At 44.7% G+C, this 57671-nt stretch carries 48 protein-coding genes (2 of these 48 cut by a window edge); 35 read left to right on the forward strand and 13 right to left on the reverse strand.

The window, feature by feature from the left end:
* A protein-coding gene (locus HW560_RS21545) for a glycoside hydrolase family 32 protein (RefSeq protein WP_179264653.1) crosses the window boundary here: on the forward strand, positions 1-662 show its final stretch. 763 nt of this gene lie to the left of the window's left edge; 662 of the gene's 1425 nt are visible here — the last part of the coding sequence; the start codon falls outside the window, past its left edge; it ends in the stop codon at positions 660-662.
* Between the two features lie 306 nt (positions 663-968).
* Here the strand turns inward: HW560_RS21545 and HW560_RS21550 are convergent, their stop codons facing one another.
* Complete coding sequence (locus HW560_RS21550; RefSeq protein WP_090898580.1) at positions 969-1322, reverse strand: winged helix-turn-helix transcriptional regulator; 354 nt, start codon at positions 1320-1322, stop codon at positions 969-971.
* A gap of 249 nt (positions 1323-1571) precedes the next feature.
* Here HW560_RS21550 and HW560_RS21555 point away from each other — a divergent pair, with 249 nt between their 5' ends.
* The 7 genes from HW560_RS21555 (at position 1572) to HW560_RS21590 (ending at position 10052) form a co-directional block, all read left to right on the forward strand.
* Entirely contained in the window at positions 1572-2657 is a 1086-nt protein-coding gene (locus tag HW560_RS21555; RefSeq protein WP_179264655.1) for an LLM class flavin-dependent oxidoreductase, read from the forward strand.
* Complete coding sequence (locus tag HW560_RS21560; RefSeq protein ID WP_090898574.1) at positions 2633-3760, forward strand: NtaA/DmoA family FMN-dependent monooxygenase; 1128 nt, start codon at positions 2633-2635, stop codon at positions 3758-3760. The genes HW560_RS21555 and HW560_RS21560 overlap by 25 nt, the downstream gene beginning before the upstream one ends.
* 210 nt (positions 3761-3970) lie before the next feature.
* Positions 3971-5074 carry a Gfo/Idh/MocA family protein gene (locus HW560_RS21570; RefSeq protein ID WP_179264658.1) on the forward strand — a complete coding sequence of 368 codons (1104 nt, stop codon included), beginning with the start codon at positions 3971-3973 and terminating at the stop codon, positions 5072-5074.
* A 326-nt stretch (positions 5075-5400) separates the two neighbouring features.
* Positions 5401-6141, forward strand: a complete 741-nt coding sequence (gene nfsA / locus HW560_RS21575) for an oxygen-insensitive NADPH nitroreductase (RefSeq protein WP_090898568.1) — start codon at positions 5401-5403, stop codon at positions 6139-6141.
* 139 nt (positions 6142-6280) lie between these two features.
* Positions 6281-6706 carry a MarR family winged helix-turn-helix transcriptional regulator gene (locus tag HW560_RS21580; RefSeq protein ID WP_090898565.1) on the forward strand — a complete coding sequence of 142 codons (426 nt, stop codon included), beginning with the start codon at positions 6281-6283 and terminating at the stop codon, positions 6704-6706.
* A gap of 921 nt (positions 6707-7627) precedes the next feature.
* Complete coding sequence (locus HW560_RS21585) at positions 7628-8233, forward strand: hypothetical protein (protein ID WP_177185712.1); 606 nt, start codon at positions 7628-7630, stop codon at positions 8231-8233.
* Between the two features lie 904 nt (positions 8234-9137).
* The gene (locus HW560_RS21590) at positions 9138-10052 is read left to right on the forward strand and encodes a phosphotransferase (RefSeq protein WP_090898553.1); all 915 of its coding nucleotides are present in this window, start codon (positions 9138-9140) and stop codon (positions 10050-10052) included.
* Positions 10053-10159: 107 nt separating this feature from the next.
* Here the strand turns inward: HW560_RS21590 and HW560_RS34480 are convergent, their stop codons facing one another.
* The 3 genes from HW560_RS34480 to HW560_RS21605 form a co-directional block, all read right to left on the reverse strand.
* On the reverse strand, positions 10160-10351 hold the full coding sequence (locus HW560_RS34480) for an aldehyde dehydrogenase family protein (protein ID WP_143067054.1): 192 nt from the start codon (positions 10349-10351) through the stop codon (positions 10160-10162).
* Positions 10347-10535, reverse strand: coding sequence for an aldehyde dehydrogenase family protein (locus tag HW560_RS34485; RefSeq protein WP_373564953.1), 189 nt, complete (start codon positions 10533-10535; stop codon positions 10347-10349). The genes HW560_RS34480 and HW560_RS34485 overlap by 5 nt, the downstream gene beginning before the upstream one ends.
* A 118-nt stretch (positions 10536-10653) precedes the next feature.
* A complete protein-coding gene (locus HW560_RS21605) occupies positions 10654-11445 on the reverse strand; it encodes an SDR family NAD(P)-dependent oxidoreductase (RefSeq protein WP_179264663.1) in 792 nt (263 codons plus the stop codon).
* Positions 11446-11705: 260 nt separating this feature from the next.
* On the opposite strand from HW560_RS21605, the gene HW560_RS21610 reads away from it, so the two are divergent.
* Positions 11706-12263 (forward strand): TetR/AcrR family transcriptional regulator, encoded by a 558-nt coding sequence (locus tag HW560_RS21610; RefSeq protein WP_090898548.1) that lies wholly within the window; start codon positions 11706-11708, stop codon positions 12261-12263.
* Positions 12264-12898: 635 nt separating this feature from the next.
* Here the strand turns inward: HW560_RS21610 and HW560_RS21615 are convergent.
* A complete protein-coding gene (locus tag HW560_RS21615) occupies positions 12899-14497 on the reverse strand; it encodes a PucR family transcriptional regulator (protein WP_179264665.1) in 1599 nt (532 codons plus the stop codon).
* Positions 14498-14769: 272 nt separating this feature from the next.
* On the opposite strand from HW560_RS21615, the gene HW560_RS21620 reads away from it, so the two are divergent.
* From HW560_RS21620 to ggt, 13 genes are all read left to right on the forward strand, one after another.
* Positions 14770-15567, forward strand: coding sequence for an ABC transporter ATP-binding protein (locus tag HW560_RS21620; protein ID WP_179264667.1), 798 nt, complete (start codon positions 14770-14772; stop codon positions 15565-15567).
* Positions 15568-15597: 30 nt separating this feature from the next.
* Positions 15598-16476, forward strand: a complete 879-nt coding sequence (locus HW560_RS21625; protein ID WP_091037235.1) for an ABC transporter permease — start codon at positions 15598-15600, stop codon at positions 16474-16476.
* A 26-nt stretch (positions 16477-16502) separates the two neighbouring features.
* Positions 16503-17531, forward strand: coding sequence for an ABC transporter substrate-binding protein (locus HW560_RS21630; RefSeq protein ID WP_179264669.1), 1029 nt, complete (start codon positions 16503-16505; stop codon positions 17529-17531).
* Positions 17532-17594: 63 nt separating this feature from the next.
* Positions 17595-18407: a cysteine hydrolase family protein gene (locus tag HW560_RS21635; RefSeq protein ID WP_179264671.1), complete on the forward strand. Its 813-nt coding sequence runs from the start codon at positions 17595-17597 to the stop codon at positions 18405-18407.
* A gap of 21 nt (positions 18408-18428) precedes the next feature.
* Positions 18429-19616, forward strand: a complete 1188-nt coding sequence (locus HW560_RS21640; RefSeq protein WP_179264673.1) for an amidase — start codon at positions 18429-18431, stop codon at positions 19614-19616.
* A gap of 72 nt (positions 19617-19688) precedes the next feature.
* Entirely contained in the window at positions 19689-20531 is an 843-nt protein-coding gene (locus tag HW560_RS21645) for a creatininase family protein (RefSeq protein ID WP_179264676.1), read from the forward strand.
* The gene (locus tag HW560_RS21650; protein WP_179264678.1) at positions 20528-21394 is read left to right on the forward strand and encodes a fumarylacetoacetate hydrolase family protein; all 867 of its coding nucleotides are present in this window, start codon (positions 20528-20530) and stop codon (positions 21392-21394) included. Before HW560_RS21645 ends, HW560_RS21650 begins: the two co-directional genes overlap by 4 nt.
* A gap of 35 nt (positions 21395-21429) precedes the next feature.
* Entirely contained in the window at positions 21430-22446 is a 1017-nt protein-coding gene (locus tag HW560_RS21655; protein WP_179264679.1) for an ABC transporter substrate-binding protein, read from the forward strand.
* A 47-nt stretch (positions 22447-22493) separates the two neighbouring features.
* Entirely contained in the window at positions 22494-23828 is a 1335-nt protein-coding gene (locus tag HW560_RS21660) for an FAD-binding oxidoreductase (RefSeq protein WP_179264681.1), read from the forward strand.
* Positions 23829-23924: 96 nt separating this feature from the next.
* Complete coding sequence (locus HW560_RS21665; RefSeq protein WP_179264683.1) at positions 23925-25607, forward strand: CocE/NonD family hydrolase; 1683 nt, start codon at positions 23925-23927, stop codon at positions 25605-25607.
* A 46-nt stretch (positions 25608-25653) separates the two neighbouring features.
* The gene (locus HW560_RS21670; RefSeq protein ID WP_090898515.1) at positions 25654-26094 is read left to right on the forward strand and encodes a cupin domain-containing protein; all 441 of its coding nucleotides are present in this window, start codon (positions 25654-25656) and stop codon (positions 26092-26094) included.
* The gene (locus HW560_RS21675; protein ID WP_179264685.1) at positions 26091-27413 is read left to right on the forward strand and encodes an amidohydrolase family protein; all 1323 of its coding nucleotides are present in this window, start codon (positions 26091-26093) and stop codon (positions 27411-27413) included. Before HW560_RS21670 ends, HW560_RS21675 begins: the two co-directional genes overlap by 4 nt.
* 62 nt (positions 27414-27475) lie before the next feature.
* Positions 27476-29056, forward strand: coding sequence for a gamma-glutamyltransferase (gene ggt / locus HW560_RS21680; protein WP_090898509.1), 1581 nt, complete (start codon positions 27476-27478; stop codon positions 29054-29056).
* Positions 29057-29398: 342 nt separating this feature from the next.
* Here ggt and HW560_RS21685 read toward each other — a convergent pair whose 3' ends face one another.
* A complete protein-coding gene (locus HW560_RS21685) occupies positions 29399-30358 on the reverse strand; it encodes a carotenoid biosynthesis protein (protein ID WP_179264687.1) in 960 nt (319 codons plus the stop codon).
* Between the two features lie 155 nt (positions 30359-30513).
* Between HW560_RS21685 and HW560_RS21690 the strand changes: the two genes are divergently transcribed.
* The 4 genes from HW560_RS21690 to HW560_RS21705 all read left to right on the forward strand — a co-directional run bounded on the left by HW560_RS21690 (position 30514) and on the right by HW560_RS21705 (position 36158).
* A complete protein-coding gene (locus HW560_RS21690) occupies positions 30514-31083 on the forward strand; it encodes a TetR/AcrR family transcriptional regulator (RefSeq protein ID WP_218152272.1) in 570 nt (189 codons plus the stop codon).
* An 805-nt stretch (positions 31084-31888) separates the two neighbouring features.
* Positions 31889-33085: a sensor histidine kinase gene (locus HW560_RS21695; RefSeq protein WP_177185710.1), complete on the forward strand. Its 1197-nt coding sequence runs from the start codon at positions 31889-31891 to the stop codon at positions 33083-33085.
* Positions 33086-33110: 25 nt separating this feature from the next.
* The gene (locus tag HW560_RS21700) at positions 33111-33755 is read left to right on the forward strand and encodes a response regulator (RefSeq protein WP_179264689.1); all 645 of its coding nucleotides are present in this window, start codon (positions 33111-33113) and stop codon (positions 33753-33755) included.
* A gap of 186 nt (positions 33756-33941) precedes the next feature.
* The gene (locus tag HW560_RS21705; protein WP_179264690.1) at positions 33942-36158 is read left to right on the forward strand and encodes an MMPL family transporter; all 2217 of its coding nucleotides are present in this window, start codon (positions 33942-33944) and stop codon (positions 36156-36158) included.
* Positions 36159-36169: 11 nt separating this feature from the next.
* Here HW560_RS21705 and HW560_RS21710 read toward each other — a convergent pair whose 3' ends face one another.
* From HW560_RS21710 to HW560_RS21720, 3 genes are all read right to left on the reverse strand, one after another.
* Positions 36170-36781 carry a TetR/AcrR family transcriptional regulator gene (locus tag HW560_RS21710; RefSeq protein ID WP_179264691.1) on the reverse strand — a complete coding sequence of 204 codons (612 nt, stop codon included), beginning with the start codon at positions 36779-36781 and terminating at the stop codon, positions 36170-36172.
* A 348-nt stretch (positions 36782-37129) separates the two neighbouring features.
* On the reverse strand, positions 37130-37978 hold the full coding sequence (locus tag HW560_RS21715; protein WP_257031401.1) for an oxidoreductase: 849 nt from the start codon (positions 37976-37978) through the stop codon (positions 37130-37132).
* A gap of 81 nt (positions 37979-38059) precedes the next feature.
* Positions 38060-38428 (reverse strand): MerR family transcriptional regulator, encoded by a 369-nt coding sequence (locus HW560_RS21720; RefSeq protein WP_179264693.1) that lies wholly within the window; start codon positions 38426-38428, stop codon positions 38060-38062.
* 390 nt (positions 38429-38818) lie between these two features.
* On the opposite strand from HW560_RS21720, the gene HW560_RS21725 reads away from it, so the two are divergent.
* Entirely contained in the window at positions 38819-41071 is a 2253-nt protein-coding gene (locus HW560_RS21725) for a glycoside hydrolase family 3 C-terminal domain-containing protein (protein WP_257032045.1), read from the forward strand.
* A gap of 38 nt (positions 41072-41109) precedes the next feature.
* Here the strand turns inward: HW560_RS21725 and HW560_RS21730 are convergent, their stop codons facing one another.
* Entirely contained in the window at positions 41110-42333 is a 1224-nt protein-coding gene (locus HW560_RS21730; RefSeq protein ID WP_179264695.1) for a helix-turn-helix domain-containing protein, read from the reverse strand.
* A gap of 153 nt (positions 42334-42486) precedes the next feature.
* Between HW560_RS21730 and HW560_RS21735 the strand changes: the two genes are divergently transcribed.
* The 4 genes from HW560_RS21735 (at position 42487) to HW560_RS21750 (ending at position 49375) form a co-directional block, all read left to right on the forward strand.
* A complete protein-coding gene (locus HW560_RS21735) occupies positions 42487-45216 on the forward strand; it encodes a glycoside hydrolase family 78 protein (protein WP_179264696.1) in 2730 nt (909 codons plus the stop codon).
* 231 nt (positions 45217-45447) lie between these two features.
* Positions 45448-46875 carry an MFS transporter gene (locus HW560_RS21740; protein WP_179264697.1) on the forward strand — a complete coding sequence of 476 codons (1428 nt, stop codon included), beginning with the start codon at positions 45448-45450 and terminating at the stop codon, positions 46873-46875.
* Positions 46876-46994: 119 nt separating this feature from the next.
* A complete protein-coding gene (locus HW560_RS21745; protein ID WP_257031402.1) occupies positions 46995-48227 on the forward strand; it encodes a cytochrome P450 family protein in 1233 nt (410 codons plus the stop codon).
* Positions 48228-48616: 389 nt separating this feature from the next.
* Positions 48617-49375, forward strand: a complete 759-nt coding sequence (locus HW560_RS21750; RefSeq protein ID WP_179265879.1) for an SDR family NAD(P)-dependent oxidoreductase — start codon at positions 48617-48619, stop codon at positions 49373-49375.
* A gap of 405 nt (positions 49376-49780) precedes the next feature.
* Here the strand turns inward: HW560_RS21750 and HW560_RS21755 are convergent, their stop codons facing one another.
* Positions 49781-50113 (reverse strand): MerR family transcriptional regulator, encoded by a 333-nt coding sequence (locus tag HW560_RS21755; RefSeq protein ID WP_179264698.1) that lies wholly within the window; start codon positions 50111-50113, stop codon positions 49781-49783.
* Between the two features lie 162 nt (positions 50114-50275).
* Complete coding sequence (locus HW560_RS21760) at positions 50276-51070, reverse strand: helix-turn-helix transcriptional regulator (protein WP_179264699.1); 795 nt, start codon at positions 51068-51070, stop codon at positions 50276-50278.
* 214 nt (positions 51071-51284) lie between these two features.
* On the opposite strand from HW560_RS21760, the gene HW560_RS21765 reads away from it, so the two are divergent.
* Entirely contained in the window at positions 51285-53525 is a 2241-nt protein-coding gene (locus HW560_RS21765) for a helix-turn-helix domain-containing protein (RefSeq protein ID WP_179264700.1), read from the forward strand.
* Between the two features lie 129 nt (positions 53526-53654).
* On the opposite strand, the gene HW560_RS21770 is transcribed toward HW560_RS21765, so the two are convergent.
* On the reverse strand, positions 53655-54539 hold the full coding sequence (locus HW560_RS21770) for a carbohydrate ABC transporter permease (protein WP_062329851.1): 885 nt from the start codon (positions 54537-54539) through the stop codon (positions 53655-53657).
* A gap of 420 nt (positions 54540-54959) precedes the next feature.
* On the opposite strand from HW560_RS21770, the gene HW560_RS21775 reads away from it, so the two are divergent.
* The 3 genes from HW560_RS21775 to HW560_RS21785 form a co-directional block, all read left to right on the forward strand.
* Positions 54960-55817 carry an ABC transporter permease gene (locus tag HW560_RS21775; RefSeq protein ID WP_091034863.1) on the forward strand — a complete coding sequence of 286 codons (858 nt, stop codon included), beginning with the start codon at positions 54960-54962 and terminating at the stop codon, positions 55815-55817.
* Between the two features lie 122 nt (positions 55818-55939).
* Complete coding sequence (locus HW560_RS21780) at positions 55940-57445, forward strand: extracellular solute-binding protein (protein WP_179264701.1); 1506 nt, start codon at positions 55940-55942, stop codon at positions 57443-57445.
* Positions 57446-57478: 33 nt separating this feature from the next.
* A protein-coding gene (locus HW560_RS21785; RefSeq protein WP_218834970.1) for a glycoside hydrolase family 88/105 protein crosses the window boundary here: on the forward strand, positions 57479-57671 show its beginning. It continues 950 nt past the right edge of the window; only the first 193 of its 1143 coding nucleotides appear in the window; the start codon lies at positions 57479-57481; its stop codon lies off the right edge, out of view.

Consider the following 57671-nt stretch of genomic DNA (forward strand, 5'->3'; position numbering starts at 1 on the left):
ACGATTTATTCGGGTGGAATCCGCAGAAGTCCCTTGGCAAGGATTACGACACTTGGGACTGGGGCGGGAATCTGATTGTGCATGAAATCGTTCAGCGGGCGGATGGAACCCTTGGCGTAAAAGTACCGGAAACGGTTGATGCCGCTTTCGTCAAAACGCTGCCTGTTCAATTCAATGGTATTATTGGAGAGTGGGAGTTCGCAGACGGATCGATCTCTTGCGAGTCACCGTATAGGTTTGCCGGTTGTACAACTTCGGAAGATTTACCCGATCAATGTAAAATATCGGCTGTTGTCTCATTCTCTGAACAAACTCAAGGTGTTGGGCTGATGCTCCGGACAAAAGTCACTCTAGATGCGGCCTATTATGTCACGCTGGAACCACAGCGGAACCGCATTAGCTTTCGGGGGGCGATTATGCAGTCGGAAGAGGGGGGGAAGACGTTCCCTTATGAGGTTGAGCTGGAACGCCCCGTTCAGCTTATTCCCAATCGTCCTTATGAAATCAAAGTGTATATTGACGGATCGATATGCGAAATTTACGTGGACGATGAAATTGCGATGAGTGCCAGAATGTATGATATTCTTCAAGGGAACCTGGGCTTGTTCGTCAGTCAAGGCAGTGCTCAACTCAGCAATGTGAAAATTGCGATCAGAGAATAATATGGGAAAAGTCGAGCAGGGGACCCAATAAGAGTTCCTTGCTCGACTTTTTGAATTAAACTCTCGGAGTGCATTCCTGTCGAGGGATAAGAACATGGTCCCATTAAAGTCGCTATTTTAGCGGCTTTTTTATTTTATCGGTACAAGTTCTTGTCCCAAGCCAAGGACAAGAACTTGTACCGATTGCCGGAATGGACAAGAACATCGTCCGATTACCGATTAGATGTATATCTAACGATTAGCACATGCACTCAAAATCTCATTAAGCCTAAAAAAATCGCCAATTATTTATTCAAATTCCTCAAATTAATTATTTCCGCCGTACATTTTACCGAAGTCTTCCATCTTTTCAAGGACGGGGAGTAACTTCATTCCTTTGTCTGTTAATGAATACTCAACCTTTGGAGGAACTTCCGGATAAACATCACGTCGAATAACGCCATCATTCTCTAGTTCCTTAAGTTGCTTGGTAAGAGAGCCTTGAGAAAGATCTCCAAGGAATTTTTTGATATCCGAATAACGGCGTGTTTCATTTTTTAGGAACCACAGTATAAAGTACTTCCAACGTCCGGAAAGAACATTCTGGGCAAAGGCTATTGCGTACATATCACTTTTTTCATCCATAAACTCTTGTTCAAATCCATCATTACAGACTTTCATTGATATCTCTCCTAATCTGTAGGTACAAAAAAATGTACTAGGTTCATTTAAATTGCCCTCTTTGCAAACGAAACGGATACACTTATGATTGGATCAACAACCAAAACAAAATCATTTTAGTTTGGCTAAAGTGTCAAAATATAAACTCATTTTGGTTTTATAGTTAGCAAGCTAAGTAATAAGTATATTTTTTAATTCTATATTTAGCAAGCTAAATAATAAGTGTGAAAACAGAAAGGAGTACCTGATGTGAATACATCAATCGGACTAAAGCTTTCAATTTTAGACTTTGTCCATATCTATAACGGTACCTCGGCTACGGAGAGTCTTCAGAACGTGACAGATATGGTTCAACTAGCAGAGCAGTGGGGGTTCAACAGGTATTGGTTCACTGAACACCATAACACAACAACTTTGATGAGTACTTCACCAGACTTACTGAGTCTGCACGCAGCATCTCACACTAAAAGCATTCGGGTAGGTTCTGGAGGAATCATGTTACCAAATCATAGCCCTTTGAAAGTCATGGAGAACTTTACGCTTCTTGAAGGATTACATCCAGGGCGTGTAGATCTCGGGATTGGCCGAGCCTCAGGTACGGATGGCAGAACCATGTGGGCATTGTTAAGATCCCAAGAATTAATGGAAGTGAATGATTTTCCAGAGCAATTAGATAACTTGCTTTCCTTCTTTGCCCGTGACTTTAAAGCCAACCACCCGTTAAATCACATCCATCCTCCGGGGGATCATTCAATGGTTCCGGATATGTTTATGCTGGGATCTAGCGAGGGCGGATTACATTTTGCCTTGGAAAAAGGATTAGGGTTTGTATTCGCAGCTCATTTGGCACCACAACGCGCTATTCCTGTGTTGAGAGCTTATCGTTCGAATTTTAAGCCCTCGTCCTATTTAACTGAACCTCAAAGTATGTTAGCGACGATCGTTATTACAGCTGAAACGGAGGAAGAGGCTAAATATACCGCGGGGCCGGCGGAATTAATGTGGGCACAGATGAGTACAGGGGAGAGAAATCTTACTTTTCCTACACCGGAAGAAGCCAAAAATCACCGATACACGCCTCATGAAGAGCTGGCTAGGGAACGTAATAATGATCGCTTTGTGATTGGAAGTGTTAGACAAGTTGCAGAGCAGCTCAGTCAGCTTTCGAAAGCAAGTTTAGTGGATGAAATCATGATTGCAGACTTTTACCCCAATCAAGAGAGCCGTAAGAAAGGGCATGAATTGTTGGCCAAAGAATTAGGCTTATCACAGGAAAATAAGCGAGCACGTGAAAAGGAGAGCATTCAACCATGGAAAAAAGAATACTTAAAATAGGAGGAATTATTGATGGCGTGGGTTGGAATTACTCGGGGTGGAGACACCCTGATATTCCAGCTGATGCCAGTGAAAATATTGAGTATTACGTACAGAAAGCCTTACAACTTGAACAGGGAAAGTTTGATCTCATCTTTTTGGCAGACGTAAGTCATATTGGACCGGGCATGATTCCACACTATCTAAGCATGTTTGAGGGCGTATCCATTTTGTCTGCACTAAGTATGGTAACACACTCCATTGGCTTGGGCGCAACCATAGCGACTTCATATGCTGATCCATTTACGGTTGCCAGACAAATCGCTTCACTCGACAAGATTAGCAAGGGCCGAGCAGGATGGAATGCAATTACATCGAATTCTGGAGGATTAGCCAATTACAGTCGGTCCCATTTAAGAAAAGCAGATCTTTATCCCATGCAAAAAGAGTTTCTAGAGATTGTTGAAGGCCTCTGGGATTCGTATGAAGATGATGCATTTATACGTGATAAGGAACGAGGGATATTTTATGATCCGAGTAAAATGTATTCCTTAGATTATACTGGGAATTACTTTTCCGTAGAGGGACCGTTAAATATCAGTCGATCGAGGCAAGGCAGACCCGTGGTCTTTCAAGCGGGTACTTCCCCGGAGTTCATGGATAATGCTGCACAGCATGCGGAAGTTATCATGGCTCCTGGACATGATTTGGAATACCTCAAAGCATTCACTGCTGAACTGAAACGTAGAGTACAAAATCAGGGCCGTTCACCACATGACCTGTTGATGATGCCTTCTCACAATCCGATCGTTGGTAGAACGGAAAAAGAAGCCCTGGAAAAGCTAAGGGAAATCGAATCATGGATGCCTAAAGGTTATGGAATGCCTAAACCGGGGTTGATCGGATCGGCGGAGCACGTTGCTGAACAAATCGAACATTGGTATCGAGAAGGCGTCATGGATATCTTGCTCATTAGACAAGATCATCCAGCAGGATTTAAGGACTTCATTAAATTAGTTGTTCCCATCTTGCAAGATAAAGGCATATTCCGCAAGGAATATGAGGACGACACACTTCGGGGGAATTTAGGTTTACCTTACCCTGAGAATAAATACACGAAGTAAATATTAAAATTCGTTTAACAAGAGGAGATATTAATGATGAAAAACCGAATTACAGAACTACTTGGTATTGAATATCCTATTATTTCAGCTGCGATGACATGGGTTAATTCTGCAGAATTTGCTGCAGCAATGAATTAATATAAGTGATTGATCCGCCAAAGAACAGGAGCGGCTGAGAGAATATATTTAAAATAAGGGAGATGTTTTACATTGAGTAATAAAATTCGTACAGGAATCATAGGGGCTTCCATTAATAATGGGTGGGCGAGTGGTACACATATTCCAGCTATAGAGCATTTGGATGAGTTTGAGCTTACAGCAGTGGGTACGAGCAATATGGCAAGTGCGAAGAAAAGCGCAGAAGCGTTCTACGCAGATCACGGCTTTGATAACATGGAGAAGCTGGCTCAACATCCTAAAGTGGACATGGTCGTTGTCAGTATTAACGTCAAGGAACATTTTAGCGCCGTTAAAGCCATCGTGCCTGCTGGAAAACCGATCTATTGTGAATGGCCACTGGGATCGAATACAGTTGAAGCACTTGAAATGCAGGAATGGGTAGCGTCCGCAAAATTACCAAATGCGATTGGATTACAGGCCAGACAAGCCCCAGCCGTTCAGTATGTGAAAGATTTATTAGCAGAAGGTTATGTGGGTAAAGTGTTATCTGCCAATTTAAAGATCTCCATTGATGCCATGGGTGGCGTGAGTGATAAGTCCAATGCCTACCTGTTTGATCGGAAGATAGGAGGAAACTTGCTGACCATTGTAGGTGGACATAATCTGGATGCATTTACCTACATGCTTGGAGACTTTACCGAACTTTCTGCTCTCACAGCACAGCAGTTTCCTGAAGTTGAATTGGTGGATATTCAGAAAACTATTAAGAAGACGACAGATGATCAGATACTGATTGCTGGAAAATTAACGAGTGGTGCCGCTGCCAGTGTTCATATTCAAGGTGGCGTTAAACACCAGACAGGACTTACCCTTGAAATTTTCGGAGATCAGGGAACGATCGTACTGAGTGCGCCCGCATCCATTCAATTTGGATCACACCAACTACGCGGTGCAGGAGCTACTGACAACGAACTTCATGAACTAACTATTCCCGATTCCTATTACTGGGGCCCACAATCTCTAAAAAATGACTCCGGATTTGTTCTGAATATGGCTCAGGCTTATCGTAAATTCGCACAAGATATTCAAGAAGGTACAACCTTAGCACCTACTTTTGCTGATGCGGTGAAACTTCATCAATTACTAGATGCCATTGAAAAATCAGCACAGACGGGTGAACGCCAATACTTTTAACCTAAAAAACACAAGAATCCGCAGCACTCAATCACATTGTTGCTGCGGATTCTTATTGGTTAGGATTATGCATCATCTAAAGGTACAAAAAGTTGTACTAAGTTCATCCATATTGCCCTCTTTGCAGATGCAACAAATATATTTATGATAGTGTCAATGTTACTGAACAGTAAAATCATTTAACATTTAATTAGCAGGCTAATTATTTTCGGAACTAAAATAAGTGATTTCCACTATGGTGTTGCGGATTTCGATGTGCACATCTTGCAGGAGCGCGGTTTGTACCACAAGGAATATGAAATAAACGGATAGAGGAGAGGATTTTAATGAATCAGACACTTGAGTTGCTTCATAACCATACATCGTTTCGTTCTTATACATCTCAACCCCTGACTGAGGAACAGATCAATGCGATCTTTCAGGCAGCGAATCAAACTTCATCATTCAGTCTCTTACAGGCCGTTTCCATTATTCGAATCACTGATCCGGTGACTCGGAAAAAAGTCAGAAACCTTTCAGTCAATCAACCTTATATTGAAGAAGCGGCTGAGTTTTGGATTTTCTGTGCAGATTTTAATCGCAATCATCAAATTGCCCCAGAAGTGGATATTGAATATATAGAATTTCTGTTAATTGGTTCGTTCGACGCCGGACTAGTGGCGCAAAATGCGTTAACAGCTGCCGAATCTTTGGGACTTGGCGGTGTGTTTATTGGTGGGGTTAGAGCTAATATTAACGAACTATCTGAAGTATTAAATTTACCGAAATATGTGATTCCTTTGGTGGGATTATGCATAGGTACTCCAGCTGGAGATAAACCTGATCTGAAACCTCGCCTACCGCAATCTATGGTGTTGCTTGAAAATCATTACAGTTCTCTTAATCAAGAAAAACTAGCAACTTATGATGAAACGATGTTGAAGTATTATGAAAATCGACCGACAAGAGCCCCTTTCACTGTGAAAAAAGTAAAGGGATGGAGTAACCACATCCAGGATCATCTCCAGAGAAGTATTCAACCTCAAATGATGAGTTATTTGAACAAGCAAGGATTTGCAAAAAAATAGGTTTATGACAAAGCTGAATTTCCTGAACTTTAGAGCTACCGATAATAGCGGTAGCTCTCTAAGGTAAATTGACAACTGTAATTTATCGTGATAAATTTAGCGGGCTAAATATTATTTGAATGACAGGAAGGGATAATTTATGACAGATGCGGTTGATTGTGATATTCGACAGTCATTAGATCGAATTTCTTCCCAGATGCGTCGGAATTATAGTGAGTCTCTTAGAGAACTTAATCTCTATGTGGGGCAAGATAATTTGTTGTATCGTCTATGGTTGGGTGATGGGGTAACCCAGATGCAGCTTTGTGAACACTTGAAATGTGAACCACCTACAGTAACGAACATGGTTAAATCATTAGAGCAGAACGGTTTTATATATCGTAAACGTGATGTAGAAGATGCGCGGATCATGCGTATCTATCTAACGGACAAAGGACAAGAATTAGAAAAGCCGGTCGATATTAAATGGAGGGAACAGCAGGAGAAATTGCTTCAATCGATTTCGACGGAAGAACGGTTGATACTAAGAAAACTCATGCAACAAATGGAGAGGAATATAGTGTGACTCTCTATTCTTTTGATTTATACTTAGTAAACTAAATATAAATCATTAAATTTCCACATGTACTCATGTCGAGTGACAAGAACATAACTTGGTTCCTTCATTTCATTGGACTCTGAACAAGATTTGGATCTGGATAACCCGCTGAATCGAAATGGGTACAGCTACGGAGTAAATAATCCTATTACATTTGTGGATGCTTATAAGCTTTGACTTCTAACTTCAGTAACTCTATCAATTAGCAATTTTCGTCAGCCGCCATATCAACATGAAAGCGCCAAACGTAATATTTATACTATGAAGTCTTATACACCTCATGTTGCGATGCTGATCAGAAGAAGCATTCAGGAATGATGAAAAGAAAGTATTACAAAAATCAGTTGAAGCATATGTGAAAAGATTAAATTTTTTGAGCCGTTAATCTGTGCAATGATGATTAACGGCTTTTGGTTGTCGCAAAAAGGTAAGGAGGAAGGCAATGGAACAATGTTCTAACACTACTACATGGACGTCAGGGTCAGAAGCAATCACCTGTCCAAGGACAAGAACATTGTGTCATTGCGGATTAGATTTTTACCTAAATAGTATCATGATGAAGATCACGTGGCTAGAAAAAAGCACATGAATTTAAAAATTCGCGTGAATAGAGATAAATGCATTTTTAGCGAAAGAGATGCAGGTAGGACGCCGTCCTGTCCAATCATGGGCAAACATAAAGAGCCGCGCGGTAGAAAATCTTACTGAAAGGTTGCACAAATTGCTAAAATGCTCTCTGAATCTGGTTTCAATGTCGTAAGTGGTGGGGGGCCAGGCGGCATGGAAGCAACACACCTTGGGGCACTTTTTGCTGGTTGATCAGAAGAATCCCTTACTACTGCCATCGAAAAATTAGCAAAAAAGCCATACGATGAATTTCCGAAAAACATGAAAGACATTATAAGTAAAGACGGAAAAAGTATTAACGAGGAATTATTAACTAATCTGCACGGATGGATGCTTCCAGCTTGGGAAATTGCTAATGATCTAAAGAACCACCTAACACCAATAAATCGAAGTTTAGCTGTTCCAACGTGGCATTATGGTCATGAACCATTTACTCCGTTTGCCACTCATGTCGCAAAATACTTTCTCAATAGCATATGGGAGGATGTTCTTGTAACCCTTGCTTCCTGCGGGATCATATTCTCAGAGGGGAGGGGAGGAACGATCCAGGAGGTATTCCAGGATGCTGCCCAAGTTTATTACCGTGAGACAGATAATGGTGAAAAAAACACAGCTCCAATTACTTCAATGATTTTTCTAGATTGCAAGTTTTGGTCAATTCCTGAAACTCCAGATGGTAAACCTCACATGCCTGTACTGGATTTGCTTCATCAACTCTTTGTGGTTACAGGAAATATGGTAGGAGAGTTGGTTGGTTTTAAAGTAGACAAGTTAAATAATCCCCTTCGAGCAAGGATTAAATTTGACGAAACTGGCAGAGTTGGTTATGTGGAACTTGAAGATCTTCATCATTTTGCAAATGAGTAATCAAATAGGATTTGATTCTTTCTCTATTATTGCAGAAGATTAAGCTAGATGGAATGATGTGCGTTCTACAACGGGAAGCCTTTCGAATATACTAGTTACACGAAAAAAGCCGTCATTCATCTCTTGACGGCTTTTTTCATTTGAAAGTCATCTCATGACCCTAGACTCTTTGCGATATATGCTTCATCTTTGAAGGGATTTATTACATCACCTACAGGCTCAATCTCAAGATATCGAAGTTTAAAAGGATCCTCTTTAATAGCAGTTTAATGTCGTAGCATGTCTGAGAGGAAAAGTGAACTATATAATCGTTTCTTGGTGGGAAACGATCGGTAATCTTTATCTGGAACTGTCTTACTTATCAGCAGTATAATGCAATGACAGTAGATGGAACTTAAAAGGAAAGCTAATCAGGTCAATCATGGGAAGAAATTTTTTTAAAAAAAATATAGAGTATAAGATGTTAAGCGACCCAGATGAAACGGATCAAGAAATGATCGGTAACGGGTATATAAAAGTTACAGACGCTCAGTTTGACAAAGCATTCAATTGCTATCCACATCTAATAAACAATGAGATTACTTACAGAGATGTTCTGAAAGAAATAGAGGAACTATCGTAGAGCACTCAGTGGAGAGGTATAATTGACGGCAAAATTAGTGCAGCTTTAATGTCGAGGGACAAGAACATGTTCCCATTGAAGTCGCTATTTTAGCGGCTTTTTTATTTTATCGGTACAAGTTCTTGTCCCAAGTCAAGGACAAGAACATAGTCCGATTGCCGATTAGGCGTATATCTAATCGGCAACTTGCTCTTCGTTTCATTAAACTAACGGGCAGTTATGCGTAACTTCCAAGGAATGTAAACATCTAAATAACGTAAGGAACGAGGAGGCAGACAATTCATGGGTGGAACGAATGTTTGGGATGCGGAGTGGGAGGTTAACGAAGAGCAGGCGCGGACGCTGATCGGCAGACAATTCCCTCAGCTGTCATCGAAGCAAGTGAAGCGATTGGGCTGGGGCTGGGACAATACGGTTTTTCTCATCGGTGACGAGTACGTGTTCCGGTTTCCAAGAAGATCTATTGCAGTTGGCTCGATTCGTATGGAAGGGAAGCTGCTGCCGAAGTTGGAAGCATATATGACCATCCCCTATCCGAAACCGTTGTTTTATGGCGAAGCAAGTGACGAATACCCGGCACCATTTCTTGGCTATGCCTACGTGCCAGGAGATTTCCCAATCGGTTTGACGGAAGAACGCCGGGCTTTATCGGCAGAGACGCTGGCGAAATTTTTGCGGAGATTGCATGAGTTTCCGCTGCAGACGGCGCTGAAGTGCGGAGTTCAGCAAGATCATCGAAACTTGACGGACATAGCATCGCGCAAAGTGAAATTGGAAGGATTTCTATCGAAGGTGGTTGAACACTTGTCGCCGGAGGAGTCCGGTGTGATCGAAGCGTATATTAGCAGGCTGCAAAAGGACCGTGTCGAGGCGGTGAATGCAGTGCTACATGGCGATCTTCATTTCAAAAATATGCTTGTGAATGAGAACGGGATCGTTTCCGGCATCATTGATTGGGGCGATCTGAGCGTAGGCCATCCGGCTTGCGATTTGAGCGTTGCTTATAGCTTTTTACCACCTTACGCTCGCGGCGTGTTTTTCGAAATGTACGGAGGAGCGGACGAGGAAACGAAGCTGCTGGCGCGGCTGATCGCGGTATACATCCCCATACTGATCTTAATGCAAGCGGTCGATGACGGGAATGAAGCGATTGCGGCAGAGGCAAAATCCAACATCATGCGGGCACTGTCGGATTAGGCTCATTATTTCGTTGCGGCTATGGGGCTATGGCTATCGGCACCATTTTGTCGTTTAAAGGCAGCGATAAGGTACGATCCGCCTTCTCTGACGCCGTTCTTGTCCAGCTACAGCAATAGGTACACGATTGCGTCTTCCAATCTGCTATAGCTAATTATAGGCAAAATTGGACCGAAAAATTTCATTTGCCATAGTCGCCGAACTCCATGTGGCGACCATCCCATTAAAGTCGGTTCGATAAAGCCGCTATTCTCATCGGATGAACCGCCGTATATGATTTCTCCTTTGCCTTTCTCAATGAAGGCATTTCAACCGGTTGAAATGCCTCGCGCTCACAATGCGGCCATAATCACAGCTTTTGACGATTTCCGAACCAAAGAACTGCTTAATCGTCAGGATCAATTCGCTGATTAGCTCCACCTTCACCAATTCATGGACGAGCACATAATCGAGTGCCACGCAAGTTTGGCCCGAATTGACCATTTTCCCGCTGAAGTTTACGTAACCTAGCTGCTCTGAATCAATCTATATTTTCTTCAAACGATTTGTTTTCAAGCTTTTTAATATATTCATGGGTAGCGAGTCTCCAAAAAATCAACTTTTATTTCTTCGATGCAGGACGTCCAAGACGTTCAGAGAGGGCAGCCATAAATTTACGTGTGACAAAACGGGCACTATTGGAGATCCAGTAATTGCCGACACCGTCTATCACATAGATACGGTTTTTCTCAAGTCCACGAAAGGCGGTCTTTACAACAGACTGAGGAGTACCCGTAACGTTTATTGGCAAATTCGTAGCATCGACCTTATCGAAAAATCCTGTTTTGGTCGCTCCTGGACATAGTGCCATAACACGAATTCCCAAGTGTTTGTTCTCTGCCCAGAGTGATTCCGAGAAAGAAAGTACAAATGCTTTGGTAGCGGCATAAGCCCCCATATATGGAAATGGATAAAAAGCTAAAAAAGAAGAAACATTAACGATAATTCCATCCTTCTGTTGCTGCATGTAGGGTAAAAACTGAGCCGTCATATCCATGAGTGAGGTGATATTCAGATCAACCATCTCGCGATAACGTTCCATAGAGGTTTCTTCAAACCGGCCGTCTGTTCCGAATCCTGCATTGTTAATCAAAATGTTCACCTTAAGTCCAAGCTCCTTAACCTTTTCGGCCAGTTCTTCAGCAGCCCCCAGCTTTGAAAGATCACTGACTAGAGGGTAAGTATTAACTCCATAAGTAGCCTTTAAATCTTTGGCAAGTAACTCAAGTTTATCCTTCGAACGTGCAACCACAATGACATGACTGCCTCTTGCAGCAAGCTCTCTTGCGTAGGCCTCTCCTATACCAGATGAAGCACCTGTGACCAGAGCGACTTTACCTTTATAAATAATCATTAATATGACCTCCTGATTAATAAGGTTTTATGTTGTTTGTTAAAAGTTTAGAAAATATTTTCTAAATAAAATATACGTATTGAGGCTGTAGTTGTCAATAATATAGAATTTTAATTCTTTTTCCTGTGTTTTTTTTCTGATAATCACAGGAAATATCTATTTTCCATCGATTTTGTGGAATTTTTATTCTAAAATTGACATCGTTATTTTTCAGATCTATAATTTTGATAGAAAATATTTTCCGAAAAGGAGGGGTGAACATGGGTAAGCGAGAGGATATTAGAATTGCAGCGCTGGATTTAATCATTGAGGAGGGCATACAGTCCGTTACTTTCCCAAAAATTTTCAAACGAGCCAATGTTGGCTCCAGCACCTTCTATAATTATTATAAAAACAAAGAAGAGCTAGTTAATGAGCTATATAAAAGTGTACTCATGCACATGGGAGAAGTGATCATGACCGGCTATGACCCTAATCTCACAGTCTATGAACGAACCAAGGGAATTCTGAGACACATGGTGGATTACGGGCTGAATTACCCAAAAGAAATTCTGTTTCTGGAAGGATATAGCGATTCTCCTTACATCGACGAAGAAGTGAGAAATATGATGAATCCTGCGATGATTGAAATTTTTGCTGTTATCGAAGAAGGTCAGAAGCAGGGCATCATCAGCGAAATGAATCCAATGTTTTGCTGTCATCTCATCAAAGGCATGGTTGCTACTTCAATAAGGGGGTATTTGGGAGGAAAATACCCTTTTGGCGAGGAGCAGATTCGGCAAACATTGGATGCGTGCTGGAGAGCCATTAAGGTCTAGCTTCTGATATCATATTAAAACATAGAAAAGGATTCACCAGGTTTGCACCGTAATTTGATCCGCAATAAATGCCTTTGGGAGAAGTAATAGATAGTTTAGTAGAAAAACAGAATGTTATTGTAGTATTAGGATTTTTGCGTAGGTAAGGAAGAAACAACTGCTAAACGAATAAGCTGTTGCGGGACAAGAACATTGTTCCATTCAAAGTCGCTATTATAGCGGCTTTTTTGTTTTAAGGAACCAAGTTCTTGTCCTAAACTGAGGACAAGAACTTGGTTCCTTTGCCGAAAAGGACAAGAACATTGTGTCATTGCGGATTAGATTGTTATCTAAATATTATCATGACAGAACTAATGTTAAGGTCCTCAGGATTCACCATGTGATTGTTAACCCCAGGTGTGGCGGGAAAAAGCACATTAATATAAGACTTTGCCGTTTAAAAACATTTGGAATTAAGTAAATAGTTACATTTGGATGATAATTCGACTGAAAGATAACTTGTTTGAGCATTTTTGTTCAATCTGAATACTGGTTGCTCATTCGAAATTGACCCAAACTTTTCAACCAGGCCAATTCGCGGGGAGCTCTGACCGGTTACCAGGAATCGAGGCTCCTAGGTATACCCTAGACCTTTTTTAAATTTGTCTCTCGGGAGACATTAAATGCCTAAACATAAGTCCCAGCTTTAAGAGCAGCAGATGATCGGTATTCTTCATATCCAGGTTCAGCAGCCCCGAAATTTTCTCCAGCCTGTACAGTACTGTGTTGCGATGGATATATAGCTCACGTGCAGTTTCATTCACTTGGCCGTTGTTGGCGAAATAGGCTTCAAGTGTGTGCATCATCTCGCTGGTGTATTCCTCTTCTTTGTCCAGCAGTGGACGGAATAAATAAGAGCAATACCTGACCATGACCTCCTGTGGAATATGCTTGAAGAGATAAATAAATTCCAGGTCAGCAAACATGACAACCGGTTCGCTTAAACCAAGCTCCGTACTGATTCTCTCAGCATCCCCGCACTCCCGGAAGCCGTCGATGAACTCCTCCATGCCCGTTCTTACTTTACTGATAAAACATGTCCTTGTTCCGTGGTCCCATGAATGCATCAAATCCGCATACAAACGTACCGAATCCTCATACTTCCTTCGATCCTTGGCCTCTTCTTCTAGAAGGGGGAAGAGTGAATATATGCGGTTCATCACATAAAAATGATGGGATTCCAAGGAGGATGTTTTGGGATGATCCTGAAGCCTATTCTGAATCTCCCTCAGTTTGCGCTTCTGACTTTCATGGTCCCAAGCATCCGCTCTTGAGGAAGATACCATGCATACGTAAGGCGTGCTCCAAAATTTGCTTCCCAATGCTTCGGCAAATTCGAGCACCGTTTTCAAAGAGGCATTCCCCTTTAAGTAACGTTCCATGGCCGTGCCAAGACGACTGCCTGCCGCAGTAGCCTCCTGATTCTGGATGACCTCCAGATGATAGGAAAGAATAACGGCAGCTTGGTGAAAAATGCCCTCCATTTCATGTGCTTCCAGCAGATTTTCAGTTTGTATCAGCAAATAACCGTATGACTTTCCGTTTTTCAGCAGGGGAACCCTATACAACAGGTTGCTCGCCGACTTGTAAAACCGATTGTCCTGATTCCAGGGCCAATCGCTCAACAGCTCCATATCGGAACAGCGGGTCATATTATACAAGGTCTGTCCTTCAGAGGTAACGATGGCTAAAGGAACCCCTAAAATGCTTGTGATACTTTGAAAATAATTGGTGTACTCATCCGCCTGCATGGCAAAATCAACCAGCTTCTTCTGCGTTTCAAGCAATTCATTCAGCCGGCGGGTATCGCGTTGAAACTCGGATTGGTAGAGAGCGGTGATCTGCTCGGAGAAGGTAAACTCAAAAGGCAGCTCAATTAGGGGCAAGCCCAGCCGATCAGCTTCCAGCAGGGCTATCTCTGGTATTTCCGCCCAGTATCGACCAAGCTTGATGCCAAGTCCGGAGGCCCCACATTCATTCAGCTTTTGCAGCAAATTAACAAATTCCTCGGGTGAATCCCTAATCGCATACGCTGTAGTCAGTAAGAGTTCCCCTTCTTTCATCCAGTTAATCACATCCGGCGCATCCATCAAATTGATGGAGCTAATCGTTCGAGAAATTCCTTTTTTACCGGCTGCCAACTTCCCTTCCGATAACGGGTACACCGCCAACGCATCTTCTATAGTTAATTGCATGTCAATCCATCCTCCTAAACGATACATATCTGAATCAGGTACCGGACATCACGTAACTTTTAAGCAATTATATAGGCTCTTGTCGAATTTCTGCAATCCCTTTTGTTATATATATGTCATATAAGTTAACCCAAAACATAGAATTTTCTGTTTTTGAACCAACGTAAAGCGTATACCGTTAGATAAAAAACCAAAATTGTGTAAGGAATATTTACACGCATATTTTTTGGCTATATGATAGGACACAACTTCAAAGAGAAGAGGGGATTCAGATGCAGCTCACCCAAAATCAACAGGCAGCGGCCCAAAAGGACAGTCGTTCCATGCTTGTAATCGATGATGTCGGCAAAATCTACCCCAATGGCACTGTAGCTGTGCAGCATGCGAGTCTGCATGTGGGGGAAGGAGAATTTCTATGTTTTGTCGGTCCTTCCGGTTGCGGGAAATCTACCATTTTCAATATGATTGCCGGTTTGACGGAACCGACCTCCGGTCATCTGACCGTGCTGGGTACTTCTCCAAAGGAAGCACGTAAACAGAATGAAATTGCCTTTGTATTTCAGGAGCATACCCTGCTCCCGTGGGCCAAACTGATTGATAATGTCACCATGCCTCTTACTTTGCGTGGCGTATCCAAAAAGGAGCGGATTACCGAAGGGGAGCGGGTTCTAGAGCTGGTAGGCCTGAAGGATTATATGAAGGTGCTGCCCCGTGAGTTGTCCGGCGGAATGAAGATGAGAGTATCTATTGCACGAGCGTTGATATCCCGTCCCAAGCTGCTGTTAATGGACGAACCGTTTGGCGCCCTAGATGAAATTACCAGGCAGACGCTGCAGAATGAACTGCTAAATATTTGGGAACAGGACAAGAAGATGTCGGTTCTGTTCATTACGCATAACGTGTTCGAAAGTGTGTTCCTATCAACAAATGTCGTGGTGATGACCCCTCGTCCCGGTAAAATTTCGGATTTCATTGATATTCCGTTTGCCTATCCGAGGGATGATGAATTTCGGACCCAGCCTGAATTCGGTGAATATGTACGCAGCGTGTCCAATGTACTGAATCATTGATAGCCAGAAATGAGAGGAGAGGGAAGCAACATGGAAGAGATGGTAGCTAATCCAGCCGTTGAAACGACACCAGGTATCCGAGCTTCCGGGAAGGACAATGCCCGCAGCCATCATCCGGCAGAAGAGAGCCCAGTCATTGGACTGCTGAAAAAAATTCTGCCGCCAATCGTCGTGTTTGTCCTGTTTATCGGTGGATGGGAATTAATCGTGCGGATACTCGGAATGCCCCCATATATCTTGCCCAAGCCATCCGATATTGCCGCAGCCGCTGCTGAGAACAGCGCGAATCTGATTACGTCGGTAAGCACAACCATTGTTGAGGCGTTGATCGGTTTTACGATCAGTGTCGTGCTCGGTATTTCATTGGCCATTCTGCTGGCCCTGTCCAAAACGGTAGAAAAAAGCGTATATCCCTACGCTATTATCCTACAGACTATTCCGGTCGTTGCGGTAGCGCCAATCATAGTGATCTGGTTCGGAGCGGGAATAAATGCCATTGTGATCATTTCATTCTTAATCAGCTTTTTCCCAATTTTATCGAATACGCTGATCGGATTGAACTCAACGGATCAGAACATGAAGAATTTATTCTATCTGTATAATGCAAGCAAGCTTCAAACCATTTGGAGGCTTAGATTTCCGGCGGCACTCCCGTACATTATGGCAGGGCTGAAAATTTCATGCTCCAGTTCGGTTGTCGGAGCAATCGTGGGTGAATACATTGCAGGCATTGGTGGCGGACAAGGCGGACTCGGTTACGGGATTACCGTTGCGGCAACCCGCCTGCAAACGCCTTACCTGTTCGCCTGCGGTTTAGCGGCATCGGCCCTAGGAATCGCATTTTTTCTGATCATCAACATGGTGTCGAACAAACTTTTGAAGTCCTGGCATGAATCAGCAATGAAATGATACCAGAACCGGGGGAGAGATCCAGCATGTCCAAACATCATATGAACTTTCGTTACAAGAAATGGCTGCTGTCGGCTGCTTCTTTGATCCTACTGCTTCTGAGCGCATGCTCCAATTCCTCCGCTCTAGAATCCGCCGCCCCGGCGGGTGGGGAAGCCGGAACAGATTTGAAGCAGGTGAAACTGATCGAGGGCTGGTACGCCAAAGGGGAAGATGGAGGCTATTTTGCGGCATTGCAGCAGAACTATTATAAGGACAAGGGGATCGACATGACAATTCAGCCAGGAGGCCCTGAGGTGTCAACCATGCAGCTTGTCGCTGCAGGCAAAGCTGAATTCGGCATCTCTTATGCGGATGAAATTTTGAAGGCGCGGGAACAGGGAATCCCTGTTGTCGGTATCCTTGCCGGTTTTCAAAGCACACCGCAGGTTCTGATGTACCACAAGGGGGAGAACATTCAGGATTTCACAGACCTGAACGGCAAAACCGTATACATCGGTACAGCGGTGCCTTACTGGGAATATATCAAGAGCCAATACAATCTGACAGATGTAAAAGAAATGAAGTATAACGGGCAGCTGGTCAATTTTATCAATGACCCCAGTTCTCTCAATCAGGGTTACATCACGAATGAGCCTTACGCGCTTTCTCAGCAGGGGGTTGAGGTGGATTATCTGAAAATCGCCGATTCCGGTTATGCGAACTATGCAGACGTTCTTTTCACGACGGAAGATTACCTTAAAGAGCACCCTGATGTTGTTGAAGCTGTGGTGCAGGCAAGTCAGAAAGGTTGGAGCTATTATCTAGACAACTATGAAAAGGTAAACCCGTTTATCCAAACCTACAATCCCGATATGACGGTAGAAGCAATGAATTATGAGGCAGTGCAGGAAAAACCCTTTATTCTTAACAAGGATTCCGAAGCAAATGGTGTTGGTTACATGACAAAGGAACGCTGGAGCACCCTGCAGGATCAGATGATCAAGGGCGGAGGATTAACGAAATCACTAGATGTTACCCAGGCGTTTACAACGGAGTATCTGATGAAGCCATAGACCTGAACCAAAAGTATTTGAAGCTTCAAATCAGAAATTTCAGAAAAAATGAGGGGACTTAATATGTTCAAACTTGGAAATCGAAAGAGCTATTGGCAAGTGTCCGAAACGCTGGTGGATCTGAGGCGAACGCAAAAGTACGGCAAGTCAGTAACCCTCCCTGCACAGCCGCAGGAAGTCATATTTGATCTCGACCATACGGCAGTTATTGTCATCGATATGCAGAATGATTTCTGTACACCGGGTGGATGGCTGGATTCCATTGGGGTCGATACCTCTCCGCTCCTTAACCCGGTCAGCCGGCTGAACCGACTGATGCCCGAGCTGCGCAAAGCGGGAGTGCCTGTGATATGGGTGAACTGGGGCAATCGGGAAGACCGAATGAACGTGCCGCCATCCGTGCTTCATGTATACAATTCGGATGGGCGAGGCAACGGCATCGGGGACCCGCTGCCGGGGAACGGCTCCAAGGTGCTGGAGAAAGGCAGTTGGGGAACGGCCATTGTCGATGGTCTGGATTCGTCCCCCGATGATATCTATGTGGATAAATATCGCATGAGCGGGTTCTGGGATACACCACTGGACAGTATTCTACGCAATCTCAATATTCAAACGGTGTTGTTTGCCGGAGTAAATCTCGATCAGTGTGTCATGCATACACTGCAGGACGCGGCTTGTCTCGGATATGACGGCATACTTCTGGAGGATTGCTCGGCAACAAGCTCCCCGGATTTCTGCATAGAAGCGACATTGTACAATATCAAGCAATGTTATGGCTTCGTTACGGATTCCACCTGGTTGGTACAAGAGCTGAGCGGGGCAGCGACTCCTATAGAGAGAAATACCTCAGAAGAGCTGGCATCGTTAGAAGGCTGAGCGGAAGGATGGGATGAAGCAATGAAGGACCAATGGAACGCCACTGTCAACCAGGTGATCGTTGAACCGACAGGTCAGGGTAGGCTGAACGGACTCAGCTTGATGGTCAAGGATGTATATGCCGTCCGTGGCAATACAAATGGCGCGGGTAATCCGTGTTGGCTCCAGACGCATGGGCCCGAGGCGGAACACGCGGAAACGCTCAACCTGCTATTGCAGCAAGGAGCAAGGCTAACGGGCATGACGCATACGGATGAGCTGATGTTCAGCTTGAATGGTGAAAATGTTCATTATGGAACACCAGTGAATCCAAGGGCTCCCGATCGCATCCCTGGCGGTTCATCGAGCGGATCGGCGGTTGCTGTCGCCGCTGGGCTTGCTGACTTCTCCCTTGGAACGGATACGGGAGGATCGGTACGTGTGCCATCTTCGTACTGTGGAATTTATGGAATGCGTCCATCACATGGCATTGTCTCCGCGAAAGGCGTTATTCCACTCGCTCCCAGCTTCGACACCGTCGGTTGGATGGCACGTGATCTCGAGACGCTGTGCCGGGTAGGAGAAGTGCTTTTGCCGCAGACAGACTCGGGTACAGGCTTCAGTCGGGTGCTCATTGGTGAGGATGCGTGGGAGCTTGCTGACACGGAGAGCAAAGATGCGCTTACCCCTTACCTGAAGCTGCTATGCGGCATGGCTGCGAGCCATGAAACAGTTCGCATCGCCCCGCAGGGTCTGCCTGAATGGATGACCATGTTCAGGACGATCCAAGGCTATGAAATATGGCAGGAGCATGGGGAGTGGATTGAACGTGAGCAGCCAACCTTCGGGCCAGATACGGCCGGGCGATTCTCCTGGGCAAGCACTGTTGAACGTGCCGATCAGGAGAAGGCAGCCAAACGCCGAGTTGAGGTGTGCAAGCACATGACTGACCTGCTCAGAACGGATACAGTGCTTGTGATTCCGACGACAACTGGAGCAGCCCCGAAGCTGGGCTTGGGCGGGCCTTTAATTGAAGAACGAAGAGTGAAAACGATGCGTTTAACCTGCATTTCCGGCTTGTCGGGTCTGCCGCAGCTTACGATTCCCGCTGCGGAGGTACTGGGCCGCCCGGTCGGTATTTCAATCATTGCAGGTCCAGGACAGGATCAACGTCTGCTGGAATGGGCCACATCCTTTCTTTCAGCAGTAAATTCAGAAGTAAAAGGGTAGGAGCATCATTGGATATATGGACATGAAGCTACGCGTAAAAACAATAAAGCCTCAGGAGAAAGGGTGTCAGTTATGTTTCAACGATATGAAGGAACAGCGTGGGAAGAACGATTTTTGCCCCGTCTGACAAGCAAACAGGTCAAAGAACTGCCGAAGGATAAGGCGCTGGTTATTCTCCCAGTCGGAGCTGTGGAGCAGCATGGCCCCCATCTGCCCGTATATACGGACACTTTGATTGGGGAAGCGACATTATCACAAACGCTGGAGCGGGTTCGGGAGGATAAGGAGATCTGGCTGCTGCCTCCGATCTCGTATGGCAAAAGCAATGAACATATTGGACTTCCAGGCACCATTTCCTTATCGGCGAGCACACTGCATGCCATCATGCTGGACATTGCAGAAAGTCTGAAGGCCAGTGGATTTCGCAAGTTACTGTTGTTTAATACCCATGGCGGCAACGTGGATTTGCTGAATACAGTATCACGAGAAATACGGATCAGAACGGGGATGATGGTTTTCTATCTCAGTCCCAGCAGTCTGAATGTGGCAGAGGATCTCCTGTCTTCCGAGGAGCTGGAATATGGTATTCATGGTGGCGATTATGAGACTTCTCTCGTGATGTCCATCAAACCGGACTGGGTGAAGGAGGAGTTCCTCGTTAAAGAGCTTCCCGATATGTCCTCTTACCGCTTTCTTACATTAGAAGGGAACATCCGCTTCGCCTGGAAGATGGCTGATATCTCCGCTACCGGCATTGCTGGCGATGCTACGACGGCCACGCCTGAGAAAGGCAGGATTATTCAGGATAGAATCTCAACGATTTTGTCGGAGGCTCTGGAGGAACTGTGTGATTTTGAAATCACCGATGTCCGTGGGACTGAACCGGTTCAACAGCCAGCAGGAAGCACCCCGTGAAGCTCGTCAGTCTGAAACACGGCGATGGTGAACAGGCAGCGATTGAACATGCGGAACGATTCTTTCTTCTAGAGGAGATCAACAAGGCGGAAGGAAGCACATGGGGCACCTCCGTTATGGAGATCTTGCAGCAAAGCCAGCTAGACGAGTTAATCCAGTGGTATCAGAAGCACGGGGACAGAACAGTTTCATCCATCCCTTTCATACCTTCAGAGGGAGCCATACCTGCTCCTCTCTTCCGCCACCCTCGTAAAATATGGGGAATTGGCATGAATTATGTGCAAAAAGCGATCGATCTCGCATCTACTCCTCCAGAGCGTGAGCCGGTCTGCTTCATGAAGCCGGACTCAAGCCTGATCGGGCCGGAAGAGTATATCCAGCTGACGGCTCAGGATGTGAATGTGACATCAGAAGCTGAGCTTGGCATTATCATCGGCCGAACCTGCAAAAATGTGCCGGAAGAACGTGCGCAGGAGGTCATTGCAGGTTTTGCCGCAACGCTTGATATGACTAACCAGGACATTCACGCACGGAACCCCAGATTCCTGCAGCGATCCAAGTTATTCGATACATTTTTCAGTCTTGGACCACAACTAATAACACCTGATGAAATAAGTGATCTGCAGAGCCTCGTGGTTGAAACGGTGTTAAATGATGAGGTTACTCATAGCAATACGGTGTCTCACATGATGTATCATCCATGGTTCATTGTCTCGTATTTTTCACAGATGATGACTCTCTATCCGGGAGATGTGATCATGACAGGCACACCAGGGTCCGTCCGGATTCAGCAAGGAGATGTCGCCGAGTGTAGAATCAGTGGCTTTATGACGCTTCAAAATCCGGTAGCAGTAGTAGAGTAAATCATCCGTAATTTTCCTTGGGGAGTGGTAATGAGATGAACAAGTACAGACAAAAGGGAACTGTCGTTTTACTCGCAGCAATGATTTCCTTATCCACATTACTGGCGGCTTGCGGGAAACAGCCAACTGCTGAGAATGCCTCTGCTACGGGGGGAAGCGAGGAACTCACGGCAATTACACAGGTGACGAACTGGTTTGCACAAGCAGAGCACGGGGGGCTGTATGCGGCAAAGGAACAAGGATATTACAATGAGACCGGTCTCGATATGACCATCCAGGCAGGTGGGCCGCAGGTGTCTCCAACACAGATCGTGGCTTCAGGCAAGGCGCAGTTCGGACTTGCTACAGCGGATCAATTGCTGGTCGCTCGTGAAGAAGGAATCCCTCTTGTAGCGATTGCAACGATATTCCAGAAAAGCCCGCAGGGACTTATGGTTCATGCCAATCAGAACATGTCCTCCCTGGCCGATTTGAACAACCGCTCCGTATACGTGGGTACAGGCTCGGTGTTTTGGGATTTTGTGAAGAGTAAATACCAATTGGGTAACGTGAAGGAATTGGCTTATACCGGTTCTTTGGCTCCTTTTGTAGCCGATGAAACGGTTGCGATTCAGGGATATGTAACCAGTGAACCTTACGAGATGAAGCAGCAGAATGTGGATATTAATTTCCTGCTACTGGCAGATGCCGGTTATAACCCGTACTCCAATGTGCTGTTCACCACGGAGCAGTATATTCAGGATCATCCTGATATTGTGCGTGGTTATGTCGAGGCTTCGATGAAGGGCTGGGATTATTACAAGACCAATTATGATACCGTGAATGACGTCATTTTAAAGGAAAACCCTGATTTTACGAAAGAAAAGCTGAACTATGCCGCAGAAGCGCTTATCCCGTTTGTATATGAAGGTGATGCAGCGACACATGGTGTTGGCTATATGACAGAGGAACGCTGGACGGAGCTCGGAAAGCAGCTTAAGGAGATTGGGGCCTTGAAAGAGGAGCCTGATGTCAGCAAGGTGTTTACGGATGAATTCTTGCCGAAGTCCTAAGAGATTCCTTTGGGAGATCAGTATTACAAATACGGGAGGGGAACCGAATGAATGAACATTGGATAGCCGTATTGAAAGAACGCATGGATCCGGAATTGCTGCAGTGGGAGGAGGCGGCGCTTGCCAAATATTCGATGGATTATCATCACTTCTCTCCTGTGCTGGCCAGTCAGCTGCAGGGTAAGATCGCCGAGTGCATCGCCAGTCCGCACACCGAGGAAGAACTTGACGATCTGCTCTCCATAGCAGCAGAGCTGGGAGTTCCGCTCACCATCAGGGGGAACGGAACCGGCAACTATGGCCAATGTGTTCCGGTCACAGGCGGAATCGTCCTGAATCTGGCCAAATACAACAAGGTGCTCGAAATGGGAGAAGGCACGATGCGGATCCAGGCCGGGGCCAGACTCGGCAAAATGGAATCCACTGCCCGCAAGGCAGGTTACGAGCTGCGTACGATGCCTTCCACCTTTCAATCTGCGACGATCGGCGGGTTTTTATGCGGCGGTTTTGGCGGCATCGGTTCGATCAGCTGGGGGACGATCTGGGATGGGCTGGTACGTTCTCTAAAAATCAAGACCGTTGAGGTTCATCCCCGTACCATTGAGCTCCAGGGAGACGAAGTGCTGCCTTACCTGCATACTTACGGTACAATCGGCATTTTGTCCGAAGTGGAAATCAATCTGGCTCCCCGAGTGGAATGGATGCAATGGGCAGTGACCTTTGACCGTTTTGAACAGGCTTTTCGCTTCGGGCAGGCGGTTGCTGAGGACACTTCCTTGATGAAACGGCTAATTTCCATCCATGAATGGCCGGTACCATCCTATTTTCTCCCGCTTGATCTCCCCGCTGACCATGCTGTCGCATTACTGGAAGTGGATACGGCCAACGAATCCCAGCTTGAATGTATCCTATCGGAGTATGGAGGTCACTTGGCTATGAAGGTCTCTGCCGAACAGTATCACAAAGGTGTAGGTGTCTCCGATTTCACATGGAATCATACAACATTGTGGGCACGCAAGGCAGATCCTGGCTTGACTTACCTGCAGCTAAATTTTGATCCATCCAGTGCCCTTGAGCAAATCTCATTAATGAAAAAGGAATATCCGGAAGTGATGAATCATATCGAGTTTGCCCGCCAAAACGGAAATTTGCTAATCTCCGGCCTGCCGCTGGTTCCCTTCACAACGGAGGAAAACCTGAATCAGCTGATGGAATGTTACGAGAAAAACCGCGTTATAGTCAACAATCCGCATACATGGGATTTGAAGGAAGGCGGGCGATCATACGCCCATGATCGTTTGTGGGAAATTAAACATCACAACGACCCGAAGGGAATTTTGAATCAGGAGAAATTAAAGCGTTCGGCAGTTAGCGGTATCTGATCAACGGATGATGGAAGAATGGCGCAGCCTGCAGCAGTTAACGTGCCATGCGGATTTTAATAGTCAATCCGTATCTACAGCAAAGGAGCGAGTTGCATGAAATTTGGAAATGTCGTCATCCGCCGAAAGGTCCCTTGCACGATGCGCGACGGCATAACGTTGTATTCAGATATATACCTGCCGGACGAGACAGGAGAATATCCTGTGCTGCTGATGCGCCAGCCCTACGGACGGTCGATTGCTTCTACCGTTACGCATGCCCACCCCGTCTGGTATGCAAGTAAGGGATATATCGTTGTAATTCAGGACGTCAGGGGGCGGGGTGAGTCGGAAGGCGAATTTAATCCGTTTGTTCAAGAAGCAGAGGACGGATTTGATACCATCGAATGGGCAGCCGATCTGTCCGGCTCGACCGGGAACGTAGGCATGTACGGTTTCTCTTATCAAGGCCTCACACAATGGGCAGCGGCTTCCCTTCACCCGCCTGCGCTCAAGGCGATTGCACCGAGCATGTGTCCGGCTGACATGTATCATGGCTTATTTTATCCGCATGGCTCCTTCGCACTTGGCAACCATCTGCCGTGGGCTTTCCAGCTGGCTCGTGACACGGCACAAAGAGCGGGTGACTTCGAAACGGCAGAGCAATGCTCACGACTCATGCGCAGCCCCGAGGAGATGCTCTGGAAAATGCCATTGAATGAAAGACATCCGATTCTGGAGCAATACTTTCCCGCATTTTATGATTGGATCGATCATCAAGCGTACGATGAGTACTGGGAGAAGATGAACTGGATCAACGATATCGTAAAGGAACCCGTGCCTGCGCTTCATATTGGGGGATGGTATGACGGTTTCCTCATGGGCACGTTACAGTCGTTCGAAGCTCTGCAAGCTACGGCCACGCCGGATTGCTTTCATCGGCTCATTGTCGGCCCGTGGGCCCATATTCCATGGGGGCGCAGAGCGGGCGGAATCGATCATGGCGAGCAGGCGGATGGTGGTCATCATCTGGAGCAGCTGCGCTGGTTTGATTATTGGCTGAAGGGCAAGGAAGACATGGAACTGCCTGGTGAACTGCCGATCCGATATTTTGACCAATTGAGTCATGAATGGCACACGGCGGAACAGCTGCCTTCTCTATATGAGGATGGGGCCTCTCCGTCCGAATGGTTTTATCTGTCCGGGTCACAGACCCCGGCGAACGGTGCGGCAGGAGGCGGGAGACTCGAAAAGCATAAGGAAGATGTGGAGGAGGCTGTGCCGGATGTATTCGTGTACGACTCACGTCTGCCGATGCGCCTGGACTCTTACCTGCCCACCGACCGAGCTGCTATTCAGGAACGGCAAGAGATTCTGGTATACACGGGAGGACCGCTTGCAGAGGATATCCCTATTTTTGGGTCTCCGGTGTTATCCGTGCAGTACCAAACATTGGGAGGTCCGACGGATCTGGTGGCTATCCTCACGACCGTATCCGAGAAAGGGGCGGCCCGGCTACTGAGTGTGGGTCGCACGGAAATCTGCAGTGAAGGAGCAGATGATTCCAATGAATGGAGAACAGCGCAGATCCGGCTGCGTCCCTTGGCGGCCACCCTTCCGGCAGGCTCGTATGTCCGGCTTGAGTTGACAGGCAGCGCCTTCCCGTTATTCGCCCGGCATCCAAACGGTGTTAGGGACGAGATGAACAGCACGGGAACAGGTGGGTTGAAGATTGCCACCACGGCTGTTCGCAGTACAGAACAGGACATATCCTGTTTGAGGCTGCCGGTAAAAAGATAAAAAGCGAAGCGTAAATTAAAATCAGTCAAAGTGAGGTTGAATGTATATGGTGAACATTCCAGGTCTGGTTGCTGGTAACTTTGAGAATTGTCCCGTCCACAAAATTTCCGCACAGGATACGAATAAGTTCATCCTGCTGTGCGACAGGGAGCAGGTTCCTTTCACTTCATTCGTGGAGATCTTCGAGGTTGGAGGCAGAACTCCATCCAATGAACACCGGGAAGCTTATGAATATTTTTATGTGTTAAAAGGGGAGGGGCTAGCCAAAGTTGGCAACGAATATGAGACGCCGATCCGCCAAGGTTCATTCATTATCATTCCACCGGGCAACCATCACGATATTATTAACACGGGCAGCACACGTCTGTATTGTCTGACGACCATGGTGCCGGACGAAATGTTCTCGGATATGATCAAAGCGGGTCCGGCCACCGAGCTTGACGAGGAGGATCTGGCCGTGCTTCAGGCGCTGGCTACCGCACAATGAGTGCAGGGCTGCGTTTCATTAATGTATGCCTTCCGCGCCGGGAAGACCTCTGTCTTTATGAACTACAGGCGGAGGCTGGAAAATGGGTTAGTATCCGTCGGCAGGATCGTTTTCTTGATGCACGGGAGAGCGGTGCTTCCCGTATGATGGTCCCGCACCAGGCTGGATCGGATCTGAAACGGCTCGCAGACGCGGATTGCATCGATCTGCAGGGTGGGATGATGCTTCCTGGCCTGGTTGACTGTCATATGCATCTGGATAAGGCCTTCTCGCTTGAGCAGGTGTCGAACCGATCCGGCACACTTCATGAAGCCATTCTCAATTACAGCCAGGCTGTACAGACATTCAGCAAGGAGCAGCTAGCGGAACGCATGCTGACTGCCGCCAGAATGGCACTGAGCTACGGAACCACGACCATAAGGAGCCACCTCGACTTCCCTGTTCATTTGGGGAGAGAGGTGGCCTTTCGGACAATTGAGGCAGCCTTGGAGGTACGGGAGAAGTTGAAGGGTAGTATGACTATTCAATATGCGCTCATGGTTCCGTTCCGCGGCAATCAAGAAGCTGCGGATGAGGCAATCGAGGAAGCACTGCGGATGGGAATTGATGTACTGGGCGGAGCCCCTCATCTGGCAGACGACTCTGAAAGAGAGATTGGCAGGATTTTTCGGTTAGCAGAACGTTTCGGAGTACCCATTGATCTGCATGCAGATGAAAGTGATAATCCAGGAAAAAAGACCGTACTGAGCTTAGCAGAGCATACGATTCACTACGGTTATCAGCGCAGAGTGACGGCAGATCATCTGTGCTCGTTGTCTGCCATGACGGAAAACGATGCACAGCATGTGATGGCGAAGATGAAGGAAGCCGGTCTGAACGCGGTAACGCTGCCTGCGGTGAACCTGTATCTTCAAGGACGGGAAGATCGCGGCCTGGTAAGACGGGGCACAACACGCATTCGCGAGCTGCTTGCAGAAGGCATTCCGCTTGCTGCGGCCTCCGACAATATTCAAGACCCGTTCCATCCGTTCGGCCGCGGGGATCTGATACAGATCGCCCAAATCACATCATATGCGGCCCATATGGGCAGTGAACGGGATTTAGCACAGCTGCTGCGGATGATCACGGATATACCTGCTGCAATCACGGGCTGCAACAAGTATGGAATAGAAGAAGGACATGACTGCAACTTTGTAGTCACGGATGCTTCGGATGTCACGCAGCTGCTATCAGGTACAAAAATGAGTCGCTGGGTGTATGCCTCGGGCAGATGGCAGTCTGCTTTGCATACAGCTCAGACATTCGCGTCTGAATGGTAACATGATTTGCAACAAACAGGAATTTCCGTCAGTTGAACATAGAAGAGAAAGAAGGTGGCAAGATGGTTCCACAAGTCACAGGCACACAGACGATGGTCGTCAGTCCTCATTCTTTGGCCAGTGCGGCAGGATCTCGTATTTTGCAGCAGGGAGGTAACGCCTTTGATGCCGCCGTGGCGGTGAGCGCCTGTCTTGCTGTCGTATACCCACATATGACGGGACTGGGAGGCGATTCCTTCTGGCTGACCTATAGCACCGAAGAGAGAAAAGTCAGGGCATATAACGCGAGTGGACGTTCGGGCAGTCGGATTACCGCCAGCTGCTTTGAAGGCGAGTCAGCCATCCCGCAGCGGGGACCCCGCAGCGTCATTACCGTGCCGGGTATGGTGGACGGCTGGGATGCCATATTACAGGAATATGGCTCGAAGACGCTGGCAGAGGTGCTTGAGCCCGCGATCCAATATGCGCTGGAAGGCTTCCCGCTGTCGCCGGACCAGCATGTCAATACGGCCGAGCGTTTCGATGTGCTGGCAGCTTATCCACAGACAGCCGACATCTATCTGCCCGGAGGTAAAGTTCCGGAGCAAGGCAGCCGCTTTGTGCAGTCTGCTTTGGGAAGCAGCCTGCTCCAGGTTGCAGACCAGGGCCGAGACGTATTTTATTCAGGCAGTGTTGGTCAGGAGATTGTTCGCTCACTTAAGGAGCAGGGAGGTCTACTGACACTGGAGGACTTTGCGAGACACAGAGGTGAATGGGTGGAGCCGATCAAAGGGAGTTACCGAGGGCTTGATCTTTATCAGGTCCCGCCGAATTCACAGGGCTTTACCGGTATAATGGCGCTTCAAATTCTAGAACAGTTTGATTTGGACAGTATAGAGCATGGTTCCTATGCGTACTATCACCTGCTCGTGGAGGCGCTGAAGCTGAGCTTCCGTGATCGCGATCGTTATTTGACAGATCCACAATTTTCATCCATTCCTCTGGAACAGCTGCTATCCAAATCCTATGCTGCGAAGCTCGCGGCCTGCATTGATATGGAGCGAGCCCTGCCGATGGATTCTCAACCGGTAGGTCATGATACGGCATATGCGGCGGTAGTAGACAGTGAGGGCAATGCCGTTTCATTTATCCAAAGTCTCTACTTTGAGTTCGGCTCGGCCGTGGTTGGGGGAGACACTGGTATATTGCTGCAGAACCGAGGCTCATTCTTCTCCCTGGATCCGACACATGTGAACAGGCTGGAGCCGGACAAAAGAACCTTTCATACGCTGATGCCGGCAATGGCATGCCGTGATGGGAAGCCGTATATTTTGTACGGTACCCAGGGAGGAGAAGGTCAGCCCCAGACACAGACCGCGCTGCTGACCCGCATGGTGGATTATGGCATGGCCCCCCAGACCGCTGTACGTGAACCCCGCTGGGTGTGGGGAAGAACATGGGGAGAGGCAACGCAAGAATTGAGAGTGGAGGGCCGGATCGCAGCAGAAGTGCAGCAGCGCTTACAGCTCACCGGACACAAGGTACAAAAAGTTGAAGATTTTGCTAGAGTCATGGGACATGCGCATGCCATTATGATCGATGACAATGGCTTCCTGCTCGGGGGCACAGACCCCCGCTGCGATGGTGCGGCTATCGGATGGTAAACCAAAACCAGGTGAAAGGTCTGGGTGCATACTGCCCAGGCTTTTATTATGGCTTTAGCCAGTTGAGTGCGTGAAACGCGCGAAACAAAAACCACCGCTAAATAAACCGTTATAGTATCTGTTATACAGAGGTAAGAATAAGTAAGGAGCCGTGCTGTAACACGACTCCAGTGTACATTAACTACATAAAGAGCAGTCGGCCGCTCGGTGGTGGTCGGAATAGACTGATACCTTAGGGTGGGCGGTCTATTTCTTTTCATGTAAGCAAGAAGCACCAAAATAAAAATGTCGAAAAGGAATATTAATGAAAGTGTGTCTTTGCCTCAATGCTTGGGTTTATGGTTATTTCGTGATTGGACTTGCTTTTTTACCCATAATGTAAATTCCAATCCAGCCTAGCAATAATAGGATCTGAGCCAGAGCGACCAGCCACAACACTTGCGTGTAACCTCCTATAATGCAAAATATAGTATTGACTAGGGGGAACCCCACGAAAGTAAACATGATAGAAAAATCTTTTTTGGGAGTGATTGAATAATTAACCTTCCGGTCCCAAAACTTTATAAAAGCTAATGCTAAAATTCCGATTGTAATTACAGAAAGTGTAATCAACATCACCCATTGCATATTAGAGGTTCTTTCGAAGAACGGACCCATATAATTAAAGAAGTTAGATAAGGGTGAGAACATACACGCTAATGACAGAATGGCCGCCAGAAACGGATAGATATAACCAATTGATTTACTGTAGCCTTTCTTTTTATGCCACCATTCACCAATTAGAATAAAGATGGTCCAATATCCCGCTATATAAATCCATCCTGTAAAATTCATCACAGGTTCCCCATAGATTTGAGGCTCACCGGCTAGCGGATAATAAGTCCATCTTGCCATGAGTCCATCTGTAGTCTGAAATATCTGTTTAACAGCCACCGGGTCCAATGAAAAGTCAAAAACCATAGCGCTCAATCCCGTAATAAATGGTTTAGTCCAGGACGGTATATTTACAGACTTTAGAACACGCAAAGTTGAATAAATGATCAGAAACTCAATAATAGGGACAGTAATCGGTATATTAAATAACATTAAAATACTCCGCCCATAGGCGTAAAAACCTTCCCCAAGCGATGAAGCAGTAATTTCAAAAACGGCTGCGTAAAAAAACACAAAACCTATAAACTGCAGTAGAACCGTTTTGGGATGTGTTTCCTTATCAAGGATGTAGAAAACCATTAGAACAGCAGCAATTAAGACGATAATATCTTGAATTATCCATACAGGCACTACAGTTATATCACTCATATTTCACCTCCATTTAAGTTTAAAAATAGAATTGAACGTTCAAATAAATTATAATTTCACTGTGTTACTTAAACAACAGCCTGTTCGATTGAGATATGTTAGTTATCATACAAACCACCTTAGATTTGTTCATTATTTCAAATTGGGAGGATATTATGGCAGACAAAAAAACAGATCACAGAGTGAGGTATACAAAAATGGTTATCAAAGAAAGCCTGTTGAAGCTTTTGACAGAACGGTCTATCAATAAAGTTACCGTGACCGACATTTGCAGAGAAGCAGGGATTAATCGCAACACCTTTTATACACACTATGCTAATCAGTTTGAGCTTCTTTCAACGATTGAAAATGATCTTTACGAAGACATTAAGCAAGTTGGGATGAGTACTTCAAACCCTCAAACGCTATCTTTTGAATTATGTAAGTATATCAAAGCAAATAAAACGATATGTGAGGTTCTGTTCTCAGAGCATGGCGATAAAGAATTATTGGAACGAATCCTTTATATCAGTCACGATTTAACTATTGAACGATGGAAGACGGAATTAAAATATTTTGATCCACAATTATTTGAGTCCTGGTATACGTTCACCGCTCATGGCAGTATAGCTATTATTAAAAAGTGGGTGAGTAGTGGTCTGAAGGAAAGCCCCAGTCAAATTGCAGCTTTTATTGATAAAGCTACGGAATCCGTATCTAAAGCTTTTTATTCTGAAGAATTGTAGGATTTCCCCGCTTCTCACCAAAAAGCCCGGCAGCTTCTACGCAGTATGATTGTTGAAACTCACGAAGGCAAGGTGTGCGTTATTGTATTCGTAGGTCATGTCAAAGGAATTATCCCTATCGACGAAACTGAGTTTGAAAACGGGGAGGGGGGGATCATTCTTGGCTGCATCAGTTTAAACTTCTGGATGAATGCGCATTTCATGATCTAAAATTGAATAATACTTGCCCTAACTGTAGATCAACGATACCTTTCTTGTTGTCGAATAGACAGTTAGAACATGCATTTCAGTGCAAGTGTGGATATGCTTTTGCTACTTTTCATATGTCCAGTTGGAACGAATGGAGAAGCGCCTGATCAAATGAATCCTGCTGTCCTTCGTTGGGTGGTGTCGAGGGACAAGAACATGGTCCCATTGAAGTCGCTATTTTAGCGGCTCTTTTATTTTATCGGTACAAGTTCTTGTCCCAAGCCAAGGACAAGAACTTGTTCGAATTACCGAAATAGACAACAACATGTTCCTATTCCCGATTAGATAAACATCTAAGTTTAGAGATGAGTTTCTTTATGAGTGATTTAACAGACTAGGGCTTCAAGGCTAGAAGGTATTTGATAAAAACCCAACACTTCAAAGATCTAAAACCTTCCTGTACATAGTCTTGGTCTTCAGTGGAGAAGGGATTTGGCTAGCAAACGTGTAAAAAGAATTTTTTTAACGCTCTTCGTTTCTTATGTCCGAAGGGGCATGTACTAAAGTACTATTATTCATGTTGAAAAGAGGTATACTGGATACCGAGGTGAATCCAATGTGGTTTAAGAGAAGACTGAATACCGCTTCAGATGCAAAAGAACATATCGACCCTTTATCCGCTTCGCGGCTCCCTGTGTTAATATGGCTATGCCTTGTTACCACCGCAACCCTTATACTACAGACCATGTCAGCACCCATTATTATCCCGAGTGTTTTTTTCGTCATAGTGATGCTCGCCCATAGTTACTTTTACTGGATAACAGGTTCAGTCGTTGCTTATTCCAAGCCGTTATATATTATAATACAAGCAAGTTTAATATACATTAGTGCTATTCTTATGCCGGATGGCATGCCGGCGATCCTGATTGGTCTTATACCTGTATTGATCGGGCAAACCGTTGCGATCTATTTCGAAACAACAAAAGTGGTTTTCGTTGCATTTGTGCTCTATGCCATGTTTTGTTCTTTAACTTTATTTAATCGAACTGGCCCTGAGGCGGCACTGCTTGTTTTATTACTTTTACTCATGATGGTTGTAGTCATATCTTACGCGTCATTGTTTTACAAACAAGTTAATGCACGTGTCAGAACCCAAAATTTCTTGCGGGAATTAGAGCTGGCTCACCAAAAAGTAGAGGAACTTACACTCACTGGTGAGAGACAGCGGATGGCTAGAGACTTACATGACACATTGGCCCAAGGCCTTGCCGGAATTATTATGCAATTGGAGGCTGCAAGTATTCATCAAGAAAAGGGGAACCAGCTCAAAGCACAGGAGATCATACGCAATGCCATGGTACAAGCCAGACAATCATTGGCGGATGCACGACGAGCAATAGATGATTTACGCACGAAATCAAACCCTTCCATCACGCTGAGCGAGGCGTTTCAAGAGCAACTGGAACGATTCCGACAGGCGACTGGCATTACAACTGAATTTCAGGGAGAGCTCTCTTCACAGTTGAACAAAGTGCAGATGGAGCATATCTTGCATATTTTGAGCGAGTCCCTTATGAATATCGCTAGGCACGCACAAGCGAACCTTGTCAAGATAACTACCAGCCATAGCAATAATAAGTTTAACCTGAACATCATCGATAACGGCCAAGGGTTTAACACGGATCGCATCGGAAAATTACATGGCCATTACGGCTTAATTGGTGTACAGGAGCGCGCCAGACTCATTGGCGGGAGTATTGAGATTGACAGTAATGCACAAGGAACAGCTGTACACTTAAGCTTTCCATTATAATCGGTAGGAGGAGAGGGATAGCCGCATGAAGCACAAAGTCATGATTGTGGATGACCATTGGGTTGTACGAGAAGGTCTGAAGCTTATTCTGGAAACAGACGACAATTACTGCATTGTAGGAGAAGCCGACGAAGGTGTTGAAGCATTAAAACTGATGGAAATTTCTGAACCGGATGTCATCCTGATGGACCTTAACATGCCAGGGGGACTTGGGGGACTGGATACCATGAAACGGATGCAAGAACAAGGCCTGCTTATTCCCGTTATCATTCTTACCACATATAACGAGGACGAACTTATGATCGAAGGTTTATCCCTGGGTGCCAAAGGATATCTTTTAAAGGATACCAGCCGTGAAAACCTATTCCGTACATTAGACTCTGCACTCCGTGGAGAGACTTTGCTTCAGCCAGAGATTACTGCCAGAGTATTTGCTCATCAGACCCGATCGTTAGCCAGAAAAACGGAGCCTACCTTGCTTAGCGATAAAGAAACGATTGTTCTGCAAGCCATCGCAAGAGGAATGCGTAGTAAGGAGATTGCTTTCGATATGGGCATTGCCGAACGTACGGTGAAAGCTCATCTTACGAATATTTACAACAAACTTGGCGTAGATTCACGGTCTGAAGCGGTTGCTGTCGCTGTCGAAAAGGGACTCCTGCATCTCTAAGTAAAAAAAATGCCTCGCGTACGTCTTGATTTAACTAACGTACATGCCCCATCTTGCCCGATCGTACATTTAGGGAATGCCCTTATGTACGATTTTTTTTCGTCTATTTTTCAATACAATACAGACATAGGGTGGTGATGAAACACTTCCTAATTGCAGCAAGTTGAAAGGGGCATGACATTTATTATGGCAAAATGGTTATATCGTCTCGGAGCCTGGTCTTCGAGGAAAAGAAAAGCAGTAATTACGGCAGGAATCACACTTCTCATTGTAATGGCAGCTCTCGGTCTGGGCATGGGGCCTTCGTTTACAGGTGAGATGACTATACCTGGAACAAAATCTGAGCAGGCTGCCGAGGTATTGAAATCCGAATTTCCAGCGTCGGATGGTGGTGGTCAGATACGTCTGATTTTCAAAGCTGATCAGGGTTTGCTCACATCAGAGGGTAATCAATCCAAAATAAAAAAGGCGTTGAAAGATGTTAAAACGGATTTGTCCGTCGTCTCCGTTTCCAATCCTTACGAAACCATGACACTAAGTCCAGACAAAAAAATCGGATATGCTGATATTACGTATAAACAGGCCGCAAGTGAAGTAGGAGAACATTCAAAAGAACATGTATTAAACATAGCAGAAACATTAACGAAGAATGGAGTGCAAACAGAACTCGGAGGCAGTGTGGCTTTCTCTGAAATTGAAATAGGCGGCATCTCTGAAGTAATTGGAATTCTGATTGCGTTTATGATTCTGGCTTTTACCTTCACATCATTTCTTGCAGCCGGATTACCTATTCTGACAGCAGTTATCGGTTTGGGAATTGGCTTGATGACCGTAATCGTTGGATCAAACTTTGTATCCATGTCTTCATTTTCAATTACACTCGCTGTCATGCTTGCTTTAGCCGTAGGTATTGACTACGCTTTGTTCATTATATCCCGTTACCGTCAACAGCTGGCCGAAGGTTATGACCGTGAGACGGCCATTGCGCAAGCCAATGCTACTGCCGGAGGATCAGTCGTTTTTGCGGGATTGACCGTTATTATCGCCCTTGTAGGACTATCCGTTGTTCAAATTCCGTTTATTACCATGATGGGCTTGGCCGCAGCAATCAGTGTATTTGTCGCTGTGCTTATTGCCATCATTTTTGTGCCTGCTCTTCTGGCTGTTGCTGGAGATCGGATCAGTCCAGCACGAGAAAATCGCTGGTTGCGCAAATGGTCAGGTCAAAAGAAAAATAAAACAAAAGAAAATGCCTGGGGAGGGTTGATCACCCGAAAACCGTGGTTAATCTCGGTTCTATCCATAATCATTCTTACCGTATGTACATTGCCATTCCTGCACATGCAGCTAGGCTTGCCGGATAGCGGGCTTAAATCAACCGAAACCACGGAACGAAGAGGATACGACTTATTAGCAGAGGGTTTTGGAGCCGGCTTTAATGGTCCGCTTGTCGTTGTAGCCAAAACCAGTGTCAGCAAGGACAGCCAGACCAAGATTGCAGAGGCAACGACTTACATTAAAGATATTCCAGGTGTTGCAAGTGTATCGCCTGCTATCCCTACTCCTTCAGGACAAGCAGCAATCATTACCGTCTTGCCTGAGAAAGGACCACATGATATTCGCACGACTGAATTAGTACAAGCTATTCGGGATCAATCGGAGAACGTGCTGAAAAAAGACAACGTAGAGATTATGGTAACCGGTGGAACGGCAGTCAACATTGATATATCCGAAAAATTACAGGAGGCACTGCCTAAGTTTGCATTGCTTATCGTTGGATTAGCCTTTGTTCTGCTGATGCTTGTCTTCCGTTCAATCCTGGTTCCTATTAAAGCAGTTGTTGGCTTCCTGTTCACGTTAGGTTCAACACTTGGCTTTATCGTATGGGTCATCCAGGATGGATACCTTGGCAGCTTGTTCGGCATTCCAGAACCTGGTCCTGTCTTGAATTTTCTACCTATACTTGTAACAGGAATTTTGTTCGGATTGGCAATGGATTACGAAGTATTTCTGGTGAGCAGAATGCGTGAGGATTATACCCACACAGGTGACGCCCACCGTTCTGTAAGAAGTGGATTAACTCACAGCGGGCCAGTGGTTACAGCCGCAGGGCTTATCATGATTGCTGTGTTTGCGAGCTTTATTTTTGCCGAAGATACAATCATCAAATCGATGGGGCTTGCCCTTGCTTTTGGTATCCTCGTAGATGCCTTTATTGTACGAATGACACTTGTACCTGCCGTCATGACAATACTCGGTAAATACGCTTGGTATCTGCCTAAATGGTTGGATCGACTTCTACCTAATATCGATATTGAAGGTGAATCCATTATGCAAGAGAATATGAACGAGAGCGGAATGACAAAAAATACCAAAGTTCAGACGGAATCAAACATTAAATAAAAAAGATATCATTAAGCCTTGAGCGCTGAAAGAAACGTCGTTTTAAGAATGTTAAATTGTTGATTCAAGTCTACCCGGGTATTGAATGCATCCGTATCATGCAACATGGACATCTTTTTGGAGAAATTACCGAATACATTCATCATTGTAATCAGTGTTTCTACTGTATTCATGTCAGTTCGCACAGAACCATCCTGTTCGCCTAAATGGGCAAGATCCGTAAACAGGTGGATCAACTGATCATATGCATCCTGATAAATCTGTAGGTTCTCCAAAGGTGCTTTAGACAAGGCAACATAACATTCAAAAGCTTCTATAAGTTTGGAATTCTGTTGATAATGAGCTTGATGATAGAAAACCAAAGCGTCAAAGATGCGCTCCATTTTCTCATAACACGTACCTTCATCATGCAATACGTCTTGAAGTATCTCAATTTCTGAATGCACGATGTTAGCTGCTACCTCCACAATAAGATGCTCTTTTTTTGGGAAGTAACGGAAAATTGTTGCAACGCCGAGTATCGCTTCATTTGCAATTTCCTGCATCGTCGTTTGTTCAAAACCCTGTCGTGCAAATACAGCAGTAGCCGCTTTAATAATTTCGATCCGGCGTTTCTGCCGCAAGTTGGTACGCTCCTGTTCTAACCTTTGTTTGGGTTGAATGAGAATGACCTCCTTAAGTTCAATTAAATTATGCTATCAACTTAAATGTGGTTTGTCAACGAAAAGGGACCTTGCATAACATCAACTGATACAGATCACGTTTTAAAAAAAACAGCTCTGGATCGGCTACACTTGGTTGGACAGAAAAATAAGGGCTTGTAGATAGAACTATCATGTTAAGGAGCGGATTTCTACAATGCCTAAACAACAACGACGTACATTCACAACCGAGTTCAAAGCACAAATTAACCCACAAGGATATCACATAAAAAAGTGATGCCCTGTGGGATTTTGTAATTCAAGCTTTTGTTATTCGTAATCTGCGTTTATCGTTGTTTCTTTCCATTGTTCTATGCTGGCAAGCAGGCTGTTAAATTTATAGGTCGCTGCATCGTAGGCTTGTTGTCCCAGCAATAAACGAAGAGGCGGTTCCGTTGTTTCCACAACTTTAATAACTGCTTCAGCTGCCTTTGCAGGATCTCCAGCTTCTTGACCAACACCGAGTTCGATCCCTTGCAACATCTGTCCGACGATGGATTCTTTAAGCTCAGGGATGCTTGTCTCTGTTTTGACAGAAGAGCGGCCACCCCAATCTGTGCGGAAACTGCTTGGCTCTATTAAAGTCACATGAATATTAAAAGGTGCCACTTCTTGGGATAGACTCTCAGATATGCCCTCAACAGCGTATTTTGTAGCATGATAATAGCCAAGGGTCGGGAATGAAGTCAGACCGCCAATGGATGAGAAGTTTATAATGTGACCACTTTTTTGTGATCTCATATGTGGAAGAACAGCATTGGTTACATTCATGAGTCCCCAGAAGTTAACCTCGAACATCTTACGAGTTTCTTCCTCTTCGCTTTCCTCAACGGAGCTGAAATATCCGATACCTGCATTGTTCACAAGCACATCTATACGGTTAAACTTCTCAATCGTGCGGTCAACCACATTACGGATCTGTTCTGGATTAGTCACGTCCAGTGGGAGAGCAATTACCTGATCCTCATGCCCGGCTGCAAGATCTGTTACCTGCTCAACATTACGCGCGGTCACGACAACTTTATAACCTGCTTCAATCGCTTTCTGCGAGATGTGTCGCCCAAATCCTGTTGAACATCCAGTGATAAGCCATACTTTTGATTCTGACAATGTAATCACTCCTTCAAGGTAATAACTTTACTTTAACTCTTAAAGTTAACTTGAAGTCAACACTCATTTTGAAAAATAAATATTCATAGACTATTTCATCTTCTTATGCATCAAAACATCGTAAATCGCAATCTTCCGAATAATCTTTTCCAGATGGAACTGAGTCTGAGCCACAGTACGTTCCACTTTAGTTTTATGCATAAGCAAAAATTGTTTTCTGGCATCCAGGGAAGGATCGCCTTGGCGAATCAATTCTGTATAAGCCTTTATGTCTTCAATGGACATTCCGGTATCTTTTAAAGCGACAACCAGTTCAAGCCACTCTAAAACCTCATCTGAATATTCTCTTCTACCTGAAGCATTCCGTTCAACATGTGGTAAGATGCCTTCTTGTTCATAATAACGTAGAGTGGAGGGACGTAAACCTGTGATCTTCTCAATTTCACTAATACTGTACATGTCAAGATGCTCCTTTAATAGTTAAAGTTAACTTGAAGTAAATTGTACCTTTTTCATGAAACAAAAGCGAATTCCCTGACACTTGGTATGGTCATTTCAACTCGTATAGAAGACATTGAGGAGTTCCTCAATCTAAGCGCATCTAATTGGGTGACTTGTGGGTTGATTGAATTAAGGTTAAAACTTCTCTCATCAGGATGAACGCTCAAGAAGATTCACCTCAATTTTTATATACACTCATTTCCCTTGTGAAGTAAATAAATTGTTGAAGAAAATGATTATTCGATACGATTCAGTTGATTAATTCTAAAAAAACAATTATATTACCATATTCGATGAGTGAATTCATCTATTCTTGTATATGTAAGCGATATCATTAAGGTTGGAGGAATACTAGTGGAACGAAATTTACAAGAATTGATCAGGCAAATGACATTGGAAGAAAAAGCAGAACTCTGCTCAGGTAAAGATTTCTCGAACACCAAATCCATTGACCGCCTTGGGATTCCCTCTATTATGATGACTGATGGCCCTCACGGACTTAGAAAACAAGAGGGGAGCGTGGACCACTTAGGTTTAAACAAAAGTGTACCAGCTACCTGCTTCCCAACTGGAAGTGGAGTTGCCTCATCGTGGAATCGTGAACTTGCTCACACGATGGGGAAAGCACTCGGACAAGAAGCAATAGCAGCGGATATTTCGATTGTTTTGGGGCCTGGTGCGAATATCAAGCGTTCCCCGCTATGCGGACGAAATTTTGAATATTTTTCTGAAGATCCTTATTTATCGGGAACTTTGGCAGCCAGCTATATTCAAGGCGTACAAAGCCAAGGCGTGGGCACTTCCATCAAACATTTTGCTGTAAACAACCAGGAATATAAGCGAATGTCTGTCGATGCGGTGGTCGATGAACGGACATTGCGGGAAATTTATCTGGCTAGCTTTGAGTATGCAGTGAAAGAGGGAGAGCCATGGACTGTCATGGCCGCTTATAACAGGGTAAATGGTGATTTTTGTTCCGAAAACAGCCGATTATTGACTGAGATTCTCCGGGAAGAATGGGGATTTGCAGGCGTAGTGGTGTCGGATTGGGGAGCTGTCAATAAACGGGATCAGGGACTAGCTGCTGGTCTGGATCTGGAGATGCCTTCCAGCAACGGTGCGGGAAGCAAGAAAATTATTGAAGCTGTTCAATCGGGAAAGCTGAGCGAAGAGGTGCTGGATCGGTCTGTTGAGAGATTGTTGTCACTTGTATTCAAAGCTGTAGACAACCAACGGAAGTTAGTATCGGTTGATGTAGAGGCACAGCACCAGTTGGCCAGAAAAATGGCAAGTGAATGCATGGTCCTGCTTAAAAATGAGGAGAGCATTCTCCCTCTAAACACCGAAGATTCCATTGCAGTTATCGGAGCATTCGCGCAGCAACCGCGCTACCAGGGCGGTGGTAGTTCACACATTATGCCAACGAATTTGGATAACATCTATGAAGAAATCCTTAAAACTGCCACTGACAGTGCGAGTATCTCGTATGCGGCCGGTTATACAATAGACGAAGATGTTGTAAACGAAGAACTTATTCAAGAAGCAGTAGCTACCGCAAAGCATGCACACGTTGCAGTGATTTTTGCCGGGCTGCCTGAACGTTATGAGTCCGAAGGTTTCGACCGGAAACACCTTCATTTGCCGGAAAGTCACAGAACTTTAATTGAAGCAGTCGCGGAGGTTCAGGAGAATATTGTTGTTGTATTGAGCAACGGAGGCCCCATTGAAATGCCTTGGCTGGATAAAGTTAAGGCTGTATTGGAGGCATACCTTGGAGGACAGGCTTTGGGTGGTGCGATCGTTGATATTCTCTTTGGAAGCGTAAATCCAAGTGGAAAACTGGCTGAGACATTTCCTGAAAAACTGATCCACAATCCGTCGTACTTGAATTTCCCCGGAGACGGCGAAACTGCTGAATATCGAGAAGGTATTTTTACGGGATATCGTCATTATGATACAAGAGATGTGGAGCCTTTGTTTCCATTTGGCTTCGGTTTGAGCTACACCCAATTTGAATATAGTGATCTACAGGTTAGTCATAAACAGATCAAAGATACCAACAGTGTAACGGTTACAGCAAAAATTAAAAACACGGGTAAAAGAGGGGGCAAAGAGGCCGTTCAGCTATATGTACGTGATGTGGAATCAACGGTCCCACGTCCACTTCAGGAATTGAAGGGGTACACAAAAGTTTCACTTCAGCCTGGTGAAGAGACCACCGTACATTTTGAACTGGACAAAAGGGCCTTTGCTTACTACGATGTTAAGCTGAAAGACTGGCATGTGGAGACGGGTACATTCGACATTATGGTCGGAAAATCTTCAAGAGAGATTGAACTCGCTGAAACGATAGAGGTAGAATCGAGCGTAATAGTTACCAGAACAATTACCAGGCATTCCACATTCGGTGAATTACTGCAGCATCCCGTTGGTGCTGAAATTATGGCTGCGATGGGGCAATATGATGGGAATGAAGCAGGACTGGGTGAGGGAATGCAGGAATTAATCATGGGTACCACATTGCACAATGCAGCACTTATGAGCAACGGTCAGTTTACAGAAGAAACACTACAGAGCATCTTATCCGCTGTTAACCGTTGAATGCATGAATAATTAGAATAAGCCCGGCGCAGTCGGGCTTATTCCTGTCTCATATGATGCGTTTGTTGATACTGCTTAGGGGTTCTACCTGTGTGTTTTTTGAAGATTTTGGTGAAATAACTCTGATCCGTAAAACTTAAAAGAGACCCGATTTCAGAAAGTGGAGTGCTCGTAAATTGAATCATATGTTTAGCTTCCTCAATTTTGATCTGTTGAATATATTCATTCACGGGAACCCCAACTTCTTTTTTAAATAGTACAGACAGATAGTTTGGGCTAATACCAGCATGTTCAGCAATTTCCTCGTGTGTAATTTTGGAATAACGGTGGTTATATATATAATTTTTGCAAAGTGTTACGATTTTAGAATGCTGCGATTCTTTAACCTGAGAGACTTTCTCGGTTAACGAAAAAAATGCTTCCAAGCAGCATTGATCGATCTCTTTATCGGTCCGTAGATCCTCAAGGCGCTGTATGTAAACATCACTTACTGAAAAAGCAATCTCCGAATAGAGACCCCCGTCAATTGCTGCTCTGGCTGCAAGAGCTATACCGATGATGCCAAGATTCTTTTTAGAACGGATATGACTTGATTTGGACAGGACTCCTGTATTTTCACGACCAAGTTGTGTAAAGTGTTTGAGCATATCCAATTTACCGTCCTTAACAATCGTTAACAATTTCTTTTCATTTAGCGGGTTGTGATGGAGCATCTCATCATAGCCTTTTGATGAATGTATGGAACTTTGTATTTCTTTTTCCTTGATATGAATACCGCGCAAATAGTCCTGTACTACATCCTCAGCTTCGATCAATTCGTGATTAAACATTTGATTAACCAAGATCGTGATGTTGATTAGCCTCTCATGGGTTATCACAGGAACAGACTGATAATAATGATATACTTGTTCCCGGTTGGCAAAGAGATGTGTGTCATTGATAAGCCCATTTATTTTATGTTCAATCAAGCTAAATGGAAGGGAAGGTCCTAAAATGATGGTGCCTTCATCGTTCAAATCGTTACCAATACGAATTAAAATGTAGTTCTCAAAAAACATCGTTCTTACTACTGAAGGATCTTCTTTACACACGGATGGATCAAACCCCAACACTGAAAAAAAGAATTGTTTATCATTTTTATACAGCGGATTAAGTATTCGATTACCCATCAGTTCGAATTGAACCTCTCCGGTGGAGCTTACAAAGAAGATGGACATATCAAAAAGTTCTGCAATAAGTTTACATTGACGTTTTAGGTCCATTTTGTGTGTGACTCCTTTTTTCAATCATTTTATCACATCAAAATTATAAAATTACAATGATATTACCATATTGTATGAGGAAAATTCTTTATGATATTTTAGTAAGCGTTAACATTTAGGTGTATGAGATCTATGTTGAAAGGTGGTCATCTCATGGAATTAAAAGATTTACGGATTGAATACATGCTTAATCCGATTGGACTGGACACAGTAAACCCAAGATTCTCATGGAAATTAGATTCTACTGAACAGGACGTAATGCAATCCGCTTACCGAATAAGTGTCACACAAGATTTGCAGAAAATCTGGGATTCTGAAAAGAGGGATGAAGACGTCTCCGTTTTAGTGGAATATGCTGGTCCTCGTTTACAGGCCTCGACTTTGTATCAGGTTCAAGTCGAAGTTTGGGATAACAAAGGTAATCACGCAGTCATGGAAGGACATTTTGAGACCGGGTTGCTGAATGGCAGCAACTTTCAGGCAGACTGGATTACACATCCATTCCCGAGCGAAGAAAGTGCTCCACCCGTTTTCTACAAAGAATTCTCTGTCGAAAAGGAAATTCAGCAAGCCCGAATCTATACCACTTCCCTCGGTGTTTATGAAATTGCAATCAATGGGACAAGAGTAGGAGAAGACTACTTTGCACCTGGATGGACGAATTACAACGAGCGATTGCAGTATCAGACTTACCGTTTGGACGGGATGCTAGAGAGCCAGAATAAAATAGAGATTACGGTGGGGAATGGCTGGTATAAAGGCATATTTGGTTTCACCTGCACTCCGAACCATTACGGGGATAGAGTTGCTGCACTTGCTGAAATCCATATTGTCTATACGGATGGAACAAAAGAGATCATTGCAACCGACAAAACCTGGCAGGTGACTACCGGACCCATCCGTTCAAGTGAAATTTACATGGGCGAGACTTATGATTCATGTTTTCATGAAAGTCAGTCCTTTCATGTGGAAACAACCTCTTTCGATAAAAATCGCCTTGTTGCTCAGGAAAGTGAACCCGTCAAAATCACAAAAAGGCTCCCTGCACTTCAGTTGATTACAACCCCAAAAGGAGAATGTGTCATAGATTTCGGGCAAATCCTTACTGGGTTTGTAGAACTTCGAACCAAAGGGCGGAAAGGTCAAACGATAACCATACGGCATGCTGAGGTCCTTGATAAGGAAGGAAATTTCTATCCGGATACGTTAAGACAGGCAGTATCCATTGATCAATTGATCTGTAACGGTAAAGATCAAATTTTCCGTCCTCATTTCACTTTCCATGGATTTCGGTATATCGCCATTGAAGGGGTAGATGAGATCCAGCTTGATCAATTCACAGCTTGCGTGCTGCATTCAAGTCTGGAGGAAACAGGCCGTTTCGTGACCTCCAATGCGATGGTGAACCAATTGCAAAGCAACATTCAGTGGAGCCAAAGAGGTAACTTTCTGGATATACCGACGGACTGCCCTCAAAGAGACGAGCGTCTAGGGTGGACAGGAGATGCACAAGTATTTGTTGGGACCGCTGCGTTCAATATGAATGTTGCTTCCTTCTTCAAGAAATGGCTGCGCGACCTTGCCTCTGAGCAGACGGAGGAATATGGGGTTCCCCATGTCATTCCTAACATTCTTGGAAATCAGGAAGGTGCTGCTGCCTGGAGCGATGCCGCTGTTATTGTCCCTTGGGTCATGTACCAAACCTATGGAGATCTTCGATTGCTGCGAGAACAATATGACAGCATGAAGGGGTGGATTGATTATATTACTGCACGTTGTGGAGCGAATGGATTATGGCAGACTGGTTATCAATATGGGGACTGGTTAGGGTTGGACAAAGAGGAGATTAGTAACGATAGAACAGGGGCTACAGATGTTTATCTGGTAGCAAACGCTTATTATGCGTATTCGACCGAACTGGTTGCAAAGACAGCCAAGCTTCTGGACAAAACCGAAGATGCCGTCCGTTACGAAGAATTGCATAGCCAGATCAAACAGGCTTTCAATGCAGAATATATCTCTTCAACTGGCAGACTGGTCAGCGAAACTCAAACGGCCTGCGTGTTAGCGCTACACTTCAACCTTGCCGAGGAGAGATACAAGGATCGGATTCGCAAGACGCTTGAAAACAATATAGCGAAACATAAAAACCATCTCACGACAGGATTTGTTGGTACTCCATATCTGTGTCATGCCTTATCGGACAATGACCTGCATGACCTTGCTGGTACCTTGTTTCTGAAAGAGGATTTCCCATCTTGGTTGTACGCTGTAAAAAAAGGGGCTACCACGATATGGGAACGGTGGAATTCCATTCTGCCTAATGGTGATTTCGATACATCAGGTATGAATTCCTTGAATCATTACGCCTATGGATCCATTGGGGAATGGATGTATAGAAAACTCGCGGGAATTAATCCAATTGAGGCAGGTTATAAGAAGATTCTGATAAAACCTCAATTCATCCGAGGAATCAGTTCGGTAGATGCTGCTTTTGATTCGGTCTACGGAGAGATAAAAAGCTCTTGGTCATGCAGGGCGGGTAAAATTATTGTAAATGTAACGATACCAGCAAATACAACAGCAATTATTGTACTGCCTAAGAAACCTGTGCCTGTAGAGGTTGGTTCCGGATCTTACAGCTTCGAATATGCGACGCAAATCAGTCTCGAAAGAGAACGGTTTACCATGGATTCGACACTCAAAGAGATTGTGGAAGAGCCCACAGCAGTTCGAATGTTAAACGAGCACGCTCCCGGTATGCTGGATCACCCGATGATCCAATATGCTTATGATTTATCTGTAAGCGAATTGCTGGCCAATACGCCAGAGGAGACCGAACAGTTATTTAGAAGAGTCATCCAAATGCTCAATGCATCTTAGGTATGAAGGGGAAAGGGTTGATTATGAAGGCGCTGCAGGAAACGAGCAGCGCCATTTTGTATTACAGAAATTCGTTATGGAAGAACGAAAGATTAGCACTTAAAAAAAGGGATAAGCACCAATACGAATTTACTAAAAAAATAATGAAGTTACCATATTAAACCCTTGAGGAGGACTAAAATAATGTTTGAAAGCGGTACCATGAAGCGAATGAAATAAGGGGGAACAGCAATGAAAGCAGAACGAGAAATCCTTAATCCATCAGTTGTAAAGGGAAGCAAGAAGTCCAAGGCATTAGGTCTTGATGCCCAAGGCATTCAGAAAACAATGCGCCCTTACCATTACTTAGGTGACGGAGCAGCGCAAGTTGCCTTAAACTCCATCAGCGGACTGATTGGGATGTTAACTTATTTTTATACAGACAAGGTAGGGATTGCTGCTGCCACAGTGGGCACGATTATGCTCATCACCAAATTTATCAATGCAATAGCAGACTTGCTGATGGGTAGGATCGTTGATGCGACAAAATCCAAATATGGAAAGGCCAGACCTTGGATTCTATGGATGGCTCTCCCCGCAATGGCATCTATCATATTACTGTTCACAGTGCCCGCCGAGGCATCATCAACGGTAAAAACCTTCTATGCGTTAGCTACAGTTGCCTTTGCTTCAGCTATTGTGTATACGGGAATTGCGATCCCTTTCGGAAGCTTGATGGCGATCCGTACCAGAAGTGTAGAAGAACGCGGTAAAATGGGCCTTACCCGAACCATCTTTGGATATATTATCGGGATGATTATCGCTATCGCATTAATTCCATTAACCAATATGCTTGGTGGGGATCAAAAAGCATGGATTATCGTTGCGGTTGTTCTGGGTATTGTATCTTTCATTTCCTTAATCCTGACCTTCTTAGCATCCAAAGAAAACAATGCTGGCGAAAGTATTGTTGAAAGCGATAACATTCCTTTCTGGGAAAGCATTAAGCTCCTATTCCAGAACAAATACTGGGTCATCATGCTGTTTGCTCAGTTATTGATCAACATGCTCTATACGCTTAATGGTTCAACAGGAATCTATTACACCAAGTATATTCTCGGGAATGAGAACCTGATCGGAATCATGGGGGCAGTTGGATTAGTCCCGGTTTTTTTGGGATTTGTTATGGTGGGACCCATGATCAAGAAATTCGGACTTACCAGAACTGCACGGATAGGCATGATTCTTGGCATCGTTTCATCACTTATTCGTTGCTTTATGCCATATAACTTTATTGCAGCTATAGTACTTGGCGGTATCGCGACACTGGCAACCATTCCAATGATGGCTGTCGGCGGAGTGTTGGTGAACAACACCGTGGAATACGGTGAATGGAAGACAGGTAAACGCCTAGTTGGGATGGTCAATAGTGCAAACAGCTTTGGCGTTAAAATTGGTACGGGCCTGGCTGCCGCGATGATCGGCTGGATTCTTGCCATGGGCAACTACGATGGAGCGTTAGTAACACAGGCGGATTCAGCGATTACCAGCATCCTGGTTCTGACGGTATATCTTCCTTTGGTGATATTCGTTCTTACGTATCTCTGCTTGCGCAAGTACGATTTGGATGAGAAGTATCCTCAAATTGTAAAAGAACTGGAAGAACGCTTGAATCCTTAGGAAGATGCAAGTTATCGCGGATTACTGGGATTAAATGAACCTATTTGAAAGTGAATCGTTAAATATGATAGTATTTATATTGTAGTGATATTAATACTATCGTTTTAAGGAGTGATGTGATGTTTACCAATGAAAATCAAGGTCGTTCCAAGTCCAAAGTAGATTTCATGGATCATTCTTTCATTCAGCAGCCTTTCCCAGTCTACGAAAAGCTGCGTTCCGAAGAGCCTGTCCATCGACTATTACTGCCAAGTGGGCATGCTGCGTGGATGGTTACCCGATATGAGGATGCCGTCAACATTTTGCAGGATGGTCGCTTTGTAACCGGAGTTCTCGATAACAGGAATGATGAAACGGAGGAGACACTTCCTCCACATCAGGTAATTATTTCACGCAATCTGATCAGTGTTGGTCCTGAAGATCATCGTCGACTGCGGCGCTTGATTCAGAAGGCATTTACTCCCCGAATGATTGAGAGGCTGCGGGGACGAATTGTGGAAATAAGCGATGAATTACTAGACAAGATTCAGGCAGGAAACACTCGGGAGTTTGATTTGATCGAGGACTATGCCTTCCCACTGCCCATTATCGTTATTTGCGAAATGCTAGGCGTTCCGCTGAAGGATCAAGACAAATTCAGAGCCTGGTCCAACACCATTATGGAGAGTGTCAGCAATCCGCAGATGAATCAGGAGAGCGATGAAGTAATGAAGGCTTTTGTGGATTACTTACAAGAACTGATCACGGATCGTCGTAATCATATTCAACAGGACCTCGTCAGCGATCTCATCAGCATAGAGGAAGAAGGTGACAAACTAACAGAGCAGGAGTTATATGCACTCGTGTTCGTACTCATCATAGCGGGGCATGAAACAACAGTAAATCTGATCGGGAACGGCATGCTGGCGTTGCTGGAACATCCCCAGCAAAAGCAACTACTTATGGAGCAACCGGCTCTGATTCAAGCGGCGGTTGAGGAAGTGCTGCGATTTAACGGGCCGGCAGAAATTAGCAATGTTCGATGGGCTGCAGAAAATGTTGATTTTCAAGGAATACAAATTCGCCAAGGAGACATGATGCTGGTCGCTTTATCCTCAGCGAATCGGGATTCCAGTCGATATGAAAACCCCGATACGTTTGACATTACTCGCAAAGTCAATGACCACATTGCTTTTGGTAAAGGAATTCATTATTGTCTTGGAGCTCCACTTGCGAGACTTGAAGGCGAGATTGCGATCAACGCTTTACTTCAACGGCTGCCGGAGATTCGGTTAAATACGGATGCGGAACTGCTGGAGTGGAGGCCAGGTATGATCATCCGGGGGCTCAAAGCTTTTCCAGTCGTATACTAAATTCCGCGCATGCGATTGATTTCAGCTATTCAAATGCTTAGAAACAATGCCCTGATGGATGATACACATAGAAATGATAGATTTGACCCAAAATTAATCAATATATTGGAGAGATGAACCTAATGAGTTATGACGAGAATATCCGAATTGGTGAATTGTTGAACAACGCAGAATCGTTTGCTGTACTGGAAAAGCATTTGCCGGAATTCGTGAAAGAACCAACGTTCAAGATGGCCACTAACTTTACGTTGGATCAACTAGCTGCATTGCCTCAGGTAGATATTCCTTTACCTACACTTCAGATTTTGAAGCAGGAACTGGCAACCATTGCGTTTGAAGCAACAGTCCAGAAGCAAGAAATTGGTGCACCGACAGGAAATAAAGAAGGTATTTCTCTGGAAGGTAAAGTGATCATTGTTACGGGAGCTGGCAGTGGGATTGGAAGAGCCAGCGCGGTGATGATGGGATCTCGCGGAGCGAAGCTTGTACTGGTTGATTTCAATGAGCAGACAGGGGGAGAAACGTTAGCACTGGTTCGCGAAAATGGCGGCGAAGCTACATTTGTACAGGCTGACGTATCCAAAGAGAGCGATGTTCAAAACTATATTCAAAAAGCAGTAGAAGCCTATGGAAAAATTGATGTGGCATTCAACAACGTGGGCATACTCCAGAAATTCCAACGTTTTCAGGATATCTCCGAGGAAGAATATACACGGATCATGGATGTGAATGTGAAAGGGATCTTTTTAGGCATGAAATATGCCTTGCAGGTTATGGATAAACAGGGATACGGTCATATCATTAATACTGCGTCCACTACGGCTATTCGTGCTGAACACAGTCTGGCTGCATACACGGCTAGCAAACATGCGGTTGCGGGATTGACCAAAGCGGCGGCCATTGAATATGTACGCAAAGGTATTCGCATCAATGCTATCTGTCCAGGAGGTGTAGCTACAACATTGACGGCTGCGGTTCCCCAATCGTTGCAGGAGAGTGGCTATGTGCCTGAAGAGTTTCCGAGTATGCGGATCGGGCGTTATGCAGAGCCAGAAGAACTCGCCCAGATCGTTGCGTTTCTTGCATCTGATTATTCCAGTTATATGACAGGATCAATCATCCTCGCAGATGGTGGCATCACACTTTAATGGTTTGAAGAAATTTTATTAGATGAAATAAAGTATATAATCATCAACGTTTTTTAATTACGCATAACTCTAGATATAGAGGAGCGACATTGTCAATTAATGAGATGTCGCGGGACGTTCAAAGTCGCTATTATAGCGACTTTTTTGTTTTAAGGAAAAGCTGAGGACAAGAACATAGTCCATGTGATCAATGATTAGATGTACATCTAATCATTGATCACATGGACTTAAACAAGAAAATATTCACGATGTTATGTGATAACTGTCGAGGGACAAGAACATATTCCTATTGAAGTCGCTATTTTAGCGGCTTTTTTAATTTATCGGTACAAGTTCTTGTCCCGAGCCAAGGACAAGAACTTGTACCGATTACCGAAATGGACAAGAACATGTTCCTATTTCCGGTTAGGCGTTTTTGCATATAATTTTCTCCAGACGGAATTGTGTCTGTGCCACTGCACGTTCCTTAGCTTTGTGCATGAGCAAAAATTGTTTTCTGGCATCGAGAGGAGGATCTCCTTGTCGAATCAGTTCTGTGTAAACCTCAATATCCTCAATAGACATATCCGTATCTTTCAAAGCGATAACCAACTCCAGCCACTCTAGGACTTCGTTCGAATATTCTCTTCTACCTGAAGCATTACGTTCCACATGAGGTAAGCTGTCTTCTTGTTCATAATAGCGCAGGGTGGAGCGACGTAAACCTGTAATTTTCTCAACTTCACTAATACTGTACATGCCAAACGATCCTTTCATAGTTAAAGTTAACTTGAAGTGAATTGCACACTAGTAACGTGTTATATGCCAAATCAAAGACTGATCACAGTCAGCGGTAAAATATAAACGACAACGAAATGACTTATGCATGCTGATGTTATGAAGTTTTAAAGCATAGAATCCTCATTTTAGATAGTTACTCACATTGTTCTTAAAATCTCGTGGTGTCATGCCGTAAATAGCCTGGAACACCCGATTGAACGTACGCTGGCTATCGAATCCTGCATTCATCCACACCGTTGTTAGAGACGCATCTGTGGTACGAATTAGCATGGAAGCATACTCAACCCGAAGCATCGATAGATAGTTTCGTAGATTCATCTTGAATCGCTTGGAGAAGATGCGAGAAATATAATATTTACTTACGTTAAACTCGGAGGCAAGTGTGTCTAGGGTGATGGGCTCGGTGAAATGTGTTGCTAAGTATTCCATCAGCTTCTTGGATAAATCCTGCACGGGGAGTTGCTGTACTTGTTCAAATTCAATTTTGCGCAATAGATGCGCGATGATGATGTGAATCCAACCAAGCTTAATGGCATAATCATCATCCCGTTTCACTTTCTCAAATGCAATTGCAACGTCTTCATGAACATATGGTTTAGTAATAGTTGGATTCTTAGGATGGAAGCGAGTCAGATCAGGAAACAGACCGCCTAAGAGCTTGGGATGGATAATAATTAACACCTCCCTCGTATAGGAATTCCCAGTTGTTTCGTAACGGTGAACCATATCAGGGAATATCATTGCTGCGTCACCTTCGTGCAAATCATACGTTTGATCATTCACTTCAATCCGTTGAGACCCTGAAATGACATATAGAATTTCAAGATATCCATGCATATGTGGAGGGAAAGAAATCTCCTTCAAATTCCAGATAACCGATAATTCATCCTTACGAATCTCATAAAAAGGTAACATCCGTCTTAACCTCCAGTGCAATTTTTGGCTAGTTTTATATTCTTTATGTCTATATTCTTGTTCATTGCCATGATAAACTCTAGTGTGACGAGATCTACAACGGCTCATAATTTTTATAGTACGGCAAAATGCAAGCGATTACATGACTGCCGTGAAGGGTTTCATGACAAATGGACTCAAGATGTACCAATTCAAACAGATGGAGGAGCAGGACATGCGAAAGAGTAAAACGTTTACGAATATCTTTGTCTCGATCCTACTCCTTAGCATTGGACTCGTTGTAGGTTTTGGGAGTTATATCTATGTTTCAACTACAAAATCGGTAATAGAGCGTGTAAGCGAGGGGCACCAAAGCTTAATTCTGCAGGTGAGAAATACACTGGAACAAAAAATTCAAACCATTGAATATGCTTTTGCCACGTACAGTACGACGCCATCGTTTCGTAAGGTCATTAACAGTCCATTAAGCGGGCAAGATTATGAAGCATATCGCGAACTGAATTCCCAGCTAGGTTATATTGCAACGATGGGGCTTGATGGCGTGCAGTATTCGCTTGTGAGTCTGAAGCAAAATTGGAGCCTGTCTAACGGATCGTTATCACGAATTACAGATGAAGAGAAGCAACAGATGCAAGCCTTATTCGCTGATCCGGAAGGCAATAACCTCTATTGGACCAAAACTAAGGAAGGTCTTCGATTGCTGCATGCGTTACCGATGTATTCGAAGGACAAAGAAGCCATTGCGATGTCGGACATCTCTTTGCGAACACTGAATCAATCCCTACAGACGCAATCCGATGCTCCTATCTACATTTTGAACAAACAGGGTGAATTGCTCTATGCAGCTTTAACCGAACAAAGCCCTATATCTGCTGAGCAAATGAGCTTAATCAGCAAACAAATAGTTAATGAGCCTCCTTCAGGACAGATTACAATTCCTGCTGCATCGGGTGATTCAATTATGGGCTTGTACGCCCGTTCTACTTATAATGGATGGACTTATATCACACTTCCGAATCAAAAAGAAGTCAGCCAAGCCCTATCATCGACCCGTTTGGGTTTAATTGTAATGGGTGCCGTCATTATGGCTCTGATGATCATTCTTGCATACATTATAGCTTTACGGCTTGCCAAGCCCGTTCTTCAAATTCAGCATAGTCTTGGCGGACGTGCTGAGAGAACGGTCAAGGACGAGGTCGGTTGGATCATTCAGTCGATCCATTCTATTGTTTCAGAGAAACAACATCTCGAACAGCTTATCCATCTTGAAAAGCCCAAACTTGAAACACAATTTGTTCTAAATGTACTACAGAATAGGTTAACCAGGGAAGAGATCCATAGCTATCTTGAACGATTCGCATATACAAAGATGCACAACGAGATGTATGCAACGATGTTGATTCAGATTGACCGTCCCGGGAAAGGGGCGCTGGCTGATAAAGATACACTGCTGTTGGCCGTTAATCAGTTAGTGCAGGAGATCATCCCCCCGTCCCAACGGATGTTACCCGTCGTGTTGAATGAACGGACACAAGCAACGATATTATCCTTCGCTGGCAGTTCTTCAGACAATCGAGAAGTGATATTGCAATATGCCAAAAGGGTTATTCAATTGTCTCGCGAGTATTGGTCCGCTTCAGTCAGTGTGGGCTTCAGTGGTCAATATGAAGACCTGATGAATACCCGGGAAGCCTGTGATATGAGTCTTGAAGCATTGTACCAGCGTCTTAAGCTAGGCAAAGAGTCCGTTATTTTCTATGAGGATATCTTACGTGTTGGCAGCGGACCTACCTTACTTCACTACCCTACAGAATTGGAGAGTCGGCTGTTCGATGCCATACGTCTTGGTGACAAAGAAGAGGTGACACGTACGTTATACCCGCTGTTAGCAGATATGATGAAGCATAACCTTAATCCAATGAATCTGGAGATCACATTGATTCGATTCGTGAACAATTTGATTCAGTTGGAGCAGCTCATTGGTACGGACGTGTTGCTTACACAGAGTAACGGCACATTGTATCATCGACTGCTGCATACGCTGAATCCGGAAGAAGTTGAACACATTCTTGTTCACGAAGTCATCTATCCTATGGTAGATAGTATGCAGGAGAGAGCGAGCCAACAGTTTCGCACACTTGCAGATCGTATGGCCTCTATTGTACGCACGGAATACGACCAGGACTTGTCACTGGAATCCATAAGTGAACGATTGCATTATACGCCGAACTATCTAAGTAGCATTTTCCGTAAAGAGTACAATATGACCTTTAGCGAGTACTTAATGAATGTCAGACTAGATGTAGCAAGGAAATGGTTGGTGGACACGAACATGCCCATTAAAGATATAGCCGAACGACTGGGATATCAGAATTCCCAGAACTTTATACGTACTTTTCGGAAAAAAGAGAATCTCACCCCTGGTGCATATCGAAGGGTGCGGATGGATAGCTGAGCATCCCAGTATATGTTAGCAGTATCCGATAATCCGTAAGCACCTTCGAAATTCAACTCCACTCCATGTAAGCGTAAATCCCCTCAGGTTGATCCCGAGGGGATTGTTATTTTCCATATGTGCCTCATCTCAACCTTTCACTGAACCAAGTAAAGCGCCTTTGGTAAAGTGCTTCTGCACGAAAGGATACGCGAGCAGCATCGGTACAGTAGCCACAACAATGACACTCATCTTAATGGTCTGTGATGGAGGGACAATGTCTACAACCGAGCTGTTGCCATCCATGCCACTGGAGACAATTACAATCTGGCGGAGCAATACTTGTAGTGGCCACATCGTGGACTCGTTGAGATATAGGATCGCATTCATATACGTGTTCCAATAGGATACGCCATAGAACAGGGATAAGGTAGCAATGGAAGGTAGAGCCAATGGAATCATAATCTGCAGCAAAATCCGAAAGTCGTTGGCACCATCAATTTTGGCAGATTCCTCTAGACTATCCGGTAGCGCCTGGAAGAAATTGCGCATGATGATCAGGTTGAATGCATTGATTGCAGTAGGGATAATCATGGACCAGTACGAATCGATTAACCCAACGGCTTTCACAACTAGGAAGGTGGGAATCATACCCCCGCTGAACAACATCGAGAAGACGACCAAGAAATTGATAAAGTTCCGTCCTAAGAGATATCTTCTGGATAACCCGTAAGCCATAAGTGCCGTCAGCGTCATACTGACAATGGTTCCTGCCAGCGTGATGAAGATGGATACGCCGAGTCCTTTGAAGATGGTAGGTGTGGAGAAGATGTAACGATAGGCATCAAGCGAGAAGGATGTCGGAAACAGAATAAACTTCTTCTGTACAATCTCCTGCGTGGAAGCGAAGGAACTGGCAACGACGTTTACGAAGGGTAATAGGCAGGCCAGGGAGAAAAGAAGCAAGAACGTATAATTTATTACATTGAATATGACGCCACCGAGTTGTTCCTTTTTAACATTGTGTTTGGACATCTGATATGTTCCTCCTTGTTAAGTAGTGATTCTCCCTTACCATAACAAGCGAAGAATATTACGTACATAATCCTGACCTACTGACTTGAAATGGAACGTTGTAGTGATGCAAAAGCTTTGAAATACCATGATAATCCATATTACCAATAATAATCATGATCTACGATCTGCACCTGTTCATCTGGCCTTAAGCCGCGCTGGACGGGGATTCCTTCAACTACAATAGCTAATGATTATGTACGGAATCGCTTACATCTCATATGCTTAGGAAGCATTCAACTACACCATCCCAAACAAGGAGGTCAGCAAGCAGTGAGAGAATCTGAGCCATCAGTCGTTTCGTTGCAACACAAAGCATATCGGAATACAGGATTAGGTCACTATTTGAGAAACGCTGCATCCAACAAGCTTCTTTATTTAATGATTCTTCCCGGTTTTATCTACTTTGTGATCTTCAAGTATTTTCCGATGGGCGGACTTATTATTTCATTTCAGGATTATCAGCCGTATCTAGGAATTAGAGATAGTCCATGGGTGGGCTTCAAACATTTTGTCCGTCTGTTCACGGAACCAACCTTCGCCATGCTACTTAGTAATACATTGATCTTGTTCGCGCTTGAATTAGTGATTTTCTTCCCGATTCCGATCATCCTTGCACTCATGATGAATGAAGTACGACACAGATTATTCCGAAACTCCATTCAAACGATCGTATATATCCCACATTTCATGTCATGGGTGATTATCGTCTCCATTACGTACGTGTTTCTTAGTGTGGATGGGGGCGTCGTCAATGAAATTATAGCTGCATTGGGTGGTAGCAAGATCAGCTTCTTAACTTCACCTGAATGGCTTCGTCCGATGTATATTTTGCAGATTATATGGAAGGAAGCCGGTTGGTCAACGATCATCTACCTCGCAGCTATTACTGTTGTAGATACCCAGCTGTATGAAGCTGCCGAGATGGACGGTGCGTCTAGATTGCGTAAAATGTGGCATGTAACTTTACCCGCCATACGTCCGGTCATTATTACACTGTTGATTCTCAAAATCGGAAACACGCTAGAACTTGGCTTTGAACATATGTACTTGTTACTGAATTCGCTTAACCGGGAGGTAGGTGAGATATTTGATACGTATATCTTCACGGCAGGTTTGAAGAACGGACAATTGAGCTTTAGTACAACGGTTGGATTGTTCAAAGGTCTGGTAGGTTTGGTGCTGGTTATGTTCGCTAATCGTCTCGCCAAAAAATTAGGAGAAGACGGCGTTTACTAGCAGCTATCCCAAATGACAACCATGATGTACTGGTAAAATCTAATCGTTGTTATGCTTCAATAGTTCGTATGGTGTGGGAGCAACTCGGATTGACCATAAATTGGTGAAAAGGGGATTGAACGATGAGATATAGAACTTCCAAATTGTTAGCGCTTACGTTAAGCGGAGCCTTACTGTTATCTGCCTGTTCCGGAGGAAGTGGGGATTCAGGAACCAATGCTGATGGGAAAACAACGATTAGTTGGTTGAATATCATGCATACCGCTTCACCACCTACAGACACTGTGCTTAACAAAATCGAAGAGATTACGGATGTGGACATACAGTTTTCCTGGATTCCGGATGCCTCTAAGGAAGAACGGCTTAATACTTCACTTGCTTCCGGTTCTCTCGCTGACATCGTATCCTTGACGATTCTGGAGAATTCTTCGGTTCGCAATGCGCTCAAAGCAGGCGTCTTCTGGGAGGTTGGTCCGTATCTCGATGAATTCCCAAACCTGAAAGGCATATCTCAGGATATGCGCAATTCGGCATCCATTGAAGGGAAGTTATACGGTATTCCGATGCAAAAGCAGGTAGCGCGCAATGGTGTTATTTTACGTAAAGACTGGCTCGATAAGGTTGGCTTGCCTGTGCCCAAAACAACGGCAGAACTCATGGAAGTGGCAAAGGCATTTACAGAACAAGATCCCGATGGCAATGGCGTGAAAGACACAACCGGATTCATTGACCGCAGTGATTTGGTATTTGGTGCGTTTAAGACCCTGGGATCTTACTTTGGGACACCAAGTGGTTGGGCGATTAGTGAGGATGGCAAAGTGACACCTGAGTTTGAGTCCGAAGGTTACATTCAGGCGATGGATTATATGAAAGAGCTGTACACCAATGGATACATTAATCAGGATTTTGCCGTAACAGCCAAGAAGGATCAGCAGGAAGGCTTCGCACAGGGCAAGGCAGGGATCTACGTGGGTGCTCTATTTGATAGCAAGGGGCTGTTCAATCTTGCCCAAGGTGTCCAAGATGATATGGAGCTTGTGATGGTCAATGATATTACGTCCACAGGAAACGAAAGTGATCGAGCGATATGGTCGACATCCAATGGCGTAGGAGGATTGCTTGCATTTCCTAAATCGGAGGTCAAGGACGAAGCCGAATTGAAACGTATTCTGAAGTTTATGGATGATCTGATGAGTGAAGAGGTATTTACCTTGATGACGTATGGTATCAAAGATGTGCACTATAGCCTCGACGAGAACAATGGTGCCACCATAATTAATACCAAGTTATGGGAGCAAGAGGTACAGCCATTTTCTTCCTCGCGCCCTAACGAGAACGGATATGCCATTGTGGATGCTGACCCACTCCGTATTGAATCGACACGGTTAATTGAAGAAAATACAACCTTTGCCGTACTGAACCCAGTGTATTCGCTGGAATCACCAACGTTCTCAGAACAAGGTTCTGAGTTGCAGAAGATCATCACGGATGCAACATACAAGTATATCCTGGGCAAGATGGATCGTGTCGGCTTCCAGAATGCTATTGATACCTGGAGAAAGTCGGGCGGCGACAAAATCATCACCGAATATGAGGCAGCGCACCAAGCCGTATTAAACAATAAATAAATAGCAAATATGTACCGAGGAGGAACTCTACAGATGCTTGAAACAAAATCTGCTATGGATCTATGGGCAGCCAAAACAGCCGCATCCATCATGGAGCGAACCCCTAAGCTGTATGAAGAGAACGGGCATCACGGCAAGTGGTCTTATGATTATGGCGTAGTGCTAAAAGGATTTGAACGATTAGGGCAAGCGACAGGTGATGAGCAATATGCACAATATATCCAGC

Origin of the sequence: Paenibacillus sp. E222 (genome assembly GCF_013401555.1) — a bacterium.
Lineage (GTDB): Bacteria > Bacillota > Bacilli > Paenibacillales > Paenibacillaceae > Paenibacillus.

Coding starts and splice junctions, on each gene's coding strand:
- HW560_RS21550 (WP_090898580.1), bottom strand. CDS start 1,322: ATGAAAGTCTGTAATGATGGATTTGAACAAGAGTTTATGGATGAAAAA.
- HW560_RS21560 (WP_090898574.1), top strand. CDS start 2,633: ATGGAAAAAAGAATACTTAAAATAGGAGGAATTATTGATGGCGTGGGT.
- nfsA (WP_090898568.1), top strand. CDS start 5,401: ATGAATCAGACACTTGAGTTGCTTCATAACCATACATCGTTTCGTTCT.
- HW560_RS21580 (WP_090898565.1), top strand. CDS start 6,281: ATGACAGATGCGGTTGATTGTGATATTCGACAGTCATTAGATCGAATT.
- HW560_RS21585 (WP_177185712.1), top strand. CDS start 7,628: ATGAAAGACATTATAAGTAAAGACGGAAAAAGTATTAACGAGGAATTA.
- HW560_RS21590 (WP_090898553.1), top strand. CDS start 9,138: ATGGGTGGAACGAATGTTTGGGATGCGGAGTGGGAGGTTAACGAAGAG.
- HW560_RS34485 (WP_373564953.1), bottom strand. CDS start 10,535: ATGGTCAATTCGGGCCAAACTTGCGTGGCACTCGATTATGTGCTCGTC.
- HW560_RS21605 (WP_179264663.1), bottom strand. CDS start 11,445: ATGATTATTTATAAAGGTAAAGTCGCTCTGGTCACAGGTGCTTCATCT.
- HW560_RS21610 (WP_090898548.1), top strand. CDS start 11,706: ATGGGTAAGCGAGAGGATATTAGAATTGCAGCGCTGGATTTAATCATT.
- HW560_RS21615 (WP_179264665.1), bottom strand. CDS start 14,497: ATGCAATTAACTATAGAAGATGCGTTGGCGGTGTACCCGTTATCGGAA.
- HW560_RS21620 (WP_179264667.1), top strand. CDS start 14,770: ATGCAGCTCACCCAAAATCAACAGGCAGCGGCCCAAAAGGACAGTCGT.
- HW560_RS21625 (WP_091037235.1), top strand. CDS start 15,598: ATGGAAGAGATGGTAGCTAATCCAGCCGTTGAAACGACACCAGGTATC.
- HW560_RS21630 (WP_179264669.1), top strand. CDS start 16,503: ATGTCCAAACATCATATGAACTTTCGTTACAAGAAATGGCTGCTGTCG.
- HW560_RS21635 (WP_179264671.1), top strand. CDS start 17,595: ATGTTCAAACTTGGAAATCGAAAGAGCTATTGGCAAGTGTCCGAAACG.
- HW560_RS21640 (WP_179264673.1), top strand. CDS start 18,429: ATGAAGGACCAATGGAACGCCACTGTCAACCAGGTGATCGTTGAACCG.
- HW560_RS21645 (WP_179264676.1), top strand. CDS start 19,689: ATGTTTCAACGATATGAAGGAACAGCGTGGGAAGAACGATTTTTGCCC.
- HW560_RS21655 (WP_179264679.1), top strand. CDS start 21,430: ATGAACAAGTACAGACAAAAGGGAACTGTCGTTTTACTCGCAGCAATG.
- HW560_RS21660 (WP_179264681.1), top strand. CDS start 22,494: ATGAATGAACATTGGATAGCCGTATTGAAAGAACGCATGGATCCGGAA.
- HW560_RS21665 (WP_179264683.1), top strand. CDS start 23,925: ATGAAATTTGGAAATGTCGTCATCCGCCGAAAGGTCCCTTGCACGATG.
- HW560_RS21670 (WP_090898515.1), top strand. CDS start 25,654: ATGGTGAACATTCCAGGTCTGGTTGCTGGTAACTTTGAGAATTGTCCC.
- HW560_RS21675 (WP_179264685.1), top strand. CDS start 26,091: ATGAGTGCAGGGCTGCGTTTCATTAATGTATGCCTTCCGCGCCGGGAA.
- ggt (WP_090898509.1), top strand. CDS start 27,476: ATGGTTCCACAAGTCACAGGCACACAGACGATGGTCGTCAGTCCTCAT.
- HW560_RS21685 (WP_179264687.1), bottom strand. CDS start 30,358: ATGAGTGATATAACTGTAGTGCCTGTATGGATAATTCAAGATATTATC.
- HW560_RS21690 (WP_218152272.1), top strand. CDS start 30,514: ATGGCAGACAAAAAAACAGATCACAGAGTGAGGTATACAAAAATGGTT.
- HW560_RS21695 (WP_177185710.1), top strand. CDS start 31,889: ATGTGGTTTAAGAGAAGACTGAATACCGCTTCAGATGCAAAAGAACAT.
- HW560_RS21700 (WP_179264689.1), top strand. CDS start 33,111: ATGAAGCACAAAGTCATGATTGTGGATGACCATTGGGTTGTACGAGAA.
- HW560_RS21705 (WP_179264690.1), top strand. CDS start 33,942: ATGGCAAAATGGTTATATCGTCTCGGAGCCTGGTCTTCGAGGAAAAGA.
- HW560_RS21720 (WP_179264693.1), bottom strand. CDS start 38,428: ATGTACAGTATTAGTGAAATTGAGAAGATCACAGGTTTACGTCCCTCC.
- HW560_RS21730 (WP_179264695.1), bottom strand. CDS start 42,333: ATGGACCTAAAACGTCAATGTAAACTTATTGCAGAACTTTTTGATATG.
- HW560_RS21735 (WP_179264696.1), top strand. CDS start 42,487: ATGGAATTAAAAGATTTACGGATTGAATACATGCTTAATCCGATTGGA.
- HW560_RS21740 (WP_179264697.1), top strand. CDS start 45,448: ATGAAAGCAGAACGAGAAATCCTTAATCCATCAGTTGTAAAGGGAAGC.
- HW560_RS21745 (WP_257031402.1), top strand. CDS start 46,995: ATGTTTACCAATGAAAATCAAGGTCGTTCCAAGTCCAAAGTAGATTTC.
- HW560_RS21755 (WP_179264698.1), bottom strand. CDS start 50,113: ATGTACAGTATTAGTGAAGTTGAGAAAATTACAGGTTTACGTCGCTCC.
- HW560_RS21760 (WP_179264699.1), bottom strand. CDS start 51,070: ATGTTACCTTTTTATGAGATTCGTAAGGATGAATTATCGGTTATCTGG.
- HW560_RS21765 (WP_179264700.1), top strand. CDS start 51,285: ATGCGAAAGAGTAAAACGTTTACGAATATCTTTGTCTCGATCCTACTC.
- HW560_RS21770 (WP_062329851.1), bottom strand. CDS start 54,539: ATGTCCAAACACAATGTTAAAAAGGAACAACTCGGTGGCGTCATATTC.
- HW560_RS21775 (WP_091034863.1), top strand. CDS start 54,960: ATGATTCTTCCCGGTTTTATCTACTTTGTGATCTTCAAGTATTTTCCG.
- HW560_RS21780 (WP_179264701.1), top strand. CDS start 55,940: ATGAGATATAGAACTTCCAAATTGTTAGCGCTTACGTTAAGCGGAGCC.